The organism is Pseudomonas sp. P7779 (assembly GCF_013386315.1).
Lineage (GTDB): Bacteria > Pseudomonadota > Gammaproteobacteria > Pseudomonadales > Pseudomonadaceae > Aquipseudomonas.
Map to the genome: position 1 here is coordinate 1 of NZ_JACARZ010000041.1, position 48,036 is coordinate 48,036.

The 48,036-nt window shown below is 58.3% G+C and carries 53 protein-coding genes, 1 tRNA gene and 2 pseudogenes; 36 read left to right on the top strand and 20 right to left on the bottom strand.

All coding sequences use genetic code 11. From position 1 onward, the window contains the following. Positions 1–263: 263 nt before the first annotated feature. The 6 genes from HX869_RS13960 to HX869_RS13985 all read left to right on the top strand — a co-directional run bounded on the left by HX869_RS13960 (position 264) and on the right by HX869_RS13985 (position 3,841). Complete coding sequence (locus HX869_RS13960; protein WP_218646284.1) at positions 264–548, top strand: hypothetical protein; 285 nt, start codon at positions 264–266, stop codon at positions 546–548. A gap of 9 nt (positions 549–557) precedes the next feature. After that, positions 558–1,403, top strand: coding sequence for a phage tail protein (locus tag HX869_RS13965; protein ID WP_178903217.1), 846 nt, complete (start codon positions 558–560; stop codon positions 1,401–1,403). After that, positions 1,378–1,584 (top strand): tail protein X, encoded by a 207-nt coding sequence (locus tag HX869_RS13970; protein ID WP_178903218.1) that lies wholly within the window; start codon positions 1,378–1,380, stop codon positions 1,582–1,584. Before HX869_RS13965 ends, HX869_RS13970 begins: the two co-directional genes overlap by 26 nt. An 80-nt stretch (positions 1,585–1,664) precedes the next feature. Next, positions 1,665–2,705, top strand: coding sequence for a phage late control D family protein (locus HX869_RS13975; RefSeq protein ID WP_178903219.1), 1,041 nt, complete (start codon positions 1,665–1,667; stop codon positions 2,703–2,705). A 48-nt stretch (positions 2,706–2,753) separates the two neighbouring features. Beyond that, positions 2,754–3,317 carry a glycoside hydrolase family 19 protein gene (locus tag HX869_RS13980; protein ID WP_178903220.1) on the top strand — a complete coding sequence of 188 codons (564 nt, stop codon included), beginning with the start codon at positions 2,754–2,756 and terminating at the stop codon, positions 3,315–3,317. After that, a complete protein-coding gene (locus HX869_RS13985; RefSeq protein ID WP_178903221.1) occupies positions 3,299–3,841 on the top strand; it encodes a lysis system i-spanin subunit Rz in 543 nt (180 codons plus the stop codon). The genes HX869_RS13980 and HX869_RS13985 overlap by 19 nt, the downstream gene beginning before the upstream one ends. A gap of 148 nt (positions 3,842–3,989) precedes the next feature. Here HX869_RS13985 and HX869_RS13990 read toward each other — a convergent pair whose 3' ends face one another. The 4 genes and pseudogenes from HX869_RS13990 to HX869_RS31550 all read right to left on the bottom strand — a co-directional run bounded on the left by HX869_RS13990 (position 3,990) and on the right by HX869_RS31550 (position 8,800). Beyond that, positions 3,990–5,000, bottom strand: coding sequence for a hypothetical protein (locus HX869_RS13990; protein WP_218646285.1), 1,011 nt, complete (start codon positions 4,998–5,000; stop codon positions 3,990–3,992). Between the two features lie 2 nt (positions 5,001–5,002). Beyond that, a complete protein-coding gene (locus tag HX869_RS13995) occupies positions 5,003–6,952 on the bottom strand; it encodes a DUF3696 domain-containing protein (protein WP_178903223.1) in 1,950 nt (649 codons plus the stop codon). Positions 6,953–7,158: 206 nt separating this feature from the next. After that, a complete protein-coding gene (locus tag HX869_RS14000; RefSeq protein ID WP_178903224.1) occupies positions 7,159–8,061 on the bottom strand; it encodes a hypothetical protein in 903 nt (300 codons plus the stop codon). A 529-nt stretch (positions 8,062–8,590) separates the two neighbouring features. After that, positions 8,591–8,800: pseudogene (locus tag HX869_RS31550) on the bottom strand (hypothetical protein). A 1,204-nt stretch (positions 8,801–10,004) separates the two neighbouring features. On the opposite strand from HX869_RS31550, the gene HX869_RS14005 reads away from it, so the two are divergent. The 3 genes from HX869_RS14005 to HX869_RS14015 all read left to right on the top strand — a co-directional run bounded on the left by HX869_RS14005 (position 10,005) and on the right by HX869_RS14015 (position 13,480). After that, positions 10,005–12,080: a TonB-dependent siderophore receptor gene (locus HX869_RS14005; RefSeq protein ID WP_178903235.1), complete on the top strand. Its 2,076-nt coding sequence runs from the start codon at positions 10,005–10,007 to the stop codon at positions 12,078–12,080. Between the two features lie 69 nt (positions 12,081–12,149). Continuing rightward, complete coding sequence (locus HX869_RS14010) at positions 12,150–13,301, top strand: PepSY domain-containing protein (RefSeq protein ID WP_177020014.1); 1,152 nt, start codon at positions 12,150–12,152, stop codon at positions 13,299–13,301. Next, positions 13,298–13,480 carry a hypothetical protein gene (locus tag HX869_RS14015; protein ID WP_023658797.1) on the top strand — a complete coding sequence of 61 codons (183 nt, stop codon included), beginning with the start codon at positions 13,298–13,300 and terminating at the stop codon, positions 13,478–13,480. The genes HX869_RS14010 and HX869_RS14015 overlap by 4 nt, the downstream gene beginning before the upstream one ends. A 69-nt stretch (positions 13,481–13,549) precedes the next feature. Here HX869_RS14015 and HX869_RS31555 read toward each other — a convergent pair. The 3 genes and pseudogenes from HX869_RS31555 to HX869_RS14025 all read right to left on the bottom strand — a co-directional run. Then, a pseudogene (locus HX869_RS31555) lies at positions 13,550–13,646 on the bottom strand (DUF159 family protein); the annotation flags it as partial. A 28-nt stretch (positions 13,647–13,674) separates the two neighbouring features. Beyond that, complete coding sequence (locus HX869_RS14020; RefSeq protein WP_178903225.1) at positions 13,675–14,013, bottom strand: hypothetical protein; 339 nt, start codon at positions 14,011–14,013, stop codon at positions 13,675–13,677. Between the two features lie 121 nt (positions 14,014–14,134). Then, on the bottom strand, positions 14,135–15,067 hold the full coding sequence (locus tag HX869_RS14025) for an alpha/beta fold hydrolase (protein WP_256348657.1): 933 nt from the start codon (positions 15,065–15,067) through the stop codon (positions 14,135–14,137). Between the two features lie 173 nt (positions 15,068–15,240). On the opposite strand from HX869_RS14025, the gene HX869_RS14030 reads away from it, so the two are divergent. The 3 genes from HX869_RS14030 to HX869_RS14040 all read left to right on the top strand — a co-directional run bounded on the left by HX869_RS14030 (position 15,241) and on the right by HX869_RS14040 (position 17,914). After that, the gene (locus HX869_RS14030) at positions 15,241–16,197 is read left to right on the top strand and encodes a GlxA family transcriptional regulator (protein ID WP_177021945.1); all 957 of its coding nucleotides are present in this window, start codon (positions 15,241–15,243) and stop codon (positions 16,195–16,197) included. A 264-nt stretch (positions 16,198–16,461) separates the two neighbouring features. Beyond that, positions 16,462–16,998, top strand: coding sequence for a spore coat protein U domain-containing protein (locus tag HX869_RS14035; protein ID WP_177008548.1), 537 nt, complete (start codon positions 16,462–16,464; stop codon positions 16,996–16,998). A gap of 421 nt (positions 16,999–17,419) precedes the next feature. Beyond that, positions 17,420–17,914 (top strand): hypothetical protein, encoded by a 495-nt coding sequence (locus HX869_RS14040; RefSeq protein ID WP_087693941.1) that lies wholly within the window; start codon positions 17,420–17,422, stop codon positions 17,912–17,914. Positions 17,915–18,081: 167 nt separating this feature from the next. On the opposite strand, the gene HX869_RS14045 is transcribed toward HX869_RS14040, so the two are convergent. Both HX869_RS14045 and HX869_RS14050 read right to left on the bottom strand, forming a co-directional pair. Then, on the bottom strand, positions 18,082–18,462 hold the full coding sequence (locus tag HX869_RS14045; RefSeq protein WP_003207691.1) for a DUF1090 family protein: 381 nt from the start codon (positions 18,460–18,462) through the stop codon (positions 18,082–18,084). 239 nt (positions 18,463–18,701) lie between these two features. Beyond that, positions 18,702–18,929: a hypothetical protein gene (locus HX869_RS14050; protein WP_256348171.1), complete on the bottom strand. Its 228-nt coding sequence runs from the start codon at positions 18,927–18,929 to the stop codon at positions 18,702–18,704. Between the two features lie 176 nt (positions 18,930–19,105). Here HX869_RS14050 and HX869_RS14055 point away from each other — a divergent pair, with 176 nt between their 5' ends. The 3 genes from HX869_RS14055 to HX869_RS14065 all read left to right on the top strand — a co-directional run bounded on the left by HX869_RS14055 (position 19,106) and on the right by HX869_RS14065 (position 21,123). Next, positions 19,106–19,429, top strand: coding sequence for a helix-turn-helix domain-containing protein (locus tag HX869_RS14055; RefSeq protein WP_177028201.1), 324 nt, complete (start codon positions 19,106–19,108; stop codon positions 19,427–19,429). Positions 19,430–19,605: 176 nt separating this feature from the next. Further along, positions 19,606–20,214, top strand: a complete 609-nt coding sequence (locus HX869_RS14060; protein ID WP_178903226.1) for a LysE family translocator — start codon at positions 19,606–19,608, stop codon at positions 20,212–20,214. 822 nt (positions 20,215–21,036) lie between these two features. Beyond that, a tRNA-Leu gene (locus tag HX869_RS14065) sits at positions 21,037–21,123 on the top strand. A 165-nt stretch (positions 21,124–21,288) separates the two neighbouring features. Here the strand turns inward: HX869_RS14065 and HX869_RS14070 are convergent. Then, positions 21,289–22,116 (bottom strand): hypothetical protein, encoded by an 828-nt coding sequence (locus HX869_RS14070; RefSeq protein ID WP_178903227.1) that lies wholly within the window; start codon positions 22,114–22,116, stop codon positions 21,289–21,291. 436 nt (positions 22,117–22,552) lie between these two features. Between HX869_RS14070 and HX869_RS14075 the strand changes: the two genes are divergently transcribed. Next, on the top strand, positions 22,553–23,581 hold the full coding sequence (locus tag HX869_RS14075; RefSeq protein ID WP_178903228.1) for an alpha/beta fold hydrolase: 1,029 nt from the start codon (positions 22,553–22,555) through the stop codon (positions 23,579–23,581). Positions 23,582–23,654: 73 nt separating this feature from the next. On the opposite strand, the gene xth is transcribed toward HX869_RS14075, so the two are convergent. Both xth and HX869_RS14085 read right to left on the bottom strand, forming a co-directional pair. After that, positions 23,655–24,473, bottom strand: a complete 819-nt coding sequence (gene xth / locus HX869_RS14080) for an exodeoxyribonuclease III (RefSeq protein ID WP_003207724.1) — start codon at positions 24,471–24,473, stop codon at positions 23,655–23,657. 251 nt (positions 24,474–24,724) lie between these two features. Further along, positions 24,725–25,735, bottom strand: a complete 1,011-nt coding sequence (locus tag HX869_RS14085; RefSeq protein ID WP_102368990.1) for an NAD(P)-dependent alcohol dehydrogenase — start codon at positions 25,733–25,735, stop codon at positions 24,725–24,727. Positions 25,736–25,918: 183 nt separating this feature from the next. Here HX869_RS14085 and HX869_RS14090 point away from each other — a divergent pair, with 183 nt between their 5' ends. The 3 genes from HX869_RS14090 to HX869_RS14100 all read left to right on the top strand — a co-directional run bounded on the left by HX869_RS14090 (position 25,919) and on the right by HX869_RS14100 (position 27,427). Beyond that, on the top strand, positions 25,919–26,818 hold the full coding sequence (locus HX869_RS14090) for a LysR family transcriptional regulator (RefSeq protein WP_178903236.1): 900 nt from the start codon (positions 25,919–25,921) through the stop codon (positions 26,816–26,818). A 124-nt stretch (positions 26,819–26,942) separates the two neighbouring features. After that, the gene (locus tag HX869_RS14095) at positions 26,943–27,104 is read left to right on the top strand and encodes a hypothetical protein (protein ID WP_166742167.1); all 162 of its coding nucleotides are present in this window, start codon (positions 26,943–26,945) and stop codon (positions 27,102–27,104) included. A gap of 5 nt (positions 27,105–27,109) precedes the next feature. Further along, a complete protein-coding gene (locus HX869_RS14100) occupies positions 27,110–27,427 on the top strand; it encodes a hypothetical protein (protein ID WP_032899360.1) in 318 nt (105 codons plus the stop codon). Between the two features lie 51 nt (positions 27,428–27,478). Here the strand turns inward: HX869_RS14100 and HX869_RS14105 are convergent, their stop codons facing one another. Then, entirely contained in the window at positions 27,479–27,937 is a 459-nt protein-coding gene (locus HX869_RS14105; RefSeq protein WP_178903229.1) for a GNAT family N-acetyltransferase, read from the bottom strand. A 92-nt stretch (positions 27,938–28,029) separates the two neighbouring features. Between HX869_RS14105 and arr the strand changes: the two genes are divergently transcribed. The 5 genes from arr (at position 28,030) to HX869_RS14130 (ending at position 30,202) form a co-directional block, all read left to right on the top strand. Beyond that, positions 28,030–28,446 (top strand): NAD(+)--rifampin ADP-ribosyltransferase, encoded by a 417-nt coding sequence (gene arr, locus HX869_RS14110; RefSeq protein ID WP_023658807.1) that lies wholly within the window; start codon positions 28,030–28,032, stop codon positions 28,444–28,446. A 71-nt stretch (positions 28,447–28,517) separates the two neighbouring features. Beyond that, entirely contained in the window at positions 28,518–28,724 is a 207-nt protein-coding gene (locus tag HX869_RS14115) for a DUF1737 domain-containing protein (protein WP_003207731.1), read from the top strand. Positions 28,725–28,772: 48 nt separating this feature from the next. Further along, on the top strand, positions 28,773–29,141 hold the full coding sequence (locus HX869_RS14120) for a VOC family protein (protein WP_008435061.1): 369 nt from the start codon (positions 28,773–28,775) through the stop codon (positions 29,139–29,141). Between the two features lie 104 nt (positions 29,142–29,245). After that, the gene (locus HX869_RS14125; RefSeq protein ID WP_178903230.1) at positions 29,246–29,668 is read left to right on the top strand and encodes a hypothetical protein; all 423 of its coding nucleotides are present in this window, start codon (positions 29,246–29,248) and stop codon (positions 29,666–29,668) included. Positions 29,669–29,800: 132 nt separating this feature from the next. Beyond that, complete coding sequence (locus tag HX869_RS14130; RefSeq protein WP_003207740.1) at positions 29,801–30,202, top strand: TonB family protein; 402 nt, start codon at positions 29,801–29,803, stop codon at positions 30,200–30,202. 138 nt (positions 30,203–30,340) lie between these two features. Here the strand turns inward: HX869_RS14130 and deoC are convergent, their stop codons facing one another. Beyond that, positions 30,341–31,021 carry a deoxyribose-phosphate aldolase gene (gene deoC, locus HX869_RS14135; RefSeq protein WP_177039934.1) on the bottom strand — a complete coding sequence of 227 codons (681 nt, stop codon included), beginning with the start codon at positions 31,019–31,021 and terminating at the stop codon, positions 30,341–30,343. 143 nt (positions 31,022–31,164) lie between these two features. Here deoC and deoR point away from each other — a divergent pair, with 143 nt between their 5' ends. The 10 genes from deoR (at position 31,165) to HX869_RS14185 (ending at position 41,107) form a co-directional block, all read left to right on the top strand. Next, the gene (deoR, locus tag HX869_RS14140; RefSeq protein WP_008435058.1) at positions 31,165–31,923 is read left to right on the top strand and encodes a DNA-binding transcriptional repressor DeoR; all 759 of its coding nucleotides are present in this window, start codon (positions 31,165–31,167) and stop codon (positions 31,921–31,923) included. Between the two features lie 171 nt (positions 31,924–32,094). Further along, the gene (locus tag HX869_RS14145; protein ID WP_178903231.1) at positions 32,095–33,069 is read left to right on the top strand and encodes a substrate-binding domain-containing protein; all 975 of its coding nucleotides are present in this window, start codon (positions 32,095–32,097) and stop codon (positions 33,067–33,069) included. Positions 33,070–33,162: 93 nt separating this feature from the next. Further along, positions 33,163–34,179, top strand: a complete 1,017-nt coding sequence (locus HX869_RS14150) for a galactitol-1-phosphate 5-dehydrogenase (RefSeq protein ID WP_372865342.1) — start codon at positions 33,163–33,165, stop codon at positions 34,177–34,179. 93 nt (positions 34,180–34,272) lie between these two features. After that, positions 34,273–35,793 (top strand): ribulokinase, encoded by a 1,521-nt coding sequence (locus HX869_RS14155; RefSeq protein WP_087693921.1) that lies wholly within the window; start codon positions 34,273–34,275, stop codon positions 35,791–35,793. Continuing rightward, a complete protein-coding gene (locus tag HX869_RS14160; RefSeq protein WP_003207750.1) occupies positions 35,790–36,776 on the top strand; it encodes a sugar-binding transcriptional regulator in 987 nt (328 codons plus the stop codon). Before HX869_RS14155 ends, HX869_RS14160 begins: the two co-directional genes overlap by 4 nt. Further along, positions 36,769–38,265 carry a sugar ABC transporter ATP-binding protein gene (locus HX869_RS14165; protein ID WP_003207752.1) on the top strand — a complete coding sequence of 499 codons (1,497 nt, stop codon included), beginning with the start codon at positions 36,769–36,771 and terminating at the stop codon, positions 38,263–38,265. Before HX869_RS14160 ends, HX869_RS14165 begins: the two co-directional genes overlap by 8 nt. After that, positions 38,262–39,290, top strand: coding sequence for an ABC transporter permease (locus tag HX869_RS14170; RefSeq protein WP_003207754.1), 1,029 nt, complete (start codon positions 38,262–38,264; stop codon positions 39,288–39,290). Before HX869_RS14165 ends, HX869_RS14170 begins: the two co-directional genes overlap by 4 nt. Positions 39,291–39,300: 10 nt before the next feature. Beyond that, complete coding sequence (locus HX869_RS14175) at positions 39,301–39,984, top strand: HAD-IA family hydrolase (RefSeq protein WP_102368995.1); 684 nt, start codon at positions 39,301–39,303, stop codon at positions 39,982–39,984. An 87-nt stretch (positions 39,985–40,071) separates the two neighbouring features. Continuing rightward, positions 40,072–40,263, top strand: a complete 192-nt coding sequence (locus HX869_RS14180) for a hypothetical protein (protein ID WP_023658809.1) — start codon at positions 40,072–40,074, stop codon at positions 40,261–40,263. 208 nt (positions 40,264–40,471) lie between these two features. Further along, positions 40,472–41,107: a LysE family translocator gene (locus tag HX869_RS14185; protein ID WP_008435048.1), complete on the top strand. Its 636-nt coding sequence runs from the start codon at positions 40,472–40,474 to the stop codon at positions 41,105–41,107. A gap of 1 nt (position 41,108) precedes the next feature. On the opposite strand, the gene HX869_RS14190 is transcribed toward HX869_RS14185, so the two are convergent. After that, entirely contained in the window at positions 41,109–41,393 is a 285-nt protein-coding gene (locus HX869_RS14190) for a hypothetical protein (protein ID WP_003207761.1), read from the bottom strand. Between the two features lie 210 nt (positions 41,394–41,603). Here HX869_RS14190 and HX869_RS14195 point away from each other — a divergent pair, with 210 nt between their 5' ends. Then, positions 41,604–42,059: a GFA family protein gene (locus HX869_RS14195; RefSeq protein WP_003207766.1), complete on the top strand. Its 456-nt coding sequence runs from the start codon at positions 41,604–41,606 to the stop codon at positions 42,057–42,059. Position 42,060: 1 nt separating this feature from the next. Here the strand turns inward: HX869_RS14195 and HX869_RS14200 are convergent, their stop codons facing one another. Continuing rightward, positions 42,061–42,588: a DinB family protein gene (locus HX869_RS14200; protein ID WP_178903232.1), complete on the bottom strand. Its 528-nt coding sequence runs from the start codon at positions 42,586–42,588 to the stop codon at positions 42,061–42,063. 124 nt (positions 42,589–42,712) lie between these two features. Here HX869_RS14200 and HX869_RS14205 point away from each other — a divergent pair, with 124 nt between their 5' ends. Beyond that, entirely contained in the window at positions 42,713–43,432 is a 720-nt protein-coding gene (locus HX869_RS14205; protein ID WP_178903233.1) for a tellurite resistance TerB family protein, read from the top strand. Positions 43,433–43,569: 137 nt separating this feature from the next. On the opposite strand, the gene HX869_RS14210 is transcribed toward HX869_RS14205, so the two are convergent. The 4 genes from HX869_RS14210 to mgtA form a co-directional block, all read right to left on the bottom strand. Next, positions 43,570–44,373 carry a hypothetical protein gene (locus HX869_RS14210; protein ID WP_178903234.1) on the bottom strand — a complete coding sequence of 268 codons (804 nt, stop codon included), beginning with the start codon at positions 44,371–44,373 and terminating at the stop codon, positions 43,570–43,572. Positions 44,374–44,517: 144 nt separating this feature from the next. Then, on the bottom strand, positions 44,518–44,865 hold the full coding sequence (locus HX869_RS14215; RefSeq protein WP_177028285.1) for a DUF2493 domain-containing protein: 348 nt from the start codon (positions 44,863–44,865) through the stop codon (positions 44,518–44,520). Positions 44,866–44,896: 31 nt separating this feature from the next. Continuing rightward, positions 44,897–45,100 (bottom strand): hypothetical protein, encoded by a 204-nt coding sequence (locus tag HX869_RS14220; RefSeq protein ID WP_023658813.1) that lies wholly within the window; start codon positions 45,098–45,100, stop codon positions 44,897–44,899. A 59-nt stretch (positions 45,101–45,159) separates the two neighbouring features. Then, a complete protein-coding gene (gene mgtA / locus HX869_RS14225; protein ID WP_023658814.1) occupies positions 45,160–47,874 on the bottom strand; it encodes a magnesium-translocating P-type ATPase in 2,715 nt (904 codons plus the stop codon). Positions 47,875–48,036 lie beyond the last annotated feature (162 nt).

Below are 48,036 nucleotides of genomic sequence, written 5' to 3' on the forward strand. Positions count from 1 at the left end.
CCCGTCGACAGCCTCTAATCGCTGTTGCAGCACCGAAGCCAGCAGCTCCCATGATGATGCCAATGGGACCAGCGCTGGGTGACGTGACTCGCTCGACGGCACCTGCTGCGCCAGATATTGGAACGGCTGTCGCTCCCGTGCCACCTGTCGCGAGACCGTTGTTCCAGGCGGCATCTACGTCGGTAAGCAGTATTGTCGACACTCAAACCCGTCGACAGCCTCTAATCGCTGCTGCAGCACCGAAGTCAGTAGCTCCCATTATGATGCCAATGGGACCCGCGCTGGGTGACGTGACGCGCTCGTTGGCGGCGCCTGCTGCTTCCAAACCCGCGAACATCGTTATTCAAGCGCCCGCAGTACCCAAGCCAGACCCGGCACGGGTGGACCAGAAGTTCAGCTACTCGCTGAGCATGCCGGTCACGGTCGAGGGCGATGCCAAGGATCCGCAGCAGTTTGTTCAGCAGTTGCTGCCTTTGATGCAGCGCGCACTCAGTGACGCCGCGCAGCAGGAAGCCCGGCGCAATCTTTACGACGATGCCCATACATAAGGAGGGACCATGGAATACCTGGAGCAGATGCAATCAGGTTTCAAATACCTGGTCAGTGCGGGCGAAGCGGGCCGGCGTAGTTTGGATGGGATGCTCGGGCCGGTGAATGGCGCTATCAGTGAAATCACGGGTGCAGCCGCTGAACTTGAAAACGTGCCGTTCATTCCTGACGGCGTAGGGGAAAAGCTGCAGCGGGTTATGCGGGGTGTCGGTGCTGCCCAGGCCAAGGTCGGCGCTGTGGTGGAAACCTATAGCCGGGCTTCACGGGCGGCGTCGCAGATTGACGAGCGACTGGGTGTTTTGAAGGAACAAGCCGCTAAGGCGGGCGCTGCGATCAATCAGGTGGCGGGCAAGGTCAGTCCGCAACTGGCGAACATTTTTCCGACCGAAGCGCTGGGGCTGTCGCAAACGCCACTCGCCGAAGCGGTTAAACCGTTTCCACACCTGTTGATCATCCAGCCGCTCAAACCGAACACGCAACCGTATTACTTCAACCTGGATACGGCGGCCTTCGACGAGTTACGCCGGCAGACGGAGTTTCGCTGGGCCTCGCAAGAGCGTCTCAGCCGTCGGCCGGCGCAGCAGGCCATCGGTATGGGCGAGGAGAAAATGACACTCAAAGGCTCAATCTTTCCCGGCTTCAAGGGCGGACTTAAGCAACTGGACACCCTGCGCAGCATCGGTGCCCAGTTGCTGCCACTGACCCTTACCACCGGCTACGGAGAAGTGCTGGGCACCTGGTGCCTGAAGAACCTCGACGAAGAGCAGAGCGCGCTGCTGCAGGGCGGTATCCCGCGCAAACAAGTGTTCACTCTGGAGTTTGTACGTTATGGCGATGACCTGCAGAACGTCTGACGGCGATGTGCTGGATACCTTGTGCAATCAGTTTTACGGGCACCTGAACGGCACGGTGGAGGCCGTGCTGGCTCACAACCAAGGGTTGGCCGACCAGCCGCAACCGCTTACGGCTGGATTGCTGATTGTCTTTCCGGATCTTCCACCAGTCGCGGACGAAACGGTGCAGCTGTGGGATTGATGGTTGTGAGTCAAATATTTGAGTAGCTGTTCATGACAAAGCCTCGCACTGCGGGGCTTTGTCGTTTCTAGGGTATCGAGATGAAACCAACTTTTAGAATTGTTGCTGACGGGACCGATATCACGGCCCTGATCAACGACCGCCTGCTGTCCCTGCGCACCGTCGATAAACCTGGCATGGAGTCGGATGACTTCGAGTTGCGTATCGATGACCGCGACGGTGCGGTGTCATTGCCCAAACGCGGTGCCGGCATTGAGATCTACCTGGGCTACGCCGGCAACAGTCTGACGCGCCTCGGCCGCTATGTCGTGGATGAGGTCGAAGCATCCGGCCCGCCGGACACCATCGTGATTCGCGGTAAAGCCAGCGACATGCGCGGATCCGGCAAAACTACCCGCACCGGTAGTTGGGAAAACGTCACCCTCGCGCACATCGTTGCTGACGTGGCGGCTCGCAGTGGCTGGCAACCGGTCTGTTCCATCACCACGGTAGTGCCCCGGGTCGACCAGATCGGCGAGTCCGACTTCAACTTCATCACCCGTCTGTCCAAGCAATACGACTGCACCGCCAAGGTCGCTGACGGCAAGTTGCTGGTGATGCAGCGTCAGGCGGGCCAGAGCGCGAGTGGCAAAACCCTCGGTGTGGTCACCATCACGAAAAGCGACGTCAGCCGCTGGCAGTTTCGTTTCGCTGACCGAACCACGCAAAAGGCCGTCAAGACGCGCTACCAGAACAAGAAGAACGGCGAACTGGTGACCCTGGAGCTGGGAAACGACGACGCGCCGGAAGGCATGCCGCCGGTCCATACCGACCGACATATCCATCCCAACAAGTCTGCAGCGGAACAGGCTGCCAAGGCGCGGCTGAATGCGTTCAACCGTTCTACGGCAGCGGTTCGACTGGAGATGGTGGGACGCACCGACTTGTTCGCCGAGCGCCACATCAATGCGCAGGGTTTCAAGGATGGATTGGATGGGGACTTTCTCGTGGACTCAGTGGAACAGGTGTTCACCCAGGCCGGCTGGTCCACTACGGTCGAGTGCAATGCTGGCAAGAAAGGCAAAGCCAAGGCTAAAGGTAAGAAAGAGAAAAAGCCGCTCACCGTGCTGACGGTGCCGTAATCGCTTAACGCACTTGCCCGATCCGAAACGATAAACTCAGGAGGCGTCATGCCCATCACCGAGCAACAACTTCAACGCATAATGCCCAACGCCCGCCGCCAAGCGGGCGTTTTTGTATCTGCCTTAAACGCAGCGATGACCAACAGGAAGATCGACACACCCAAGCGCCAGGCCGCATTCCTCGCCCAGGTCGGACACGAATCGGGTCAGTTGCAGTACGTACGCGAACTGGGCAGCGATCAGTACCTCAGCAAATACGACACCGGCCCTCTGGCGGCCAAGCTCGGCAATACCCCGGAAGCCGATGGGGACGGTCAACGTTACCGTGGCCGTGGGTTGATCCAGGTCACCGGGCACGATAACTACCTGCGCTGCAGCCTGGCGCTGTTCGGCGATGAACGATTGTTGCGCACACCGGAGCTGCTCGAGCAGCCGCAATGGGCGGCAGAGTCGGCGGCGTGGTTCTGGTCGGTGAACGGGCTGAATGCGCTCGCCGATCAGGAGCAGTTCAACACCATCACCCGCCGGGTCAATGGCGGGCTCAACGGTCTGGAGGACCGGCTGCAGCTGTGGGCCAGGGCGAGGGCGGTGTTATGCGTCTCTTCGACCTGATCCCTGCGCAGTTCCGTATCGCTGCCGTCGGCGCGCTGTTGTTGATGGTGGTCGCCGGATCTGCGGCGTTGGCCTGGACTCTCCAGGATTGGCGTTATGGCCGTCTGCTGGAGCGTCAATCCCGGCTGCAAGCTGACACCCTCAACGAGTTATCCCAAGCGTCTGCTGCCCTGCAGCGTACCGAGCAGGACAAGCGCTTGGCCCTGGAGCAGCGCCTGCAGAGTAAAGACGAAACCCACCACAAGGAATTGACCAATGAGCAAACCAAGCAGGCTCGTCTGCGTGATCGCTTGGCTACTGCTGATCTGCGGCTGTCAGTCGTACTCGCCGCCACCGATGCCACCAGCAGCTGTTCAGTGCCAACCACCACCGCCACCGGCCGCGTGGTTCATGGCACCACAAGAGCCGAACTTAACCCAGCGCATGCTCAACGAATTATCGGAATCACCGATGCCGGCGACCAAGGATTGATCGCCCTGCGGGCATGTCAGGCTTACGCAAAAGAAGTTTCCACACTGAAGTAAAAGGAGCGGCCGGGTAGGATGCGTCAACATCCAGCCCGGCCACCTTTCTTTGCGTTAGTACTCCGAAACAATTGGAGCGTGTAGGAGTATGCGGGTGGCGCCCTGCGTGTGTTGTTAATTGAAACTGGCGCGGTCTGGTATTTGCTAGTTACAATATTATGAGTTCGCCTTTAACTCCAACGTTTGCGAAAATTATTTTTCCGTTAGGTGTCTTCCAGTGCATTAGACGAAGTGCAGCGCCAGCCTTGGTTATGTGTGACCTGTAAGCTAAATTTCCACCTCGTTTTATTTGCACTCCGGAAGTGGCGCTAGTATGAAAAGGAGAGAGTTGGTTTTTCGGTCGTCCCGCAACTATATGACTTAGACATTCGATCAAGGTGTTGAAGTATTTCTGATCAAAATTTGCCTGATTGTTGTTCATGCTTTCAATGAAATCTTCGCCAAATGAAAAAGATGACCACTCTACAGTTTGTAGGTCCTCGCCCGCCTCTCGAACTATGCGAAGAGCATAGGAATATACGCCAAGCTTGAGGTCGTAGTTACTCATTTCAGCAGAGAAGAAATGGCTGCCATCAATATGCGAGAAGTAAGATTTGTAGCTGGCATGAACTGGAATGTGCTGTTTGACTTGAATAGGAAATGTAAGTTGAGATGGATGCGCATTCAACAAAGTTCCATTCACTTCGGTTAATGGGCTGAATGGGGGGTAATGATGCAAAGCGCAGGGGTTCTTTCCTTGAGTCAGGCTGTAAAGAGCCAGACTTACGAAAAGCTCAGATAGTTCGGACGGTCTATTAGGCACGTCGTGAGCTAGAGGAGCGGGTAATAGTGTGAGATCATTCCAGTCACTGACCCAGAAGTAGTCTTTTTCCTCCATGCTTTTTGCAGTAGAAAGAATCTGGTTGATAATGGTAGTTATGTCATTGGCGGAGTACGTCGTTACTCCATCTTCTTGGATATTTGTTGCGAAAACTTTATCAGTTGGGAATCGGTTTGCTTGCTGAAGCTTTATGTATGCTTCATCTTCAAGAAATGGAGGGTGGTCCGAGTTTGTAATGTCAGCGTGTATTTGCATCAGGTCAGTGACGAAGTCGTCAATGAGAGTCGGATCGCAGTAAGCGGGAGCAAGAAGAAAGTCACAAGTGATAACCGGCTGCATCGTCATTGCCCCTCGCGATTCTTTTGTTCTTCGGTTACGCGAAGGCGGTCTCTTTTTCTTTTAAGTGCGGCCTCTCTAATTATAAGCTCGATTTCTTTATTGTTATCGTCAAAAAATTCTTTAGGCCAATTTTCTATCGCTCCGTAGCGACTAATATCAACCTTTTCGAATTGCGATACGCTGTTGTGCTTGTTGACGAAATAGATAGAGCTTATGCTCTTTATTTTGTCATCTTCACTTTGTGCGATTCGCGCACGAAGTCGAGTTATCATATATTCGCTGTGGGTTTCAATGAGGCATTGTCTTCCGCTCAGCGCTACCGCGATGAAGAAATCACAAAGTCTTGATTGCACCCTTGGATGAAGGTGAAGCTCGGGTTGCTCGAAGATTAGCATGTCTCCAGGATCAGACAGTAAGGCCATTAGAATAATCGGTAGCACTTGGCTTACGCCAACACCAACATGTGTCATATCCTGCCACTGATCTGCAGAGTGCGTCTTGACTCGGAGTAAGTGCCCCATTTTACCAGTGTCGACGGTATTGAAGTCTTGCGCTACACCTAAGTAGGTCAGCCAAGTCTTACAGGCTACGTCTAACGGGGTAGCGCTTTCTTGTAGCGTTAGTCTGCCATCGTCATCCTGAAGTGGTGAAGAGTAGCGGATATTTCTGCCTTTATTGATGTGCAGAACTGCTGCAGTATTTTCTCCCTTTAGACCAACATTTTTCGGATCCGCAAGGCCCGTGCTTGGATAGTTGGCTTGAGGCTCAATCCGTAGCGGGCCCAGATACCTAACGGCTCTAGAAAAATATGCAATTACAAAGTCTTCGATTTTATCAAAAATTGGTATAGTTTGAGATTCTATAGCTGTTTCTTTTTCTGTGCCGAAGTACCAAGACTCCTTAAAGGTTTCCTGATGTTTTTTTAGCAGGTCAAGTATGGCAAGTGAGATCTCTTTAGGTTGTTGCTGTATGAAGGCTTTGAATTCTTTTATCGGGATGTGGCTTGCTCTTTTTTTTAGTGAGTCAAAAAGCGAAGTTGTAAGGGGGAATTTTTGCGATATAAGTTGCTTTTTAACTTCTGTGAAGTCTACGGATCGTTGGAGGGCTGAGTTAGAGCGCATGGCTTTGCTCAGCGCTTCAGGTAATACAAAAGTATCGCTGAGAAATCGAAGCTCTTGCTCGATTATTTCTTGAGCACAGTCTATAAAGGAATTAGGTATTATTAATCTTTCTTCGTTGAGTTCGAAATAGAATCCGCTAAGTATTGATGATCGAGATCCGCATAGGTAAGGGATAATTCGATTAGCGATGCGCTTGGTTTTGTCGTAACTAAAGACCAAGTTTTTTGGAATTATCCCGTCTCGCTCGAAGCCGATAGGTTTTAATTCGGGAAACTCTTCCGACAGCATTGGGATGGAGTCAAGGTCGAAGTGCCTTATTTTAAATATCGGCGCCGTGTTGACGGCTTGTGATTGAGGTTGCTTGTTATAGGTTTCGTCATAAACCTGTAGCGTTTGAAATGAATTGGAGTTATCAGCGGTCCCAATAAAGGTAACATCACATTCTATGGGCGTGGGGTGAAGCTCGTCATCCAAACTGCCGTCGTAACTATTACGCTTGCCTAATAATAGTCGAATCTCTACAGTATCGTTCGGGTCTAGAAGCCACGGGAAGCGACTGGCGGTAAGTGTGAATTTTATTTCAAAGCTTTTTTCATTGCTAAAGTGGCTTTTTACGTCGGAAATTGAACCTAGCTTCGTTAATGGCCCATTTAAGATGAAAGAGGTTCTGTCGTAACGTGAAGAAAGGCTTTGGCTCATGAATAATATGGCTTGAATTAAAGAGCTTTTGCCGCTGCTGTTAGAACCGCAAAGAATCGAAAATAGATCTAGAGGCAGAGCACTCTCGTTACAAATCGATTTAAAACGTTTGAGAGATATAGACTTAAGCATGGGGCTCGTTCCTTCGTTATAGCCTTGAGGAGCTAACAGTAGCACGAAGCTGGCGTTACGGCATCACTGGAGCGCTCTGGTATCAAAACTCGACATGCAGGCCTTTACAGCGTACTCAAAACCTCTGGAGAGCGCGTTGAGCTGGGTTAACGACTGTGAGGTACAGGTGAGGTATCCGCTACTGAGAGCGGGGGGCATAGATGCCGTCAATTCTTCTTGCGATGCCACCTCCTGCGTTTTTTTGCTACCTCGCTAAAATCGTCTTCCCATCCTCTCATCCATGGTTCATAAGCACTATCGGGGGGAATCAAATCCGCATTTTCTCCAATTGAGTCTGCCCTCCGAATCAAGCGTTTTTCCCCGGACAATTCCTCATACCGGTCACGGACTTTAACTCCTTGTGATGTTAGGCACTCAGAGAGCTTGCATGCGAAGAAGATGACGTCGTCGGTGTATGTCGCTATTCCCTGCACAGCCGAGCCGTATTCATTGTTTACAACCCCTTCAACGGGCAGCGCAAGATAGTAGTGCTCGGGCGCGAAACCTGCTGGCAAGGCACCGTTTCTAAACATCTCTAAGAGTGTGTTATAAGCGCCAATCATGCCGTTAAGATTTCCGACGGCATCCGCCAGGGAAATTATTGATTTCACTCCATTGGGCGACATGCTCATATCCTTAAGAATGAGGCTCTGTAGTTCTACAATCGGCGGTGCTATGGTTTGAAACTTCAAGTGGTTGATGCTCAGCTGGAACGGCCCCTCCCGTTTTGCCGCGGCCTGGTAGTTAGCGAACCGTACCAAGTCCGATTCGTACTTTTTCAGAAACTCTGATACGTGCTGTTTTTTGAGAGAACCGGCCACATCTATGACCGATATGCACAGCGTGATCGCGACGTCGATGCTGCGGAGCTCAGCTAATAGCTCGTCCCTCAGCTTCGCGCTCGTAGCAATTCGGCCGGCCATCCATGCACCAATGCCAGCACCGAACCCGGCGCTAATCAGCGCGCTGCCCCATTGAACAACATCAATGTTGGGCAGGCCAGCAGCCCACGGGAAAAGCGGTGCTGCAGCTGTATAAATGCCGTTAATTGGCTCCCACAAATCCGCCATTAGATACCTCCAAACTGACGCCTCTGCCATTTAAGACATACGAATCGGAATATTAATCGATTCGTTGCAGCAATGGCCATTTCTTACCCGACAATAGCGGTTGTGATGAACGGTTGAAGGCAGTGGTGGGCTGAAGTAGCCATGAGTCAGTCCAGCAATTGCACACTGCCGAATTATAATTTTGGATCTCTCCCGAAGAGTCACATTCGTACGCTTTCAGGTCCTATCACAAGTAGCGAAGCGATCTGCATGGGTGTTGTTGTAGTGCACTTTCGCAGCCTTGCATTCTTGTTCTGAGGGATAGGTAGATTCGACGTTTCGTTTTGGAGCCCCTTTATGGTTGTAACTAACAAGTTCCCATCGCTCTGCTGCATAAGCATCAAGTGCAGGAAGAGCAAGGAGTAGTCCTAAAGAAACGGTAAGGACGCCAGTCGCCATCTTAAATTTAATCATGTCAACTCCAAAGGAAATTTATGTAATGTGTCTTGTTTTGTTACGATGAATTTTTACAGCTTCAGGCAGGTTGCAATCACTCAGGCACCATCACCACCGCTAACGTTAGCTTGATGAACTCGTCGTTCGGATCAATCGCAGTCAGGGGGACCTGATATTATCGGGAACCGCAGCACCACCACGCTACTCGACAACAGTTTGTGGTCTCCATGATCTCGGCTTCCGAGCCAAGCTGATTTTCGTTGATCTTGAGTAGGAGTTGAGGGAGTAGGTCTGAATTCGGCATCGTGTTTTCTCCATTAAGAGTTCAGCATAGCAGCCGAATTGCCACTTAGAGGGAATAGAGTTATTGAGAGGCTTTGTCGATAACCTTCACAGGCAACTACTGGAGTTGTCACTGGTTGTCAGAAATCTCAGAAGCCGCTATCGCTCAACGCTGCTGATGCGAGAAAGGTTTAGGGCATATTTAGGGCAAGATCGGGGCCGGCAGAGGCCGCAGTAAGCAACAGGTATCTCGATAAAATTCCGTTATTCACGGTCTAGGACGGAACAGAGAAAGGCTTGAAAGGGTTCAAATCCCTATCCACGGTCGTTGAACGGAAGGCTTGATAGGACGATGCAGAGGGCTGCCCGACTGTAGGTGACAAAGCATAGAAAATCGATTCCGCAACCGAAATAGAACCGACCGATTTCAGCGGGGTCCAGCGAGGTATAAACGATGGAAATGCGGAATTGATGTGAATATAAGTGATTGATAAAACGAAGGATATTCGTGGATTGCAAATCCGTCTACGCCGGTTCGATTCCGACCTCGGCCTCCACTCTTAGAAACCCCGTAGATTAACGTCTACGGGGTTTTTTATTGAGCTCGAAAAAAAGAACCGCCACCCGGATCTTTTCCATTTTGCCGTTTAGCGATAGCTCCAACGCAGGCATCAATCTTCTTTGCGGTCTTCGGCCGGAGTTCATGAATTGACCCCGGCGATTCCTTCCACGACTACGGTACTAGCGCCCTGGCTCCCCAGCCAATCTCAGTCAGACGCTGTTCCTGAACCTTCTTTCTGAGGCATGTGAATACCCTTGTGCCCATAAAAAGGAGTGTGCGGATGGGTTCTTACTGGAGTGAGGTTGCTGACAGGCCTTCGCGCTTCATCAGCTTCAGCTCCCGACGAATCTACTGGGTAGTACATGGCTCGATGTGGAATCGGAGCCACTCGGTGCAGAATCAGTCGCCCTCATTCAATCTCGCGGCCTGAGCCGCGGCCGAAATCTTCTCAACGGCGAATCTTCAGTGTTCCGCGCCTCCTCATTTTGAAACGCCAAAATGTAGCCAAATGTACCCGACGGTAAATGTTTCGAAATGTGAAAAAAATGTCCGACATAACTTGGTAATTGAGTTAGATTCCTATTAGCATTCTCGAAATGTTAACGCGCTTGACCCACTCGTCGTAGGAATCCTCGTTTTGAAACATCACTTTTCTGCCAGTCTGTTGCTTGCTAGCGCTTGCAGCGCTGCGTCCCTCGTTCACGCCACCGAAGACTTGACGTTGCCGACTACCCAGATCGAAGCGAGTAGTGAACCTATTGACGGTCCAACCGTGGGCTACAAAAGCAACCCGTCGTCCAGCACTACCCGTCTGGGCTTGACGGACAAGGAAACCCCGCAGGCCGTGACCACCATCACTCGGCAAGCCCTGGATGACTTCAAGATTACGGGCATCAAGGATGCGCTGCGTGCTGCGCCCTCGGTGACCGTGGAGCAAACCGAAACCGATCGTACGGAATTCACCTCGCGCGGCTTCGATATCAACAACTTTGAATACGATGGCGTGGGCATGCCCTTCGTGGGAACCGTATTGGTCGGTGATCAGGACTTGGCCGAGTTCGAGCAGATCGACATCCTGCATGGCGCCAATGGTTTGATGAGCGGGGCTGGCAACCCGTCGGCCACGGTCAATTTCGTACGCAAACGTCCGACCGAGACCTTCCAGGCGCAAATCGATACCAGCGTCAGCTCATGGGATGGCCGTCGTGTGGACGTGGACGTTTCCGGGCCGTTGACGGATACCGGCAACGTACGCGGCCGCTTCATTTACTCCCACGACAAAGGCAACTCGTGGATGGATCGATACAGCCATGAGCGCAACGTCGCTGCCGGGTTGTTGGCGTTCGATGTGTCCGATGCCGACACCGTAACCGTGGGTTTCTCCCAGCACGACAGCAATTCAAACGGCAGCACCTGGGGTAACTTGCCGTTGGTGGATAACGATGGCAACGCCATTCACTATGGCAGCCGCAGCTCCAGCATCGGCCAGCCGTGGACCTATTGGAACCTGCGTACCCAGCGCACATTCGCTGAGCTCAAGCATGATTTTGGCAACGGCTGGAACGCTACGGTCACCGCCACGGGCATCACCGAAAAGCAAGACACCAACATGATGTATGTCGCCGGGGTCAGCGGTGATGACGCCTCAGTGTTTGCCGCCAATACCACCAGCGAGGCTCATCAGTTGCTGGGCGAGGCCAAGGTCTCCGGCCCGTTCAGCCTGTTTGGCCGAGAGCATGAGTTGACCCTCGGTGCCGCCTATGGCCGCACCCATCAGAAGGCCCGGGAATACGATGCGGCTGCAGATGGCTACTACGACGTTTCATTCTCGGATGTGCTGGCGGGCAATCTGGCGCATCCGTCGTTCCTGTTTACCAGCGACGCCAATACCCAGAATTTCACGGACACTCAGAAAAGCGTGTACGCCGGTGCCCGATTCAGTCTGGCCGATGATCTTCACTGGATCGCCGGCGCGCGGATGATCAGCCTGGACGCTTCCGGCGACAGCTATGGTTCCGACTACTACACCCGCGCACATGGCAAGGTGACGCCTTACACCGGCCTGGTCTACGACCTGGACAAGCAGTGGAGCGTGTATGGTAGCTGGACGAAAATCTACAGCGCTCAGTACAACCTGGGCAGGGACGGCAAACTGCTTGCTCCGCTTGAAGGCAAAAGCATGGAAGCCGGTGTGAAGGGCAGCTTGCTGGATGACCGCCTCAACGTCACCGCCGCGGCATTCAAGACCGAACAGCAGAATGTCGCGGAGTATGTCGGCCTGGTGGGTGGCCGGTCCGTTTACGACCCCATGGATTACAAGAGTCACGGAGTAGAGCTGCAAGCCTCTGGCGAAGCGCTACCCGGCCTGGACGTGCTCGCCGGGTATACCTACGTGCGCATCGACAACGACGATGGCGACAAGGCCCGTAAGTATGTGCCAACTCATAGCGTGCGCGGCATGCTCACCTATCGCTTGCCAAGTTTGCCCCAAGCCAAGATCGGTACACGGGTAAGCTGGCAGAGTGCAGTGGAAAACGACACGAACAGTGCCATCCACCAGAACGCCTACGCGTTGCTCGATTTCATGGCCAGCTATGACATCGACAGCAACTGGAGCACGTCGCTGAACCTGAACAACGTCACCGATCGCAAATACCTGCTATCGCTGTACAACAGTGCCACGACCGCCAGCTACGGCGCCCCGCGTAACCTGGTAGCGTCTGTTACCTGGAAATACTGATACCGCCTGGGGGCTCGCCGTGCCTCGTGACGCGCGGCGAGCCTGGCGCTTTAAGGAAAACCACCGAGCATGACTGCACGCACCTTGCGTATCTGGTTTCTGGTCCACAAATGGACCAGCCTGATCGCTACCGTTTTCCTGTTGTTGCTGTGCCTGACGGGGCTGCCACTGATCTTTCATGAAGAGATTGAGCACTACTTCGAGCCGCCGCCGCCCCTGCGGCCGCTGACCGCCGATACACCACGAATCGACTACGACACCGTCATTGCCAGAGCATTGGTGGCGCAGCCGGGGGAGGTCGTGCGTTTTGTCGGTTTCGATCCGGAAAGTCCGCTCGGTACGGTGTACACGGCAACGAGCATTATGCCGCCACCGATCGAGGGGCATTCGCAGTCGTTCGATACACGCACTGGCGAGTTATTTCCCGCGGTGCCGCCAGACGAAGGGTTCATGAACCTGATGTTGCGCCTGCATACCGATTTATTCATGGGGTTGCCCGGTTATCTGTTCCTCGGTTTCATGGGGCTGCTGTTGGTCGCGGCGCTGGTGTCCGGCGTGGTGGTGTACACACCGTTCATGCGCAAGCTGGACTTCGCCACCGTGCGCAACGGGCGCAGTTCACGCTTGAAGTGGCTGGACCTGCATAACGTGCTCGGCATCGTCACCCTCGCCTGGGTGTTGGTGGTGGGGCTGACAGGCGTGATCAATACGCTGGCATTGCCCATTTTCGACTTTTGGCAGAGTGACCAGTTGGCGCAGATGACCGCGCCCTACAAGGATGCGCCGCCGCTGGAGCGCCTCGGGTCGTTGCAAAAAGCGCTGGATACCGCGCGTAAGGCGGCGCCAGGCATGGAGCCCAGCTTCATCGCCTTTCCCGGTACTCAGTTCAGCAGCCAGCACCATTACGCAGTGTTCATGCGCGGCACCACGCCGCTCACTGCGCGATTGCTCAAGCCGGCCCTGGTGGATGCGAGTACCGGCGAGCTGACCGACATGCGTGAGATGCCGTTGTACGTGAAAACCTTGCTGGTTTCGCAGCCGCTGCATTTTGGTGATTACGGTGGTGTGCCGCTGAAGATCATCTGGACGCTGCTCGATCTCATCAGCATCGTCATCCTCGGCAGTGGGCTCTACCTGTGGCTGAGCCGTCGCAAGGTACCGTTGCAAAAACGCTTGGATGAATTGCATGCCAGCGGGCCGGAAATGGGGGGCCGATCATGAGGCGCGGACTGTGGATGATCTTTCGCTGGCCGCTGTTGCTCTTTGTTTTAAGCCTGTTCGGATTGCTCTCGGCGCTGATCGGTGACGGCGTCTATGATCTGCTTTCATGGCTCAGCCTGGGGGTGCCGTTGGGGCTGGTCGGGGTGGTTTGGCTGCGTTTGCGTTCAGCCAAACGATGATTGGCGCGATCCTCAGCGCCGTCATCAACAGCGTCAGCTGCCACTCGGTTGCAGGTCGATTTTCTCCCTGCGGCAACTCACCCACGGAGTTCGCCAGGGCATTGGGCATGCTCAGCGCCGCGACGAAGTCGTGAATGGCGCTGTACTGGGAAAGTCTTCCGCACATGGCCAAGCCCTCAACCTGAAACCTGAGCTTAGACGATGGTTTTCGGGTGAGACATCAGTTCGCTCAGCACACTGCGCAGCCTCTCGGCCTCGCGCGTGCTGAGTCGATCTGAAGTGGTGAGGTTGGCGATCTGCTTCCTCATCGCTGCAGCTTCGGCACCGCGCAGCCTGAGGTATCCGGCAAACTCTTCGTTCTTTGCCTGTGCTTCTGTCAGCATCGCGACCAGGCCGAAGATATCCGCCCGGGCCTTGCGCAGTTGCAGGTTCAGTTCCTGGATCTCGTTCTCGAGCAGCCGGGCATGTTGTTTGTGCATTTCGAGAGGCGTGGGGATGCCAAGCCACCCGCAGGTGTCTTCGTCGATATTCATAGGAGGTATTTCGAGTGCTGTATGTGTATACAGTATTCGAGATTGGGTGAAGTGGAATGCTTGAGGCGACGAACTGCAGGGTTACCCGACGATCAGTCGGGCGCGGGCCTCCCACTCTTTACTATTTACCGGCGGTGATACGCGCCATGAACTGACGCGTCAGGCTGGCGATCTGCTCGGTTTTTTCATCGAGCGCGAAATGCCCCGCGTCCAGAATATGAACCTCGGCCCCCGGCACATCATCCTTGTAGCGCATGGCTCCCGGCACAATGAACGACGGGTCGTATTTTCCCCACATGACCAACATCGGCGGTTGGTTGTCTTTCAACCATTGCTGCCATTTTGGGTAAGAGGCCACGTTGTTCTGGTAGTCCAGCAACAACGCCGACTGTATCGCCCGCTGGCCCGGACGGGATAAGGCGGCAAACTCGTCCTCCCAGGCATCAGGGTTGTAACGCTCGGGATGAGGGCTGGTGCCCAGATGACGCTGCTTCGTGCCTTCGTACCCCGTGAACCCATCGACTTGTTCGGGATGCTCGGCGGGAGCCTTCCAGTACTTGGCGATGTTCGCCCATTTGGCACCCAGGCCTTCGTCATAGGCATTGGCGTTCTGGATGATGATGCCGTGCAGTTTTTGCGGCGCGTTGAGGATCATCCGAAAGCCTACCGGGCCGCCGTAGTCCTGCATAAACAGGGTGTATTCATGGATCTGCAATTGCGTGAGCAGCTTGCTCATGGTGTCGGCCAGATGGTCAAACGTGTAGGTGTAGGTCGCGGCCGAGGGCGCGTCGCTTCTGCCGAACCCGGGGTAGTCGGGGGCGATCACGTGATACCGGTCAGCAAGCAGCGGGATCAGCGAATCCCACATGCGCGAGGACGAAGGGTAGCCATGGAGCAGCACCAGGGGCGGCGCGTCCCTGGGGCCGGCCTCGCGATAGAAAACCCTCACGCCGTCCACACTGGACCAATGATAGTCAGTGGACTCGGTGGTATAGGGGACGGACGGCACCGGTTCGCTGGCGTGTGCCGGTGCGGTCATCGAAAGAGTGGTCATAAGTGCTCCCAGCGTGCAAAAGGTGGCGATGTTCATTGAGGCCCTGAGCTCTGATTTGCGCATTTCCCGGTGAAATGCAGCTGCGATCAGAGTGAACGCATCCGGGAACTCACACCATTGGCCCAATGACCATTTTTCATTAGAATCGGGCCAATCTCGATCAGGCCCGTCCTATGAAAAAAAGTGTGAAAGTTGCGGTCATCGCCTTTAACGGCATCAGCCCCTTTCACCTTTCTGTGCCGTGCCTCGTATTTGGTAAAGATCGCCGAGTGGGGGATTCGCCCTGGTTTGAATTGGTGGTCTGCGCGGGCGAAGAGGGGGCGCTGGTTACCAACGCCGGTTTCGCGATCCACTGTGACCATGGTTTGGACCAGGTTGCAGGAGCTGACATCGTCATCATTCCCAGCTGGCGGGACGTCACCGAAAGGCCGCCGAGCGCGCTCCTCGAAACGCTTCAGGCAGCCCATGAACGGGGCGCGCTGGTGGTCGGCCTGTGCCTGGGGGCGTTCGTGCTTGCCCATGCGGGCCTGCTGTGCGACAAGCGGGCAACCACGCACTGGGCGTGGGCGGCGCATCTGGCGCGAGATTTCCCACGCATTGAAGTGGACCCCAAAGTGCTCTATGTCGAGGCGCAGCAAATCCTGACCTCTGCAGGCGTGGCCGCAGGGCTCGATTGCTGTATTCATATCGTCAGGCGGATCTACGGGCGGGGGGTTGCCAACGCGTTGGCGCGTCAACTGCTGGTTTCCCCCCATCGCGACGGAGGCCAGGCCCAGTTCATCAGCCAGCCTGTTCCTCAAGGCGCAAGCGACCAGCGTCTCGGCCAGTTGCTGGACTGGCTTCGGGCAAACCTGGAACAACCGTTGTCAATCGATCAAGTGGCGACGAGGCTGGCGATGAGTCGACGCAGTTTCACTCGGCACTTCAAGCAGCTGACCGGCTCGACGTTTGGAAAGTGGCTCACGAATGAGCGAATCAAGGCCGTCCAACTGCAACTTGAAACCACCGACCATAGCGTCGAGTCGATCGCTGACGCTTGCGGGTTTGGTACAAGCCTGTCGTTACGTCAGCACTTTTTCTCGATCGTGGGCGTGAGCCCCACAACCTACCGGAAGGCTTATCATCGATAGGGAGGCACCTGTAATTTCCGGGTTCCGATTCCCGTTCGCTGACGTGTAGCGACGGAGCGAAAACTGGCCAGTGACTCCTGCGGGTACAAGGCCGAAAAGCTCTCCAGGCAACCGCCTGCAAGTGAAAGCGATTTGGCCTCGGGCTGGCAGTTTCCTCCTGACTGACTAACCTTCTACGCAACGGCCATCCTTGTACAAGTGTCAAGGGTCCACCTCAGGGACCTGAACCGGCGCGCTGGGTTGGCAAGTCATAAGGAGAGCTTCATGAATGGACTTATCTCAAGAGTCTTACTGGCGTTGACAACACTGGCCTGGGTGTCCGGCTCCCAGGCCGCGACCACCGTCACCGGGCAAATCAGTGCGTCGCTGATATTGATCAATAGTTGCCTGGTCAACGGCGTGGGAGGCACCACAGGCTTGAATTTCGGTGCGTTGAACTTTGGTACCGCCAACACCCTGTATACCGAGGCTGATGGGCAAGTGCTGGGCGGCGGCGGGGCGCCTTTGTCTATTCAATGCTCGGCGGGTACTTCGCCGGTATTGACCATCACGTCCGGCGCCAATGATGGCAAATCCACCGGTGGAACGCGTGCCCTGGCAGACGGTGCCGGCCACTTTGCGCCCTATGACATCTACACCGACGCCGCCCACACGCAAATTCTTGCCAACAACGGCACTATCAATCTCACGGCCAGCACCGGGGTTGCGCAAACCGTGAATATTTACGGCAAATCCCCAGGCAAGGTGGGTTTGCCGGCCGGCACTTATACCGACACGATTGCGGTCACGCTGACGTTTTGAATATGAGGTATATCGCTTGCGGCAATCTTCGGATGCCAAGGGAAATGATTTATTTGCTGTTCCATTTTGAACTCCGTCTTCCATTTTTGAGCGGGAGACGGCATAGATTTATTGATTTTTAAATTGATCTCTACCTGTATCGCATTCACACCCCTAAAGACATCTACGGGATGACAGGAGTTGGATGATCAGGTGCATGCATCATGTTAATATCGCCACCCCTCGTGACCGAGGGGCCTCTGGCGGGCAGGCTGGTCGAGAGAAAATCCACTTGTTTCCTGAGATTTATAGCTTGATATGCCATTTTTAACGTCCATGGCATGATTTCATGGGCGTTAATCAGCCGATATCCATTTTTCCATTTAAAGCTGCGCTTGCTATGGCAGTAGTTCAGAAACTATACGCCTCAAAAGGAAGAGTCATGGCCGTACCACGCATTATTTTCCCAATAGCCATTGCTGTTGTCGTGCTCGGAGCCGGCACGCTGATCTATCAGGGCCTCAACGGCACAAGCAGCTCGCTGAGCTGCGCAGATGATTTCTCGCAAGCCACGGTTATCGAGGGTGTTAAAGGTACAGTTGCCGGCGACACTACACTAGCCACCAGCCAGGCTGGTGAGTCTGGACATATTCCTTTTGCCAAGCCTTACCATTCGGTCTGGTGCAAATGGACTTCGCCAGAAGATGCAAGCTTCACATTTGATACCACAGGCTCAAAATTCGACACCGTGCTTGCCGTTTATAAAAGCACGAGCCTGAATTCGATGCCGGTGGCCGGCACGAACAATAACCAGTCGGAAAATGATGTAACCAGTGCTGTGACTTTTTCAGCCAAGAAGGGTGAAACCTATTCGATTGCCGTCGATGGGTTTGAAGGTGCTTACGGTAAGTACATCCTCAACTGGGCCAAGAAATAAGCGAACATGGCAGCTGTCGGCGGCCATTGGCTAAGGTGAAGGGGGACGACAATCCTCCACACCAGAAAACCCCGTAGATTAACGTCTACGGGGTTTTTTATTGTCTGCCGGTAAGTACGATGGGCGAAAAAACCGCAATCGCGGGCCTTCTCGCAGGGCAGCCCGACTTACTTGAACAAGCCGCCAATTGCGTTGATCGCATCCGCAGCCTTGTTCACGTTTTGCTGGCGCTGAGGGTTAGTGTCCACTTGTGCCTGGGTGTTGTAGGTGCTGTTGCTGCAGCTCTTGTTGGTTTGTGTCAGTGCTGCCTGGAACGCGGTCGCGCGCAACGTATCGCCCTTGGCATTGGCCGCATTGATATTGGTCTGCAGGTCGCGGATCTGTTGCTGGCAGGAGGCACTGTTGGCGTTGACGGTGTTGTTGCTGTTGCCGGCACCCCCCAAGGCAGATGACAGGGCACCGGTGAGGGCAGACAGGTCGGCGGCGTGGGCGGGCAAAGTGAACAGGCTGAACAGGGCGGCGGCTGGGGCGAGTTTGGAAAGACGCATGGCAAACCTCAATGTTTTATTGCCTGCGCATCTCCGGGGGCCCGAGCAGGCGCAGAACAATATCCGTATAGAGGTGAGCGCTCGGGTGGGGCGAAATATATTTGGTCAAATTTTGACCTTCAACCGTGAAACTCCATAAATGTGAGTTGTTTCACGTTGTTTGTCTGGCATTGACGACGTATCAAGGTGAGGGCACGAGCCCGAGTGATTCGCGATGCAAGCTGAAACGCCTGGGTGCTTCACTTGGCGCAACAAATACCCGATAGCTTCACCAGCAGTGTCAGCGCGACGATTGCCCAGCCAAAGTTGAGTGCGACAAACATCCATTCCGGCGGATTTGTACCCAGGGAAATCGTCGAGGTAACCGTCAAGAAAACCATCAAAAGACCAATTGGGAGCCAGAACCAGAGGTGTTTCTGGCGCTGGCACACCTCTATGTGCAGCGGGCTATCTTCATGGAGCGTCATGTGTTGTCGGCCTCGGTAACCTGCTGCTTCCCTGCCGATGTTCAGCTCAAGAGCGCTATCCTGAGCAATGAGTCCAGGTGATGCAAGGTGCATTCGCCGTTAGTGTCAATACGAATGGACTCCGGTCCTGCGTATAAGCGTATGGTGGATGTTAAACACGGTTTGAGGTACCCACCATGGACGACAAGCTCGGCGCCCGCCTGAAAGAAGAACGCAAGGTCCTTGGGCTTTCCCAGCAGGAGTTTGGTGCGATTGGCGGTGTCGCCGCCAATGCCCAGGTGCATTACGAAAGTGGAGTGCGGCTGCCCAAGTCCGATTACCTGATTGCCCTTCGGCGCAAGGGGGTAGACGTGATTTACGTGCTGACGGGGGAGAGGGCGGCGATCAACCAGGACGACCTGAGTGAAAAGGAGACATCGATTATCAACCAATACCGCACGCTGGACTGCCTGGATCAGGAGGCGATTGCGCAAATCACTTCGTCGCTGTCCGCTGATTAATGGCACAGGGCAAGGAACCGCTTGATGTATAGCTGGCAGTGCATGTGCGCTATTACTGTTTGTTGAATGCCCGGGCCTGATGAAGTGTATGCCCGTATCTCCCGGTAGCTGTACGGGGCGAATACCGACGCAACGTTCTACTGTCTTGGCCACAGTACTTCGTTCGGATGTTGCCCATGTTCATGTCTTCAAGCCTGTTGTCAGCCTTTGCGCTGTTCGCCTTTGTCTCCTCGATTACGCCCGGCCCCAATAACACCATGTTGCTGGCGTCCGGGGTGAACTTCGGTTTTATTCGCTCGATCCCCCATGCACTGGGCATCAGCATTGGCTTCATGTTGTTGGTGATCGCAGTGGGCCTGGGCCTGGGAGAAGTGTTCAAGGCGCTACCGTGGGCCTACACCGTATTGCGTTATGTGGGGGCGGCGTATTTGCTGTACCTCGCCTGGAAGATTGCAACCTCCAGTGCGATGTCCGATGACACCGATGACAAGCGCAAACCCATGACGTTTCTTGGCGCGGCGGCCTTCCAGTGGGTCAACCCCAAGGCCTGGGTCATGGCGCTGGGCGCGATCACCACCTACACGCCTGCCGAGGGTTATGTCACCAACGTGCTGTTGATTGCTGCGGTGTTTGCCTTGGTAAACCTGCCCAGCGTTTGCGTATGGGCCGGCTGTGGCAGCGGCTTGCGCAATGTACTGCGCGAGCCACGCTGGTTGCGGGTGTTCAACTGGTCGATGGCGGCGCTGTTGGTGCTGTCGTTGTATCCGATGTTTTTTGCCGGCTGACACGCCCTCTGACCTCCAGCGGGTTGCGTCAGCAGGCCATGGATCCTAGACCGGTGAGATGGTGGCCAGCAGACCAATTGCGATGGTCAGCGCAAGAAAACCGAACAGGAAAAATGCCATCTTAGCCATAAGGCCTCCGAAATGAACGGGCCGGCAGGACGGTTCCTGCCGGGCTCCACGGGCGTGTCGGGAGTGGGTGTATTGTCAGGGCAGGGCGGTTTTCGATACAGGGGCAGATGCAGAAGAAAAAAGCGTATCAGATGGGCCGGGGCGCCGCAGGAGCAGGAAAGCCGGGGATGATCATTTTGGGGTATCAGGGAATAAACAGCGGCTCAGTAACGTGTGGGCGGGACTGCTGAAGGAACTAACCTTTTGCGTGGAGTATCGTATCCACGATTTTCGTGGGAGGTTGAAGGCGAACTGCGTCGTGCGTGGCTATTCTCAAGCGGCGCTGGGAGGGTTCCTTGAAGTGATTTCATCGGGGCGAGTAGGCAAATGGGCAAGACATTGGCTGCGCTGTCGTTTTTGATGACCCTGGTTTGGGTTTCAGTGGTTATTGCGGTAATGACTTATTTTTCCTGATGCACGTGGGGCACGGGTGCGGCACCTGGTGAAGCGGTCGGTATCGCCATTGCCCACTCCCGCCTGCAAAATCTGTAGATGACTGATCTGGCGAGCTTTTTTGTTTGCCAGGGCGCCGCTTGATTGTTTGAAAAAGCCCACACCCGACCTTGCATCGAGGGGGCTTGATCTATATATTCCCTAGCCTGCTGCAACGCTCAAGGGCTTTTAACGCTGCTTGGCCTGCTGCATAGCGCTACCGCCCGAATGGCGAAACTGGTAGACGCATGGGACTTAAAATCCCCCGCTCGTAAGGGCGTGCCGGTTCGATTCCGGCTTCGGGCACCATCTAAAACCAAGGGTTTGCGGGCGAAAGCTGATGCAAGCCCTTGTTTGTTTCCGGTCGGCAATTGTTCAACAGGTCCGCAATCCACTTCGTTTGCGAGGCTTCCTTGCCTTCTGCGTTGCAGATGCACCGCCCGGTCATCGCAACAGTACTGCGCTACCTCAACCTCAGTTCTTCGCCCGGCTCAATGGAAATTCGTACCGGCGCTTATCGATAAAGATCGAATAACGTAATCCTCCGTCGCCGCTCGGCTGAAGAATGCTGTGAGTCTTGGATTTATGGAAAGGGTGGCTGTAAAGAGAGGGAAGGTCTGAATAGGCATAGCTTTCAAAATGCAGTTCGTCGCCTACCCAATGCACCTCGTTGTACAGGAAGTGCCAGTTTTTGCTGGAAGCCATGTAGAGGTAGGCACTGCCGTTGGGACCCATGATGACTTCTACCTCCAGCTCGCCTTTGTCATTTGCCCACTTGCCAATATATCGCTCCATACCGGAGTGGGCAGGTATCCCGGGATCCGCTACAAAATCACTGGCCTTGAAAGGGGTTTTGCGCGCAGCTTCAGCGGCGGCGTTTGGATAAAGGGCACACAGCGGTGCGACGTTACTGACTTTTACGTAGTTGAAGGTCAGGCTCGTATCCGAAACATCCATGCTCAGCGTCATGGTCTGCGGGTCGAATGCCAGGACCTTCAGGTCGAAGTTGTCTGAAGGTGATTTGAGATGGATGACCTTTCCATCGTCGGACACCTTGAAGTCGCTCACTTCTTTTTCCTGGTGCTTCCCGGGTTCAGCGCAGTTGAATGGATGCAAGGTGGCCTTGGCATCTGCGCTGTATTCGACCACGTTGGCAATTCCGTTGCGCAGAGGAACCATGGCCCAGATGCCGACTACGTTATCTTGAGTCGCCAGCGCGTGCGTCGAAGGCATGGCGCCATGGTTGGCACACCCGGTCATCATCAACGTGGCCAGGGAAATTGTCAGAACGTTGATCCGCATCGGGCTTATCCATAAGAGTGTTCGCATTGATCCATCTGTCGCGGTTGGCGACCTTCTGGCAGGCAAGCATCATAAGGGATCGTTACGCTACGGTGCAGACCCAGAGGTGATTCTGCCGATAGGGCGCGCGGGTGAAGTGAACATCTGAAACCAGATGCATGCCTCGCTCTTGCAGGGCTTCGGTCAGTTGTACGAGTGTCTCTGCCTGGATAGTCATTGCTGTTACCTCGTCAGATTTACTGCGTTCATAATTCTTGACCGGCCGGGCAACTGGCTAATTCAAATTTTCTACAACGTTGATTGACGTGTGGTTGCTTCAGTTCTTTTGCTCCCGATCCCAGGATAAGCGCGACCTGAAAATACGCGGGCAGTGGTGCTCACGCACTCGAGGTGACCTACAGTGAAACATCGCGCCGGTATGACATGAGGAGATCCTATGTCCACTTTCAAGCTGACTTCGCGCGTCTTCAGTACGCCCCGTCACACAACGCATTATCTGGAGTCGGGACCTGCCGATGGGGCATTGATGATGTTCCTGCATGGTTGGCCCGAACTCGGTTTGATCTGGCGTGCACAGATGGAAGCGTTCGCTGCCCAAGGCTGGCACTGCGTCGCACCCGATATGCGCGGCTATGGCGGCTCTTCGGCGCCGGCCGCGATCAATGCGTACACGATTGAAAACATCGTGGCAGACATGACGGAGCTGCATGACCATCTCGGTGGAACGCCCGCCATCTGGGTGGGCCACGATTGGGGCAGCGTCGTGGCCGGTGAACTGGTCGCCCATGAACCTTGGCGCAGCCGCGGCGTTGTGCTGGTTTCGGTTCCGTACTTTCCTTCCACGAACGCGCTGGCGACGCTTATACCGCTGGTTGACCGAGGGATTTACCCGGTCGACCAGTATCCAGACGGCCAATGGGACTATTACCGCTACTACAACACGCATTTTGCGTCCGCCGTGGCTGATCTTGACGCGGACAAAGCAGCATCGCTGGCGTCGATTTATCGAAGAGGCGACCCTGCAAGCATCGCCAGGGTCGCCTCCAATGCCGAAGTGACCCGCAAAGGCGGGCGGTTTGGCGAAGCGCACCGGGCTCCCCCGACCCCACCAGACCCGGCGCTCTGGCCCGAGACGGACTTCGCGGCACTGGTACGCACGTTCGAGGAGCATGGTTTCCGCACGCCCTGCGCGTGGTATCTGAACGACGATGCCAACATCGAATACGCCCATCGCGCACCCAATGGCGGCCGCCTGTCCATGCCCGTCCTGTTTGTGAACGGTGATTACGACCCGATGAATACCATCAACGGCAATCAGTTGGGCGATCCAATGCGCGCGGCCTGCGCAGACCTCACAGTGACGAGCCTGCCTGGCGGGCATTGGCTGCCGGTGGAGTGCAAGACCGAACTCGTTGCGGCCATAAGTCGCTGGCTGATGCTCGCGAAATTCGTGGCCCATCAGTAAGCCCGGATCACACCTTGGGATGGGTGAGTCGGGTACCGGCACGCGTGCCGATAGTCTGCGTCGTGGCTTGTGATCAACTGCGTTTTGGCTTCTTTCTTGACCGGGTTTGCCGTGATGAGATCTCGATCCACGTCGGCGCATGATCACTGGCATGCTCTTCACCCCGTACCCATGCATCTACGCCGACGTTTTTCAGGTACGGGGCGAGTACCGGGTTGAGCAGCAGATGGTCGATGCGCAGCCCGGAATTCTTCTGCCAATGCTGACGGAAATAATCCCAAAACGTGTACACCCGCTCTTCCGGGTACAGCTGCCTCAGCGAGTCGATCCAGCCCTGGGAAAGCAACCTTTGAAAGCACTCACGGCTTTCTGGCTGGAGGAGGGCATCCTTGAGCCATGAGCGGGTGTTGTAGATGTCCAGGTCGGTGGGCACCACGTTGTAGTCACCCGCGAGGACCACCGGATGTTCGCTGGCCTGCAGTGTTGCAGCGTGGGAGATCAGGTGCTCGAACCACGCGAGCTTGTAATCAAATTTTGGCCCGGGTTGAGGGTTGCCGTTGGGCAGGTACAGGCATCCGACAATCACGCCATGGACAGCCGCTTCCAGGTATCGAGACTGCGAGTCGTCCTTGGCTCCCGGCAGGCCCTTATGGATCAAAAGAGGTTCGGAATCCCGCGCGAGAATTGCCACTCCGTTCCAGGATGCCTGGCCATGGTGCAATGAGCCATAGCCCGCCGCCTCAAGTTCTCCAGCGGGGAACGCGTTGTCTTGCGCCTTCAGTTCCTGCAGGCAGACGATGTCCGGGCGCTCCTTTTCCAGCCACTGCAGAAGGTTGGGCAGTCGCGTCTTTATGCCGTTGACATTGAATGTCGCGATCTTGAGGTTCTGCATGGCGTCGGTCCTTCAATGTGCCGGGTGCGCCGGGTGTTCGGCCACCGTGGGGGTAGGGGGCCTACCCTTGCTCATTTGGCGATGTCCCCTATACCGGTTTAGTCGCAAAGCCTCTTTTCGACTACACCAAACCTGCGTTGCTCCATAAATAACAGGAACCGGTCTTTGAACGACCATTGGTGTCATTCGTGAACCGCCTGGGCAAATCCCGCAGCAATCACCTGCCTGTGTGAAACGCCCGGCGGTCGACTTTACCCGACCTTGATGACCACTTTGCCAAAGGCGCCCCTGGCCAAGTGTTCGTATGCCTGGCGCGCTTGATCGAAGGCGTACACACGGTCGATTACCGGGCGAATCCTGTGCTCGCTCAGGAACGCGTTCATGCGGTCGAACGATGAGCGCGGCGCTACGGCAATGCCGCGAATGGTTGTTTGCCGGAATATCATCGGCATCAGGTTCAATGCAGACGTCTGGCCCGTCAGGAATCCGATCTGGGCGATACGTCCACCGACCCTGGTCGCGGCGATCGATTGATTGATGCCATCTCCGCCTGCGACGTCCAGGAGCAGGTCCACGCCCTTGCCATCGGTGAGTTTCAGGACTTCCTCTGCCCAGCCAGGATGCGTGCGATAGTTCACACTGGCGACCGCCCCCAGTTTTTTCATAGCCTCCAGATTTTCATCCCGACTGGAGGTGACAATAACCTTGGCGCCGAGGGCGGTTGCGATTTGCGCAGCGAAAACCGAAACCCCACCGGTACCTTGAACCAGCACCGTTTGGCCCGCCTCGACCTGGCCGAAATCAACCAGCGCGTACCAGGCCGTCAATGCGGCAATCGGAAGAGTCGCGGCTTCCTCATCCGACAGGTTGTCGGGGACACGTACTGCGCTGTCCTCATGGATGATCATGTATTGCGCCAGGCCGCCGGGCAAAGGCGAGCCGAAGCAGTAGTCGGGTTCATCCGGCCCAGGCATGCCGTCCAGCCAGCGGGAGTAGAGATGCGAGTTGACCCGGTCGCCAATAGCGAAACGGCTGACACCGTCACCTGTTGCTACGACAACGCCTGCCGCGTCGCTGACGGGAATCAATGGCTTGGGCACCTTGTGGGGCTCGTAGATGCCATCGACGATGGCCTTGTCCCGGAAGTTCAGCGAAACGGCCCCCACCTTTACCAGCAGCTCTCCCGCCTTGGGGACGGGGGTCTCGGCGTCCCCTTGTACCAGGTTGTCCAAACCGAAATCTTTCAGAAGCCACGCTTTCATTTTCTGTCTCCAGCAACGGTGAATGGGCAGGGGAGGCAAGTGCCTCCTTGTTGTTGGGGCCATTGTTGAGGTTTCGCAGCGCGGCATAAATGGGCAGAATCCAACAGCATTGTTATTCTGGAGAGTAACAATCAACCCTTCACCGGCTTCCCGGGGACGAGACGTATGGCGCTTCTACAGTCGATGCAGGTATTTGCCAAGCTGGCGGAGTTGGGCAGCTTCACAAAAGTCGCGGAGGCGACGCAGACCGGCCGTCCCTATGTCACGCGCACTATTCAGGAACTGGAGGCGTCCCTGGGTGTGCGCCTGTTCCAGCGCACGACGCGTAAAGTCAAGCTGACGGCTGAGGGCGAACGATTTTACGAGCGTGTCAAAGAGATTCTGGCCACCATCGCAGAAACCACTTCCATGTTCGACCGCAGTGGCTCGACGCTGAGTGGGCGGCTTCGGATTGATATTCCCACAGCGTTTTCCCAGCACGGGTTCATGGAAAGCCTCAGGCAATTTACCGAGGCATTTCCCGAGATCGAACTGGCACTCGGCGTGACCGACCGCAGGGTAGACCTGGTGGCGGAAGGCATCGATTGCGTATTGCGAATCGGTGATCTCCCGGATTCCAGCCTGGTAGCCAGGGAAATAGGCAGCGCAATCATGGTGACCTGTGCATCTGCAAGTTATCTCCAGGCCTACGGGGTACCGGAAACCCTGGCGGACCTTGCCGGCCACCGGTGCGTCGGCTTTCTTTCGGGTCAAAACAACAGGCCGCTGCCTTGGCACTTCTCGATGGCGGGCGATGACCATCCACACACTCCACGCGGCGGTATCACCGTGAACGAGTCCAACGCATACGTTCAATGCGGCGTTGCAGGCTTCGGCATTATTCAAGCACCGGGGATTACCGTCGGGGCGTACCTCGCCAGTGGAGAACTGGTTGAAGTACTCGGCGCACTTCGTCCGACACCGCGCCTGGTTTCCGTGCTTTACCCCAGCCGATCCCATCTTGCACCCCAGGTGAATGCATTTGTGGATTGGCTGAAAAAGCACTTTCCGGTTGTGCACCCCGACTGGTTCAACGCTCACTGATCCAGCACAAGCACTTCGCGGCAGACCGAGAGGGGGCAGGTTGTTCAGGCGGGCTGTCGGAACGTATGATCGCAGCGAGCGCCCTTTTCCGGGCGCTGAGACTCACCCTTTGAAGGACATGAGCATGGAAAAGCACTTCGGTAATTCAGGCCTGTTCAAGGCTGCTTCGTATCACTGCAACACGCTCCTGGGCAGCGGCATTGCTCGCTGGGAGCTGAAAAATATTGCGTTGAATACGAAGGAGTTTTTGATATGTCCAAAGAACTACTCGGAGTTTCTGCTCTAGGGTTGATGGTGGTGGGGGAGTTTTGTGCAATCTACAGCGAGGTGGTAACCGCCAGGCTTGCCCAGACAGGGCATGGTTCATGGGAGGCGTTCGTCCTTCCCGTTGTGCTGATGTGTTTTGCCGGGCTTTGCCTGTTGGGTGCGTATTGGCTGGGGTACGTGGCGGTCGGTGATATCTGGGTCGTCACCGTGGTCTCAGTCACCTCCCTGTTGCTGCTTGAGCCCGTGGTGGTCTGGGCGCTGTTCCATGAAGCACCAGGGCGTGGCGCACTCATCGGGTTTGTCCTCGGCGCCTTGGGCATGCTTGCTACTGTATTGCTTTGACTCCGCCCTCTGGCCCGGCAATCAAACGCCGGGCCAGCTCGCCTCAAATGGTCACAGCTTCATCTTGAAGCCTGTGTGGGTTGGCAAGAACCCCAGGGACTCATAAAACCTATGAGCATCTGGCCGCGTACGATCACAGGTAAGCTGGATCAGTTGGCAGTGGCGCTGACGTGCTTGCTCAAACGACCATTCGAAGAATTGCCGGCCCAATCCGCTCCCACGCATTCGCTCGTGCACGCGGACGGCTTCGATTTGAGCTCGCCATGCGCCCCGATGAGAAATATTCGGAATGAAAGAAAGTTGGAGAGTACCGACCACCTCTTCATCAGCCACAGCGACGGCAAGAAACTGGTTCGGGTCTGCGTCGATGGCCTCAAACGCTCGTGTGTAGGAACGCTGAAGCGGAAGACTGCTATCTTCTCGAATAGCCCCCAGGGAGTCATTTGCCAGCAGCAAAACAATGAAAGGCAAGTCGTCGATACTGGCGCGTCGTATGGTCAGATTCGTCACAACGGTTTCCTGAGGTGCGGTGGTATAGAGGAACCCAGCCGATGGGGGCATTCGCATCCAAACATAACATTCATCCACGGAGCAACGAGCCCATGTCAAATACCGCTGGCATGTTCATCCGTCAGTTCTTTCACGGCACCCGGGCCGACCTGGAGCCCGGCGATCTGATCCGCGTCGGCTACCCGTCCAACTTTACAGAAGGTAAAGCACTGTCCTGGGTTTACTTTGCGGGCACGCTGGATGCCGCCATCTGGGGGGCTGAGCTGGCGCTCGGCAGTGGGCGGGAACGAATTTATGTTGTGGAGCCAACGGGGGCAATCATGGATGACCCCAACGTGACGGATAAGAAGTTTCCCGGCAATCCCACGCTTTCCTATCGCTCCACTGACCCTTTGCGCGTCGTGGCGGAGGTCACGAAATGGCACGGGCATCCGCCTGAACGGTTGCAGCAGATGAAGGACAACCTCGCGCGCTTGAAGGCCGAGGGGCGCGATGTGATCATCGACTGATATCATCGGGAACAAGCCGGCGTCACCCGATCGCCAAGTGGCTTTCCTTAACTGTTCCAGCAGGTGCTCCCATGCAGAATTCCCCTCCTGAAGGCCTACCTACCTATCGGATCCTGACAGGCAAGGACGATGCCTCCTTCTGTCACCGGGTCTCTGAAGCGCTTGCGCTGGGTTACCAGCTTTACGGCTCGCCAGCGGCAACCTTCAATGGCGAGTACGTGGTGGTGGCACAGGCTGTCGTTTGGAACGCCGATAACAACGCTACTGTCAGGAACTGACGCGGGCTTGAATTAAGGTGAGTTCTCTCACTCCTGTCAGGTCAAATGATGAAATTCTCGTCTGTTCGCCTCGTTACCAACCACTTTGAACGGCTCGTTCAGTTCTATCACAACCTCTCGACTGTCGAGCCAAGGCACCTGGCTGACGGGTTCGCTGAAATTCACCTCGACGGCGTCGTCCTGGCCATAGCCGATGAGCGCCTGGTCCGCCTTCACAACGATGGACTGGCAGTCGCCGCCAGCAACCGTTCGGCGATCCTGGAGTTTCAAGTGGACGATGTGGAGGCCGTCCTGCTGCGTATCGGTCGGGCTGACGTGGTGATGCCGGTGACGGTCATGCCATGGGGCAACACTTCGGTATTGCTGCGTGATCCGGATGGAAGCCTGGTCAACGTCTTTTCGAGACCTTGCCGCTGAATTGGTCCGCTGTTGTCGCCAGGTTCGGTAGGGTCGATAACGGGTTAAAGTAATCAGCTTAAGCGCCGATCAATTAACATCGATACCGGAATTGGATATTTGACATGATCACGAACGTCAGCAGTCTCGCTTCAGTACCCGCCAACCCAAGTCCGGCCAGCGCCAGCGATAGCTCCAAGACCGAAGACTCTGGAACCTTGAGTCTCAACCCGGACACGGGTGCCAAAAGTGCGCCCGCTGCAGGTGGCGGCCAGGCGGCATCCACGTCGCAGGAGTCCGACACCGTCAAGGCGCTGAAAAAGCAGATTGCGGAGTTGCAAAAGCAGCTTCAAGAGCAGCAGCAAAACATGCAAAAGGCCCAGGCCAGCAATCAAAGCGCAGACGCCAAAGCGGCCGCCGTGGCTGCCGCCCAGGCGCAGATTGCCGCAACGGCAGCTGCATTGCAGTCTGCGTCTTCGGCGTTGTTGCAGGCACTGACTTCCGACGGTGGAAGCGGTACCGGTTCCATCGTCAGTACCACCGCCTGAGAGGCAGATTTGGTTTTCCACAAGAAGCATTCGTGTACCCACGGGCCATTCTGTTCGACCTGTATAACACGCTGACGCACCGAGCCTTGATTAGCCTCACCTTGCACACCAAACGTCAACGGAACTGCGTTTATGAAATACAGCTGGATCGCACTTGTCTTACTGCTTTGTGCCTGCACGAGCGGCCCCACCCGGGAACAACTGGCAGAACAACGCTTATGGGAATACCAGTTGCTCACTCACCTCAATCACTTCAAGTCGTACCCCGAAGAAGCTCGCCTGCAAGGATTGACCGGCCTGGTCAGGGTTGAATTCGTGGTCGACGCCAAAGGCAACCTGATACGCCACAAAGTCATCAGCCATACAGGTTCGGATCTGTTCGTCAGCGCCGTGGAGAGATTCGTTCCGGCGGCGTCGCCAGTGCCTGCGCCTCCACCCTCAATGCTGCTCAAAGGCGAAATTCAAGTGGTAGCCCCGTTTGTATTCTGCCTGGAGGGCGTGGCCTGCGCCGGCTCACCGCCACGCCGGCTGTAGCTGACCTGCGGATAAATTCCGGGCAAAGAAAAGCCCGCGATGGGGAGCGCGGGCTTAAAGGTTTTCACCAGGAGCTGAGATGACCATAGGCGCCCGACTGTGAAAGGGTTGTGAAAGGGCGCCAGCGCTGCACTCAACTCAGTAGGCGCCCGCGGCCGCCTTTGCGCCGCTGACGATGGCGATCCCGGAGCTGCTGCCCAGGCGCGTAGCACCGGCTTCGATCATCGCCTGGGCCGTCGCCAGGTCGCGCACGCCGCCCGACGCTTTCACGCCTATCTGCGCCCCCACCACGCCGCGCATCAGGCGCACATCCGCCAATGTCGCGCCGCCATGGCCGAAACCGGTGGAGGTCTTGACGAACGCCACGTTCAGCTCGCGGCACAGGCTGCAGGCATGGGTTTTCTGCTGGTCATCCAGCAGGCCAGTCTCGAGGATGACTTTCAGCGGCACCGCGCCGCAGGCCGCCAGCACCTGGGCAATATCGTCGCGTACCTGGTCCAGCAGGCCATCCTTCAGCCAGGCGATGTTCAGCACCATGTCGATCTCGCCTGCACCGGCCTCGATCGCAAGCTTTGCCTCATAAGCCTTGGCTGCACTCAAGCCCGCACCCAGGGGGAAGCCGACGACGGCACAGACCAATGGCGCGGCGTCGCGCAGGCATTCGGCGGCCAGCGGCACGTTGGCGCTGTTGACGCACACGGACTTGAAGCCATGCTCGCGGGCCTCGGCACACAGTTGGCGAATGCTCGCCTGGGAAGCATCGGCGGCCAGCAGGGTGTGGTCGATATAGGCCGCGAGCGGCAACGGGTCAGTCGGCATGGCAAGTGTCCTGTAAGGATGAGGTGCTGGGAAAAGGCGGTTTGTGTTAAGTTGGATGCATTAAATGTGAAATAAATAACATTGTAAATGGATTTTGTGACTGCCCTGATCAAGGGCACGCATTCAACGAGGGTTGGAACGCAGTGGATTCAAAGAAAAGCGAAAGATTTCGGGCCATGCACAAGGCCTTGCAGGGCGAGTCGGCGATTCACTTGCGTGACATGGCCGCATTGCTGGGTGTATCGGAAATGACCCTGCGCCGCGACCTGGCAGACAGCCCCCAGGGCCTGCGCCTGTTGGGCGGGCACGTAACCCGCAGCGGGCCGCCGGAGCCCGATTACCAGGTCGCCGAACAGGACCAGCGCCACGTCGCCGAGAAGCGTCAGATCGGCGTGCTGGCCGCCAGCCTGGTGCGCCCCGGCGACACGGTGTTTATCGATTGCGGCACCACCACGCCGTTCATTATCGAGGCGTTGCCGGATGACCTGGAGTTCACCGCACTGTGCAATTCCCTCAACGTATTGCTCAAGCTCCAGCAAAAGCCCCACTGCACCATCATCCTCTGCGGTGGCACCTTTCATCGGCGCAACATGGTTTTCGAGAGCCATGCCGAGGCGGGCATCCTGGATGGCATCCGTGTGGCGTGGGCGTTCATTTCCGCGGCCGGCGTCAGCGCCGCCCACGGTGTGACCTGCTACAACCTCAACGAAGTGGAGGTCAAGCGCCGGGTCATGGCGCGGGCGCAGACCTGCGTGCTGGTGGCCGACCACAGCAAGTTCGACGAAGTACGTGCGGCACACTTTGCCGAGCTGTCGGACTTCCAGCGGGTGATCAGCGACCCCGGGCTCGAGGCGGCACAGCAGCAGGTGATCAGGGACAGTGGGGCGATCCTGCTGATCTGACTCAAACAGAATTGTGATTTTTATTTCATTTGTTTGGAATTTAACAAATTGGCCTTGACACTCTCGGGAGCAAGGCATAGTTTTTCAAATGTGATCGCGGTTCACATTTGTGAGCACGGCCTCCCCGAAGGCCGTGCCCGAATCCTGACAACAATAAAAATAGGAATCACCATGCTCCAGATAGCCCGTAAACCTGTTCATGTGCTGGCCCTTGCACTGGCTGTCGCGGCCTCGGCGCTGGCGCTGAACGCCCAGGCCAAGGATCTGAAGATCGGTTTCAGCCAGGTCACCCTGCAATCTCCCTTCTACGTACAACTGCGCGACGGCGCCAAGGCTGCAGCGGCGAAGGGCGGCGACGAGCTGATCTTCCTCGACGCCAACGGCGATATCAGCAAGCAGAACAACGATATCCAGGACCTGCTGACCCGCAAGGTCGACATCCTCATCATCAACGCCGTGAACCCCGACGCCGTGGGCGCGGCCCTCGACGCCGCCAAACGCGCCAAGGTGCCGGTGATTGCCGTCGACCGCGCAATCAATGCCCCGGTCGCCACCACCATTGGCCGTAACAATGCCGAGATGGGCGAGCTGTCCGGCAAGGCGCTGCTCGCCGCGCTCAAGCAGCGCGGTGTGACCAAGGGCAAGATCATCGAGATCCAGGGCGACGCCGGCGGTACGGTAATGAAAGAACGCCGCAAGGGCTTCCACACCGCTTTGGCCGGCACCGACTTCAAGATCATCGACGGCCCCTACAGCGAGTACATGCGCGCCAACGCAGTCACGGCAGTGCAGGATTTGCTGCAAGCGCACCCGGACCTCAAGGCGGTGATCGCGCATAACGACGACATGGCCATGGGCGCGCTGCAAGTGCTCACCGAAAGCGGCAAGAAAGACGTCCTCGTGGCCGGGATCGACGGCTTGTCCGAGGCCTTGAATGCCATCCAGAGCGGCGATCAATACGTGGCCACCGCCCTCAACGACCCACGCTACCTGGGCGAGGTCGCCATCGAGGCGGCGCGGGCCCTGGCGGCCGGCAAGTCGGTGCCGAACTTTGTCGACGCCGGCACCCAGGTGGTGACCAAGGCCAACGTGGCCGAGGTCAAGCATGACTCTACCTTCGGCGAATACCGCCCCGGCGCGCTCTGACGGATCTGCGCCGCCACGCTATGGATTTTTGCGGGCACCTCTTGCGGGAGGTGCCTGTTCGAACGCACTCGTCACTCAACAGAGGAATTCACTGTGAAAGCTGCCGTCATGTACCAACCGGGCGATATCCGGGTCGAAGATGTTCCAAAACCTGCGGTCAAGGCCGGCCACGCGCTGGTTCGGGTCGCCGCCTGCGGCGTGTGCGGCTCGGATATCCCGCGCATGCTGAGCAAGGGCGCCCATGTGATGCCGCTGATTTGCGGCCATGAATTCGCAGGCTTTATCGAAGAGATCGGCAGCGGTGTCGAAGGCTATGCCATCGGCGAATTGGTGACAGTGCCGCCGATGATCCCGGACGTCAGCAGCGACCAATATGCCCGAGGCTTTCCGTCCCGCTCGGAGCGCTACGATTACTTCGGCAGCCGCCGCGACGGCGCGTATGCCGAGTACGTCAATGTGCCCCTGAGCAACCTGATCAAGGTGCCCCAAGGCATGGACCCGATTGCCGCGTCCCTGGTGGACCCGGCGGCGATTGCCCTGCATGCGATCTGGAAAGCCGACTTCAAGGCCGGGCAGAGCGGGGCGGTGGTAGGTTGCGGGCCGATCGGCCTGTTTGCGATCCAGTGGCTGCGGATCATGGGGGCCAACGACATCGTCGCCGTCGACATCGCCGAAGAGAAACTCGCCATGGCCCGCGAAGCCGGCGCCACCCACACCCTGCTCAGCGGCGCGGCGGATGCCGAGTTGCCCCGTTGCCAACTGGTGATTGAAGCGGCAGGCCATCCCAGCTCGATCAACCAGGCCGTGCAACTGACCAAGGCTGGCGGGCATGTGGTGTTTATCGGCATTCCCACCAGTGACGTGGCCCTCAGCACTGCGACGTTCTCGCACTTCCTGCGCCAGGAAATCTCCCTGCACGGCGCCTGGAACTCGTTCTCGGCACCGTTCCCGGGCGATGAGTGGACGGCCTCCATCGACAAGCTGGCTTCCGGTGAATTGCAGTGGCAGTTCATGATTACCCACGACTTGCCGCTGGATGAATTGCCGGCGATGTTCAAGCGCTATGCCGATCGCAGCGAAGTCGCGGCCAAGGTAATTTTCCGTCCCTGAGCCGCGTCAGCTGTGTGTCGCCAAGCCCGACGACGCTGTGCGTTGCCGGGCTTAAAACAAAAAGCGTTGTTACAAGACGCAGGAGAACTACCGATGACCTTGTTGTTGGGACTGGATTTCGGAACAGGTGGGGTGCGGGCTGGTTTGTATGACCTGCACAGCCACAAACTGGTACACGTCGCCGAGGCGCCGTATGCCACGCAATACCCGCAGTTGGGTTGGGCCGAGCAGGCGCCGGCGGACTGGTGGTCGGCGCTGGGCAAGGCCTGCCGGCAGTTGATGGCCCAGGCCGGGCACCCGCAGGTGGCGGCGGTGTGCGTCGCCACCACAGCCTCCACCGTGGTGGTTGCCCAGGCGGACGGCCAACCCCTGGCCCCGGCGTTGTTATGGATGGATTGCCGCGCCGCTGCCGAGTCGGCGCGCACCGCCCACGTCAGCCACCCGATGATGAACCAGGGCGGTGACGCGGTGGAATGGCTGGTGCCCAAGGCCATGTGGCTGGCCGAGCACGAGCCTCAGGTTTACCAGCGCGCCGAGCGTATTTGCGAGGCCGTGGACTGGATCAACTTTCAGTTGACCGGGCGCTGGGTCGCCTCCCAATTGAATGCCAGTTGCAAGTGGAATTACGACACCTTGCAGCAGCGTTTTCCGGTGGAATTGTACGCCGAACTGGGCGTGCCTGAACTGGCGCAAAAACTCCCTCAGGAAGTGATCAAGGTTGGTGGCCGGATCGGCCCATTGAGCGCCGATGCCGCCAATCATCTGGGCCTGAGCCGCGACACGCTGGTGGCCCAGGGCGGAATCGACGCCCACATGGCAATGCTCAGTGCCGGCACCACTGGCGCCGGCGAGCTGTTGTTTATCGGTGGTACCTCGGTGGTGCAACTGATGCACACCCCGCAACGCATCGACGTACCGGGCATCTGGGGCCCGTACCCCGGCGCCTTGCTCGACGGCCAATGGTTGATGGAAGGCGGGCAAGTCTCCGCCGGTTCGATCCTCAACTGGCTGGCGCAAAAGATGTTCGGCCTCGACGATGCCGGGCACCAGCGCCTGATCCGCCAGGCCGCAGAACTGCAGCCCGGCTCCACCGGCTTGCTGGTGCTCGATTACTGGATGGGCAACCGTACACCGTACCGCTCACCGGACATGCGCGGCGCGATCATGGGCCTGTCGCTGAACCATGACCGGCATGACCTGTACCGCGCCTCGGTGGAAGCGATTGCCCTGGGCTCGGCGAACATCTTTCACACCTGGCGCTCCGAGGGCATCGAGATCACCCGGGTGGTCGCCGCCGGTGGTTTCCAGAAGAACCCGTTGTGGTTGCAGGCCACGGTGGATGCCACCGGTGTGCCGTTCGAAATGGTGCCCCACGATAACCTCACCCTGATCGGCACCGCCGCCGCTGCCGCCTGCGCCCTTGGCGAGTTCGGCACCTTGCAGGAAGCCGCTACCGACTTCACCACCATCGGCCGGCTGATCGAGCCCGACCCTTACGCCCACGAGCAATACATCGAGCTGTTGGGCCGCTACCGCGCCGCCACCGACAGCGTCGCGCCCATCAGTTGCAAGCCACCGGCGAACCGCACGCTCGGCGTAAGGCCGGCAGCATGAGCGCCCATCCTGAAGAAACGTTTGCCACGCGGTTGTCGGCCGATTCCCAGCGTGATGACTTGATGGTCCAGGTAGCCAAGCTGTATTACGACCTGGAAAAGACCCAAAGCGATATCTCCCGGGAGACCGGCCTGACCCGCTGGCAAGTCAGCCGCTTGCTGCGCGAGGCGCGGGATTGCGGGGTGGTGCGCATCGATATCGTCGCCCGCTCGGCGCGCTTGCCGCAGCTGGAAGTAGCCTTGCAACGGCGTTTCGGCCTGCGTGAAGCATTGGTGCTGGATGTGGAAGATGCCGACACCGCGCTGAACGTGGTGACCCAGGCCGCCGCCCGTTACCTGTGCAACTTGCAGCCGATGCCGGCGCTGATCGGCGTGTCGTGGGGCCGCACCCTGACCAAAATGGCCCAGTGGCTGGTGCCGCGCTGGAACGAGGGGGTCAACGTGGTGCTGCTGAACGGCGCGATCAATACCCGTTCGATGGGCGAGTCCAGCCATAACGTCGCCGAGCGCTTCGCCCAGGCTGCCCGTGGCCAGGCCACGTTGCTGCCGGTGCCGGCGATTCTCGGGCATGCGCATACCCGCGAAGCGCTGGAGCAGGACCCGGTGATCGCCCAGGTATTGCGCCTCGGGCAACAGGCGCCGGTGGCGTGTTTCAGCCTGGGGGAGTTGTCTGATCATTCGGTGTTGATGGAGTCGGGTTACATCGACCGGCCATTGCTCGAAGAGCTGGAACGCCTGGGCGCGGTCGGCGACATCATGGGCCGCTTTATCGGCATGGACGGTGAACCGGTGATGCCCGAACTCGACGCCCGCACCCTGGGCCTGCCGTTGGCCGCCTTGCGCGACAAGGCCTGGTCCATTGCCGTGTGCGTTGGCGCGCAAAAGCACCGCATCGTCCACGCCAGCGTCAAGGCCGGCTATGTCAATGTGCTGGCCACCGACGCGGCCACCGCCCGCTATTTGCTGGAGCAGGATCATGAGTGAGTTGGCCCTGGATATCCGTCATGTCAGCAAGCGTTTTCCGCCCAATGTGGTGGCGCTGACCGATGCCTCCCTCGACGTTCGGCCCGGTGAGGTGCATTGCCTGCTGGGTGCCAATGGCGCGGGCAAAAGTACCCTGTTGAAAATCGTCGCCGGCGCCCATCGCCCGGATGGCGGCGAGATGTCGGTGGCGGGCCGGCGGGTGGAACTGAAGAATCCGCAACAGGCGCGCCAGGCCGGGATCGCGATGATCTATCAGGAGCTCGACCTGATCCCGCAGATGACCGTCGAAGAGAACCTGATGCTCGGCTATGCGCCCCAGCGCTTCGGGATTATTTCCCGGGGCAAGCGCAGTGCGTTGGCCAAGGCCGCACTGTTGCGGGTCGGGGCCAACTTCTCGAGTTCCGACCGGGTGGGCAGCCTGTCGATTGCCAACCAGCAATTGGCGGCCATCGCCCGGGCACTGACCTGTGAGGCCCGGCTGGTGGTGATGGATGAGCCTTCGGCGGCGCTGAACGAGACCGAACTCAAGCGGGTGTTCCAGGTGATTCGCGAGATCACTGCGGCGGGTGTGGCGGTGCTGTATGTCAGCCACCGCTTGAATGAAATTCGCGAGATCGGCGACCGGGTCACGGTGCTGCGTGCCGGGCGAACCCTGCAAACCCACGAGCTGGCGCAGATCGACGACCAGGCGCTGATCGCCGCCGTGGTCGGCGAGCACCGCGACCTGCTGGAACGCAGCCCGCGTCAGGCGCCGCGGGACAACCTGGCGCTGAATATTCGCCGGCTGCAAGGCGAGCAGGGCCTGGACGTGCAGGGGCTGGAAGTGCGTCAGGGCGAAATTGTCGGGCTTGCCGGGCTTAACGGGGCAGGGCGCAGCACGTTGCTCAAAGCCTTGTTTGGCGTGGGGCGCAACGACAGCGATGTTGAACTGTTTGGCCAGCCTTATCAGCCGCAAACCTCGCGCCAGGCGATCCGCCAGGGCGTCGGGTTGGTGCCGGAAAACCGCAAGACCGAAGGCCTGCTGCTGGATGCGCCCATCTACCGCAATGCCTGCCTGGTGCACACCCGGCACTTGAACTGGTTTTCCCATCGCCAGGCCAAGGACCGCGCCGGCCCGGTGCTGCAGCGCTTGCAGACCAAGCTCGATAACCTTGAGCAACCGGTACGCCAGCTCTCCGGCGGCAATCAACAGAAGGTGGTCATGGCCAAGTGGGTGATCGACGGCGCGCGCCTGTTGCTGCTGGACGAGCCCAGTCGTGGCCTGGATGTCGGCGCCAAGGCCGACCTGTATGCCCTGGCCCGCAGCCTGGCGCAGGAAGGGGCGGCGGTGCTGGTCGCCAGCAGCGAGCTGGACGAGTTGTACGTCAATTGCGACCGCATCTGGGTGATGCATGAGGGGCGCAACGCGCTGTGTTTCGACCCCTTGACTGCCAGTCGCGACCAGATCGACCAGGCCATCCTTATCGGTAGAACGAGTGTAGAACCATGACTATTGCAAGCAACCCAAGCCCGGTTTTCGATAAGCCCGTCACCCTCACCAGCCGCCGTCGCAGTGCGGTGCTGGAGTGGGTGATGCGCTACAACTTTGTGTTCATTTTCCTGTTTGCGGTGGTGGTGGCGACGTTCCTGTCGGACGACTTCCTGACCTTCGGCAACATCGCCAACCTGTTCCAGCAGGGGGCGATTGTCGGGATCATCGCCATCGGCATGACCTTCGTTATCCTTACGGCCAATATCGACCTGTCGGTGGGCAGCCTGTGTGCCTTCGGCGGGATTCTGGTGGCGGTGCTCCTGCAGCAGCAGGTCAGCGGCTGGCTGGCGGTGCCGGCCACGTTGCTGGTGGGACTGGCCATCGGCACCTTGATGGGCAGCCTCACGGTGTTTGGCAAGGTGCCGAGTTTTATCATCACCCTGGCCGGGCTGGTGTCGCTGCGCGGGGCCACCTTCCTGGCATCCGACGGTGCGCCGATTGGCGGATTGCCGGCCAGCTTCACCTCGTTCGGCTCGGCCATGATCGACATCTGGCCCAGCGCTGGCATTGCGTTTCCGGTGCTGGGGCTGATCTTTATCCTGATCACCGTCATCGCCTGGCTGGTGCTGCGCTACACGGTGTTTGGCGAGTATGTGCTGGCCACCGGCGGCAACCTGGAGGCTGCGCGGCTGTCCGGCGTGCCGGTGCGGGCGGTGACGATTGCGGTGTTCGCCATCTGCGGCGGCCTGGCAGCATTCGCCGGCTTGTTGATGACCTCACGCCTGCACGTCGGCCAACCGACCGCAGCCCAGGGGCTGGAACTGGATGCAATTGCCGCCGTGGTGCTGGGTGGCACCAGCCTGTTCGGCGGGCGCGGCAGCGTGGTAGGGACGGCGGTGGCGGTGATGCTGCTGCAGGTGTTGCGCAATATCTTCAACCTGCTGGGGCTGGGCTCGTTCTACCAGATGGCGATCACCGGGGTGATCATCGTGCTGGCGATTTTGCTCAACCGCTTGATCGACCATTACGCCGGGCGCACCTGAGGACACCGTGATGAATGCACCGCTACCCGCGCCGATCAAGGCCGTGATCTTCGACATGGACGGCCTGCTGCTCGACACCGAAGGCATCTACACCGAAGTCACCCAACTGATTGCCGACCGCTACGGCCGCACCTTTGACTGGAGCATGAAGCAGAACACCATCGGCCTGGGGGCTTATGAACTGGCCAGCTATATCGTGCAGGCCGTGGGCTTGCCGATGAGCCCCGAGACGTTCTTGCAGGAACGCACACCATTGATGAATGCGCGGTTCCCCCAGGCGGCGGCCATGGCCGGGGCCCAGGCGCTGGTGCGGCATTTGTCGGCCCACGGTGTGCCGATTGCGGTGGGTACCAGTTCGTCGCGGCACTATTTCGAACTGAAAACCACCTTGCACCGCGACTGGTTCTGCTTGTTCGATGCCATCGTCACCGCCGATGACCCTCAGGTAGGCGCTGCCAAGCCGGCGCCGGATATCTTCCTGGTGGCTGCCGAGCGACTGGGAGTGACGCCCGCTGAATGCCTGGTGTTCGAGGATTCGCCATTTGGCATCACTGCGGCCAAGGCGGCCGGGATGTACGCCGTGGCCATCCCGGACCCGGCGATGCCGCAGGAGAAGTTCCTGCATGCGGATGGAAGACTGCTGAGCCTGGAGGCGTTTGACCTCGCGCGATGGGGGTTGCCAGCCTACCGCTGACTCGACGTCCGGTAGGCTGCCTCGTCGTCAGCGGGTGTATGGTAGACCGGGCAAACACCTGGATTATCTCTGGAGAGAGAGGTGACTATGAGCACTCCCATGCTGAACAAGCTGCATCTCAACGGTTATGACATCGTGCAGGTCAACAGCGGCCCGTGGCGGGTCTGTACCAAGGCTGATCGCCTGGCATCCTTCGGTTCCCGTGAGCAGGCGCTGGCGTATGCCGCGGCGCTACCGGGTTACAAGGCACGGTCGAGGCCGGTCGCCAATGATGCATGAGCCCTCAACAGCCTCGGTCAATCCGGGGCTTTTTATTGGCACCCAATTGAGCAACACATGACCGGTGGCGAGGGAGCTTGCTCCCGCTGGAGTGCGAAGCGCTCCCAGGATTTTGGGGCCGCTGCGCAGCCCAACGGGAGCAAGCTCCCTCGCCACACAGAGGATATGGTGGGATGATTCGCAGCTGATCAGCCCGTAGGAACCTGTCATGTCCCTGGCAACCTTATTTCTGTTCGTCATGATGAGCGCCGCGATTATCGCGATACCTGGCCCGACGGTTCTGTTGGCCCTGCAAAATGGTTCGCGCCATGGTTTGCAGGCGGCGTTCTGGGGCATGGCCGGGGCGGTGTTGGCCGACGCGTTGCTGGTGACGGCGGTGGCGTGTGGCCTGGGATTGCTGCTGGCGGCCAGCGAAGGGTTGTTTCAGGCGCTGAAATGGATCGGTTCGGCGTACCTCATCTGGATCGGCTGGCAGATGTTGCGATCACCCCAGGCGGCGTTGCCATCGGTGGGCGAAGGTGAGGACGGCGGCACCCGCTCGGCGAGTATTTTCACCCGCAGTTTCCTGGTGGCGATTTCCAATCCCAAGGCATTGTTGTTCATGTCGGCATTCCTGCCGCAATTCGTCGACAGCACCCAGGCGCAACTGCCGCAGTACGCGTGCCTGTTGCTGGCGCTGTGCGTGCTCAATGTCAGCATCATGATGTTCTACGCGGTATGCGGGGCACGCTTGCTCAGTCGCCTGCGGCCCGCACATTTGCAGCATTTCAACCGTGGGGCGGGTGGGTTGTTGATGACGATGGGCGTGCTGTTGGCCGCTTACCGTCGTGCCCCGGCTGCGTAACTTAAACGAATGGCTGGCCGTGGAACCCGCGTGGCAGGCGCTGACGGCCTGGCAGGTCGGTCAGGCGCTGGGTCCAGGCACTGCGCCAGTCACCGGCGGCATGGGCGGTTTTGGACTTGCGCGCGGCACGCCGAGCGGCGTTGCGTTGGGTGCGGCGGGCTTCCTTGAAGACTTCGGTGTTACGGCAGGTACGGCACTTGACCCGATTCAGCTCGGTGCTGGAAGGGAGGTTGTTGCCGTGATGACCGCAGGCAAGATGCCCGGCGACCTTGAAGTGAATGACCATGTAAGCGTCTCCTTCTTGGGGGATGCGTCGCATCGGTAATCTGCTGATGCGCGCGGGCAGGGCGGAGCAGCCATTGGCTGATGTTCACCGCTCTGTCTTTTATGACAGTTCGCTGCCCCATGCGTTCGGTAATGCAAGCTGGCACTGCTGTTCGCGACGCACCCGCTCGTTTATCCTCCGGTCACACACACAATGTGACTGGAGTGGAAGATGAGCAATCAAGAGTCCCAGGAAGGCGGCTGCCGTTGTGACCGGGTGCGTTTTACCGTGACCGAAAAACCATTGATCACCATGGCGTGCCACTGCACCGGGTGCCAGAAGATGTCATCCAGCGCGTTCTCGCTGAGCGCGCTGATCCCCAGCCACGGATTCACCATCACCCAGGGCAACCCGGTGATCGGCGGGTTGCATGGCGTAGACCGCCACTACTGCTGCCCCCACTGCATGAGTTGGATGTTTTCCCGCCCCAATGGCGTGGAAGATCTGATCAACCTGCGTCCGACCATGCTGGATGACGCCAGCGGCTATGTGCCATTCATTGAAACCTGGACCAGTGAAAAGCTGCCGTGGGCGACTACCCCGGCGCAGCACAGCTTTGCGCAGCTCCCGGAGAGGGAGAATTTCCCCGCGCTGATACAGGCGTACGCCGAGTACAGCGGTGGCTGAACTAGTCCATCAGTGCCAGCAGGTCGGTGTCGCCCACGTCGCGCCCGGCCTGGGTCAGCAGTGTTGTCACCTGGCCCCGGTGGTGGGTCTGGTGATTGAAGAAATGCACGAGCAGTGCATGAAAATTCTTGTTCATGGGCGTGCCCGCCATGTTGTGGTACTGCAGGGGCTGATCCAGGTCCGACTCACTGATCGACTGCACCCAGTCGATGATGAGCTGGTCGAGCCAGGCGCGGTGGGCCGACAGTTCACGGATATCGGCGAAGGCCAGTTGATTCAGACGTGGCGGCAACCCCAACGCGTCTAACGGTACCAGCGCGGCAAAGCCTGCTGGATGCTCGGCGAAACGCTTGAGCCAGACGCGATCACCCAGGGCGAGGTGGTTCAGCGTGCCAAGGATCGATCCGAAGAACGCGCCACGGTCGGCAATCAGCTCCTCGTCGCTCAGGCCATTGGCAGCGTTGTACACCTTGCGGTTCATCCACTGGTTGTAGGTCGCCATCAGGGCGATATGCTCGGTACGGGTCATCTCGGGGCTTCCTCCGGGTGCGATGGCGCCATGATAATGCGAGCCTGCCGGGCGGTCATGGTGTTCTCGCGCAGCGCAGCTATTGTTGTTGATCTGGAACTCTGCGCCCTGGGAGGGTGACACCATGAATACCGGCGATCTACTGGAACAATTGCTGCGGGCGGGCCAGGCCTCGTCCAGCCAGCAGGGCGGCGCTGCACCCGGGTCTCAGGGCGGGCTCGGTGGTTTGGGCGGCTTGCTTGGCGGTTTGCTGGGCGGCAGCGCTGCTTCGGCTTCAGGCGGTGGCGGCCTTGGTGGCTTGCTCGGTGGCCTGGGCGGCATGCTTGGCGGAACCCGTGCGGTGCCTCAGGGGCGCACCGGCGGCACCAACTACGCGGCGCTGGCGTCGTTGGGGATGATGGCGTTCCAGGCGTATCAGGCCTGGCAGCGGCAACAGGCGTCGGCGCCGCAGCAGGCGTTGCAGACGGTTGACCAGTTGTCTGGCGCGCAGGTCGAAGAACACAGCCACGCCGTGCTGCGTGCATTGATCGCGGCAGCCAAGGCGGATGGCGAGATTGATGAGCGGGAGCAGCAGATGATCTCGGCCGAGATCGGCAAGCACACCGATGACCCGCAATTGCAGGCGTGGCTGGATGCCGAGGTGGCCAAACCGTTGAATGCGGCGGATTTTGCCGAGTTTGCCGGCGACCCGGCGGTGGCGTCGGAGGTGTACCTGGTCAGTGTGCTGCTGGTGGATGACCAGCGGGACGCGGAGCGCAATTATCTGGATGAGCTGGCGGCGCAGTTGAAGATTGATCCTGCGTTGCAGGTGCATCTGGAGCAGCAGGCCAGGGGGCAGGTTTAAATCGCTATTACGGTCATACCAACCTGTGGCGAGGGAGCTTGCTCCCGCTGGAGTGCGAAGCGCTCCCAAAGATTCCGGGGCCGCTACGCAGCCCAGCGGGAGCAAGCTCCCTCGCCACTGGGATCATCGTCTGCGGGTTAGAACCGCAGTGTGGCCCCCGTCGTGAGCCATTGATGCTGATCCCCGATCAAACTGCGTCCTACCACCAGGTCTACATCCACATTTTTGCCGATATGCACCCTCGGCCCGGCTTGCCACGCCTGGTCGCCGCCTTGCTGGCCGTAGCGTTCGGCGATCAGTGTCAGTGAGTCCATCAGGCTGTATTCAAACCCGGTGCCCCAGGTCGGCCGATGGGTCTGGTCGCCGTCGTTATAAGCGTGGCTCCAGCCGGCGTTGAAGTTAAGCCGCAGGGCCTCCATGGGCTGCCAGGTAAACGGCACATTCAAGTCCGCGCCATCAAACGAGTGCCGGCGGTTCAGCGCGTAATGTACGCCGGCAGACGCGGCCAGTTCCAGGCCCAGGTCTTCCCGGGCCCACAACTGCGCCTTGAGCTGCGGATTCACTTGGGTTTCGCCGTCGCCATCATGGTTGGCCCGGGACACGGCGGCAGTCCACTGCAACCACGCAATGGCAGCGGAAGTGCAGGCCGGCGCCAGGGTTTCACTGTGGGTTGAGCCCGCGTGCCGGTTGGCGGTGAACCAGGCGTCGACATTGCATTCGCCCGGGGCGTTGATTGCGCCGTCGTCGACCACGTAGGAGCCGCCTGCCGCATGGGCATTCGACATCAGGCTGAGCACCAGCACGATGCCCGCGGTCACGCCGACGAAAATCAGGTTGCGCCGCACTGCCCGAAGCTTGGAGGCGGGCAGGGGATGGAAGGTAACGTGGGTGGTGCGGTTGCGGTATTTGGCGAAACCGTCAGGGGTGTGTTTCTTGTACATGGTGAACCTCGATCAACAGCCGGTGGCGCGCCCCGACCGGACTTGGCAGGGACGCGCCGTGTTTCAAATAGAAAAAAGTGTGCAACGGGGTACCGCTACAACGGGGTTCTTCGTTCATGCCTGGATACTCCAATAAGGGTTGATTCAGCTGTCTACAGTCAGCACATGGATGCCACTGGCCCTGGCCTGGCTCACCAGTTCCGAGGTGTCGTCGCCACCGGGCAGCGCGATGATCACGTCGGGCCGGCTGTCGGTGAGCATGAACTGGTTGCGATGGCGTTCGGCCTGCTTGCCATGGCGTTGCCAGTTGGGTGGGTAACGCACCACATTCACTCCGGTTTCCCGGGCCCAGTCTTCCACGTCGCTGCCCAGGAACTGGCTGCCACCGTGGATCAACACCTGCACCGGGCGCAGGCGGTGGTAGGCGTCCAGCACCTGGCGGGACATTTTTGTATCGGCGTAATGACGACCTGCACAGATCAAGACGCGCATGGTGATCTTTCCTTGTAGTGCGTATTGCCATTTATCGACGCGGGCGCAGCAAGCGGATGCACGTACTGTTCAAGGTGCTGGAAAAACCCAGCATGAAGCGCATTTCCACGGCGCTGAGCACGTTGCGCGCGTACAGCCGTACGCCCAGCACCATCACCGCCTTGGCCGCCTGGGCGAGGCCGAACACCAGCAGCGCGCGAGCAGCGTTGTCGAGGTAGCTCATAAGTGTGTTCATTGTCTGTCTCCGCGTGCACTGGCTATCTACCGATAGCCAGCGCTTTCAGGGGCGGTTGATCAGTACCACTGCTTGAAGCGGCGGATGTAGAGGGTTTTCATCAGTTGTGCCACGCAGCAGTAGGCGACCAGGGTGCCCACCAGCCATGGGAAGTACGCCAGTGGCAGCGGCTCCAGGCCAACCATCGCGCCCAGTGGCGAGAACGGTACGTAGATGCCCAGCCCGATCACGATGCAGGTCATCATCATCACCGGCCATGCGGCGTTGCTCTGGAAGAACGGGATCTTGCGGGTGCGCAGCATGTGCACCACCAGGGTTTGCGAGAGCAGCCCCTCGATGAACCAGCCGGACTGGAACAGGGTCTGCATTTCCACGCTGTTGGCCGAGAACACGTACCACATCAGGGCAAAGGTGGTCATGTCGAAGATCGACGAGGTCGGCCCGATCCAGATCATGAAGCGGCCAATGTTTTTCGCGTCCCACTTGCGTGGCTTGGCCAGGTATTCCTTGTCCATCTTGTCCCACGGCAAGGCCAGCTGGGAGATGTCGTACATCAGGTTCTGCAGCAGCAGGTGGATCGACAGCATCGGCAGGAACGGGATGAACGCACTGGCCACCAGCACCGAGAACACGTTGCCGAAGTTGGAACTGGCGGTCATGTTCAGGTACTTCATGATATTGCCGAAGGTCTCGCGGCCTTTCAGCACGCCTTCTTCCAGCACCATCAGGCTCTTTTCCAGCAGGATGATGTCGGCGGATTCCTTGGCAATGTCCGTCGCGCTGTCCACCGAGATGCCCACGTCGGCATCCCGCAAGGCCGGAGCGTCGTTGATGCCGTCGCCGAGGAAGCCCACGGTGTGGCCGTTGGACTGCAAGGTCTTGAGCACCCGCGACTTCTGCAGCGGCGTCAGCTTGGCGAACACCGTGCGCTCCTCGACCCGCAGCTTGAGGGTGGCGTCGTCCATCGCTTCGATTTCCGTCCCCAGCAACGGTACGCCTGGCTCCAGGCCGACCTGGCGGCAGATCTTGCTGGTGACGATGGCGTTGTCGCCGGTGAGCACTTTGACCGCCACGCCAATTTCGCGCAGGGCAGCGATCGCCGGGCCAGCGGTTTCCTTTGGTGGATCAAGGAAGGTCAGGAAGCCACGGATCACCAGGTTGCGCTCATCGGCCGTGGTGTACTGCTTGCGGGCGAGTGCCTGGGGAATGTTGCGGGTTGCCAGCACCAGCACCCGGAAGCCGTCCTCGTTGTAGTCCTGGGCAATCGCCAGCAACTCGTTGCGACGCCGATCATCCAGCTCGACGGCCACGTCGCCTTCCATCACGTGGGTGGAAATGCTCAGCATCTCCTCGACCGCACCCTTGCACACCAGCAGGTGATCGTTTTGCGCGTCCTTGACCACGATCGACAGGCGACGGCGAATAAAGTCGAACGGCAACTCATCCACCTTGCTGTAGGCAAACGGCACCTGGAACTTCGGATTCTGCTCGGAGAACTGTACGACCGCCTGGTCCATCAGGTTCTTCATGCCGCTCTGGTGATGGCTGTTGAGCCAGGCGAGGGTCAGCACTGAATCATCACGGTTGCCAAAGGCGTTGACGTGGTGCTCGAGGATGATCTTGTCCTGGGTCAGGGTGCCGGTCTTGTCGGTGCACAGCACGTCCATCGAACCGAAGTTCTGGATCGCGTTGAGGCGCTTGACCACCACCTTGCGCTTGGCCATGGCGGTTGCACCCTTGGCCAGGTTGGCGCTGACGATCATCGGCAGCATTTCCGGGGTGAGGCCTACCGCCACTGCCAGGGCGAACAGCAACGCGTCGCTCCAGTCACCCTTGGAGAAGCCGTTGAGGAAGAACACGATCGGCGTCATTACCAGCATGAAGCGGATCAACAGCCAGCTGACGCTGTTCACCCCGCGGTCAAATGCGGTTTGCACCCGGGAGCCGACAATCGCCTTGGCCAACGAGCCAAAGTAGGTACGCGGGCCGGTGGCAACCACCACGGCTTTCGCCCGGCCGCTGACCACGTTGGTGCCCATGAAACAGATGTTCGGCAGGTCCAGCAGGTTGCCCTGGTCGGCCGCCGTGGACGTGGCGGATTTTTGCGTCACATCCCCGAGGGTGTCGTACTTCTCTACCGGCAAGGCTTCGCCGGTCAGCACGGCCTGGCTGATGAACAGGTCACGGGACTCGATCAGGCGGATGTCGGCCGGGATCATGTCGCCGGCAGACAGTTGCACGATATCGCCGGCCACCAGGTCGCGCATCGGCACTTCCCGCAGGGTCGGCTTGGAGCCCACTTGCTCGCGACGCAACACCGTGGCGGTGGTGCGTACCATGGCCTTCAAGGCCTCGGCGGACTTGGCCGAACGATGCTCCTGCCAGAAGCGCAGCAGGCTGCTGAGCATGACCATGGTCATGATAATGATGACCTTGGTCAGGTCGGCTTCTTCACCGGCCTGCAGTGGCAGCCAGTAGTCAGTGAAGAAACTGATGGCGCCGAGGGTCAGCAGCACATAGATGAACGGGTTGTTCAGGGCCTGGAGGAATTGCACGATGGCGTGAGGCGGCTTGTCGTGGGCCACCTCGTTGTAGCCTTCACGTTGCAGGCGAGCAGAGGCATCCAGTTCGGTCAGGCCATCCTTGGTTGCCCGGACATTGGCGAGGGTTGCCGAGAGGCCGTTCTGGGCTTCGCGGGCGGCACGCATCGACAGCTTGGTGTCGGTATCCGTGCCGTTTTTCTTGTGCAGTTTCGGGTTTTTTACTGCGCTCATTGTGTGTACTCCTGTCGCCAATTTTTCGACAAAACATACCCGGTACTTACCTGATGACAGGCGAGCGAAAGCATGCCGAGTCGCTGACTTCGCGATCGGTTTAAATAAAGTGTTGGGTAACTTTCTACAGGCCCGCTAACAGCGCGTTAGTTAACTAACGCG

Coding starts and splice junctions, on each gene's coding strand:
- HX869_RS13960 (WP_218646284.1), top strand. CDS start 264: ATGCCAATGGGACCCGCGCTGGGTGACGTGACGCGCTCGTTGGCGGCG.
- HX869_RS13965 (WP_178903217.1), top strand. CDS start 558: ATGGAATACCTGGAGCAGATGCAATCAGGTTTCAAATACCTGGTCAGT.
- HX869_RS13970 (WP_178903218.1), top strand. CDS start 1,378: ATGGCGATGACCTGCAGAACGTCTGACGGCGATGTGCTGGATACCTTG.
- HX869_RS13975 (WP_178903219.1), top strand. CDS start 1,665: ATGAAACCAACTTTTAGAATTGTTGCTGACGGGACCGATATCACGGCC.
- HX869_RS13980 (WP_178903220.1), top strand. CDS start 2,754: ATGCCCATCACCGAGCAACAACTTCAACGCATAATGCCCAACGCCCGC.
- HX869_RS13985 (WP_178903221.1), top strand. CDS start 3,299: ATGCGTCTCTTCGACCTGATCCCTGCGCAGTTCCGTATCGCTGCCGTC.
- HX869_RS13990 (WP_218646285.1), bottom strand. CDS start 5,000: ATGCAGCCGGTTATCACTTGTGACTTTCTTCTTGCTCCCGCTTACTGC.
- HX869_RS13995 (WP_178903223.1), bottom strand. CDS start 6,952: ATGCTTAAGTCTATATCTCTCAAACGTTTTAAATCGATTTGTAACGAG.
- HX869_RS14000 (WP_178903224.1), bottom strand. CDS start 8,061: ATGGCGGATTTGTGGGAGCCAATTAACGGCATTTATACAGCTGCAGCA.
- HX869_RS14010 (WP_177020014.1), top strand. CDS start 12,150: ATGACTGCACGCACCTTGCGTATCTGGTTTCTGGTCCACAAATGGACC.
- HX869_RS14015 (WP_023658797.1), top strand. CDS start 13,298: ATGAGGCGCGGACTGTGGATGATCTTTCGCTGGCCGCTGTTGCTCTTT.
- HX869_RS14020 (WP_178903225.1), bottom strand. CDS start 14,013: ATGAATATCGACGAAGACACCTGCGGGTGGCTTGGCATCCCCACGCCT.
- HX869_RS14025 (WP_256348657.1), bottom strand. CDS start 15,067: ATGACCACTCTTTCGATGACCGCACCGGCACACGCCAGCGAACCGGTG.
- HX869_RS14030 (WP_177021945.1), top strand. CDS start 15,241: ATGAAAAAAAGTGTGAAAGTTGCGGTCATCGCCTTTAACGGCATCAGC.
- HX869_RS14035 (WP_177008548.1), top strand. CDS start 16,462: ATGAATGGACTTATCTCAAGAGTCTTACTGGCGTTGACAACACTGGCC.
- HX869_RS14040 (WP_087693941.1), top strand. CDS start 17,420: ATGGCCGTACCACGCATTATTTTCCCAATAGCCATTGCTGTTGTCGTG.
- HX869_RS14045 (WP_003207691.1), bottom strand. CDS start 18,462: ATGCGTCTTTCCAAACTCGCCCCAGCCGCCGCCCTGTTCAGCCTGTTC.
- HX869_RS14050 (WP_256348171.1), bottom strand. CDS start 18,929: ATGACGCTCCATGAAGATAGCCCGCTGCACATAGAGGTGTGCCAGCGC.
- HX869_RS14055 (WP_177028201.1), top strand. CDS start 19,106: ATGGACGACAAGCTCGGCGCCCGCCTGAAAGAAGAACGCAAGGTCCTT.
- HX869_RS14060 (WP_178903226.1), top strand. CDS start 19,606: ATGTTCATGTCTTCAAGCCTGTTGTCAGCCTTTGCGCTGTTCGCCTTT.
- HX869_RS14070 (WP_178903227.1), bottom strand. CDS start 22,116: ATGCGGATCAACGTTCTGACAATTTCCCTGGCCACGTTGATGATGACC.
- HX869_RS14075 (WP_178903228.1), top strand. CDS start 22,553: ATGTCCACTTTCAAGCTGACTTCGCGCGTCTTCAGTACGCCCCGTCAC.
- xth (WP_003207724.1), bottom strand. CDS start 24,473: ATGCAGAACCTCAAGATCGCGACATTCAATGTCAACGGCATAAAGACG.
- HX869_RS14085 (WP_102368990.1), bottom strand. CDS start 25,735: ATGAAAGCGTGGCTTCTGAAAGATTTCGGTTTGGACAACCTGGTACAA.
- HX869_RS14090 (WP_178903236.1), top strand. CDS start 25,919: ATGCAGGTATTTGCCAAGCTGGCGGAGTTGGGCAGCTTCACAAAAGTC.
- HX869_RS14095 (WP_166742167.1), top strand. CDS start 26,943: ATGGAAAAGCACTTCGGTAATTCAGGCCTGTTCAAGGCTGCTTCGTAT.
- HX869_RS14100 (WP_032899360.1), top strand. CDS start 27,110: ATGGTGGTGGGGGAGTTTTGTGCAATCTACAGCGAGGTGGTAACCGCC.
- arr (WP_023658807.1), top strand. CDS start 28,030: ATGTCAAATACCGCTGGCATGTTCATCCGTCAGTTCTTTCACGGCACC.
- HX869_RS14115 (WP_003207731.1), top strand. CDS start 28,518: ATGCAGAATTCCCCTCCTGAAGGCCTACCTACCTATCGGATCCTGACA.
- HX869_RS14120 (WP_008435061.1), top strand. CDS start 28,773: ATGAAATTCTCGTCTGTTCGCCTCGTTACCAACCACTTTGAACGGCTC.
- HX869_RS14125 (WP_178903230.1), top strand. CDS start 29,246: ATGATCACGAACGTCAGCAGTCTCGCTTCAGTACCCGCCAACCCAAGT.
- HX869_RS14130 (WP_003207740.1), top strand. CDS start 29,801: ATGAAATACAGCTGGATCGCACTTGTCTTACTGCTTTGTGCCTGCACG.
- deoC (WP_177039934.1), bottom strand. CDS start 31,021: ATGCCGACTGACCCGTTGCCGCTCGCGGCCTATATCGACCACACCCTG.
- HX869_RS14145 (WP_178903231.1), top strand. CDS start 32,095: ATGCTCCAGATAGCCCGTAAACCTGTTCATGTGCTGGCCCTTGCACTG.
- HX869_RS14155 (WP_087693921.1), top strand. CDS start 34,273: ATGACCTTGTTGTTGGGACTGGATTTCGGAACAGGTGGGGTGCGGGCT.
- HX869_RS14160 (WP_003207750.1), top strand. CDS start 35,790: ATGAGCGCCCATCCTGAAGAAACGTTTGCCACGCGGTTGTCGGCCGAT.
- HX869_RS14165 (WP_003207752.1), top strand. CDS start 36,769: ATGAGTGAGTTGGCCCTGGATATCCGTCATGTCAGCAAGCGTTTTCCG.
- HX869_RS14170 (WP_003207754.1), top strand. CDS start 38,262: ATGACTATTGCAAGCAACCCAAGCCCGGTTTTCGATAAGCCCGTCACC.
- HX869_RS14175 (WP_102368995.1), top strand. CDS start 39,301: ATGAATGCACCGCTACCCGCGCCGATCAAGGCCGTGATCTTCGACATG.
- HX869_RS14180 (WP_023658809.1), top strand. CDS start 40,072: ATGAGCACTCCCATGCTGAACAAGCTGCATCTCAACGGTTATGACATC.
- HX869_RS14185 (WP_008435048.1), top strand. CDS start 40,472: ATGTCCCTGGCAACCTTATTTCTGTTCGTCATGATGAGCGCCGCGATT.
- HX869_RS14190 (WP_003207761.1), bottom strand. CDS start 41,393: ATGGTCATTCACTTCAAGGTCGCCGGGCATCTTGCCTGCGGTCATCAC.
- HX869_RS14195 (WP_003207766.1), top strand. CDS start 41,604: ATGAGCAATCAAGAGTCCCAGGAAGGCGGCTGCCGTTGTGACCGGGTG.
- HX869_RS14200 (WP_178903232.1), bottom strand. CDS start 42,588: ATGACCCGTACCGAGCATATCGCCCTGATGGCGACCTACAACCAGTGG.
- HX869_RS14205 (WP_178903233.1), top strand. CDS start 42,713: ATGAATACCGGCGATCTACTGGAACAATTGCTGCGGGCGGGCCAGGCC.
- HX869_RS14210 (WP_178903234.1), bottom strand. CDS start 44,373: ATGTACAAGAAACACACCCCTGACGGTTTCGCCAAATACCGCAACCGC.
- HX869_RS14215 (WP_177028285.1), bottom strand. CDS start 44,865: ATGCGCGTCTTGATCTGTGCAGGTCGTCATTACGCCGATACAAAAATG.
- HX869_RS14220 (WP_023658813.1), bottom strand. CDS start 45,100: ATGAACACACTTATGAGCTACCTCGACAACGCTGCTCGCGCGCTGCTG.
- mgtA (WP_023658814.1), bottom strand. CDS start 47,874: ATGAGCGCAGTAAAAAACCCGAAACTGCACAAGAAAAACGGCACGGAT.